The 54,721-nt window shown below is 59.3% G+C and carries 58 protein-coding genes and 3 tRNA genes (2 of these 61 only partly in view); 28 read left to right on the top strand and 33 right to left on the bottom strand.

Annotation, left to right across the window (positions count from 1 at the left end; all coding sequences use genetic code 11):
* Positions 1-229: the 3' portion of a 1,4-dihydroxy-2-naphthoyl-CoA hydrolase gene (gene menI / locus ACJ8MK_RS18680; RefSeq protein WP_016927938.1), read on the top strand. It extends 188 nt beyond the left edge of the window; only the last 229 of its 417 coding nucleotides appear in the window; its start codon lies off the left edge, out of view; its stop codon occupies positions 227-229.
* A gap of 45 nt (positions 230-274) precedes the next feature.
* Here menI and ACJ8MK_RS18675 read toward each other — a convergent pair whose 3' ends face one another.
* Entirely contained in the window at positions 275-679 is a 405-nt protein-coding gene (locus ACJ8MK_RS18675; RefSeq protein WP_004931369.1) for a hypothetical protein, read from the bottom strand.
* Positions 680-1,206: 527 nt separating this feature from the next.
* On the opposite strand from ACJ8MK_RS18675, the gene sufA reads away from it, so the two are divergent.
* The 7 genes from sufA to ACJ8MK_RS18640 all read left to right on the top strand — a co-directional run bounded on the left by sufA (position 1,207) and on the right by ACJ8MK_RS18640 (position 8,127).
* Entirely contained in the window at positions 1,207-1,578 is a 372-nt protein-coding gene (gene sufA / locus ACJ8MK_RS18670; protein ID WP_004931368.1) for a Fe-S cluster assembly scaffold SufA, read from the top strand.
* Between the two features lie 14 nt (positions 1,579-1,592).
* On the top strand, positions 1,593-3,089 hold the full coding sequence (gene sufB, locus ACJ8MK_RS18665; protein ID WP_033638360.1) for a Fe-S cluster assembly protein SufB: 1,497 nt from the start codon (positions 1,593-1,595) through the stop codon (positions 3,087-3,089).
* 43 nt (positions 3,090-3,132) lie between these two features.
* Positions 3,133-3,879, top strand: a complete 747-nt coding sequence (gene sufC / locus ACJ8MK_RS18660; RefSeq protein ID WP_016927936.1) for a Fe-S cluster assembly ATPase SufC — start codon at positions 3,133-3,135, stop codon at positions 3,877-3,879.
* Positions 3,854-5,140 carry a Fe-S cluster assembly protein SufD gene (gene sufD / locus ACJ8MK_RS18655; RefSeq protein ID WP_103829455.1) on the top strand — a complete coding sequence of 429 codons (1,287 nt, stop codon included), beginning with the start codon at positions 3,854-3,856 and terminating at the stop codon, positions 5,138-5,140. The genes sufC and sufD overlap by 26 nt, the downstream gene beginning before the upstream one ends.
* Complete coding sequence (gene sufS, locus ACJ8MK_RS18650; RefSeq protein WP_039566382.1) at positions 5,137-6,363, top strand: cysteine desulfurase SufS; 1,227 nt, start codon at positions 5,137-5,139, stop codon at positions 6,361-6,363. The genes sufD and sufS overlap by 4 nt, the downstream gene beginning before the upstream one ends.
* A gap of 36 nt (positions 6,364-6,399) precedes the next feature.
* Positions 6,400-6,816 (top strand): cysteine desulfuration protein SufE, encoded by a 417-nt coding sequence (sufE, locus tag ACJ8MK_RS18645; protein ID WP_033646295.1) that lies wholly within the window; start codon positions 6,400-6,402, stop codon positions 6,814-6,816.
* Positions 6,817-7,113: 297 nt separating this feature from the next.
* On the top strand, positions 7,114-8,127 hold the full coding sequence (locus ACJ8MK_RS18640) for a L,D-transpeptidase family protein (protein ID WP_033653930.1): 1,014 nt from the start codon (positions 7,114-7,116) through the stop codon (positions 8,125-8,127).
* Positions 8,128-8,267: 140 nt separating this feature from the next.
* On the opposite strand, the gene ACJ8MK_RS18635 is transcribed toward ACJ8MK_RS18640, so the two are convergent.
* From ACJ8MK_RS18635 to ACJ8MK_RS18605, 7 genes are all read right to left on the bottom strand, one after another.
* The gene (locus tag ACJ8MK_RS18635; protein ID WP_004931354.1) at positions 8,268-8,504 is read right to left on the bottom strand and encodes a major outer membrane lipoprotein; all 237 of its coding nucleotides are present in this window, start codon (positions 8,502-8,504) and stop codon (positions 8,268-8,270) included.
* A 308-nt stretch (positions 8,505-8,812) separates the two neighbouring features.
* Positions 8,813-10,225 (bottom strand): pyruvate kinase PykF, encoded by a 1,413-nt coding sequence (pykF, locus tag ACJ8MK_RS18630; protein WP_033638367.1) that lies wholly within the window; start codon positions 10,223-10,225, stop codon positions 8,813-8,815.
* A 393-nt stretch (positions 10,226-10,618) separates the two neighbouring features.
* Positions 10,619-10,924 (bottom strand): cupin, encoded by a 306-nt coding sequence (locus tag ACJ8MK_RS18625; protein ID WP_049196154.1) that lies wholly within the window; start codon positions 10,922-10,924, stop codon positions 10,619-10,621.
* 111 nt (positions 10,925-11,035) lie between these two features.
* Positions 11,036-11,112: transfer RNA gene (locus tag ACJ8MK_RS18620), tRNA-Val, on the bottom strand.
* A 20-nt stretch (positions 11,113-11,132) separates the two neighbouring features.
* A tRNA-Val gene (locus tag ACJ8MK_RS18615) sits at positions 11,133-11,209 on the bottom strand.
* Between the two features lie 20 nt (positions 11,210-11,229).
* A tRNA-Val gene (locus tag ACJ8MK_RS18610) sits at positions 11,230-11,306 on the bottom strand.
* 181 nt (positions 11,307-11,487) lie between these two features.
* On the bottom strand, positions 11,488-12,864 hold the full coding sequence (locus ACJ8MK_RS18605) for an MATE family efflux transporter (protein ID WP_033638369.1): 1,377 nt from the start codon (positions 12,862-12,864) through the stop codon (positions 11,488-11,490).
* Between the two features lie 238 nt (positions 12,865-13,102).
* Between ACJ8MK_RS18605 and ACJ8MK_RS18600 the strand changes: the two genes are divergently transcribed.
* Positions 13,103-13,753 (top strand): riboflavin synthase, encoded by a 651-nt coding sequence (locus ACJ8MK_RS18600; RefSeq protein WP_033638371.1) that lies wholly within the window; start codon positions 13,103-13,105, stop codon positions 13,751-13,753.
* A gap of 54 nt (positions 13,754-13,807) precedes the next feature.
* Entirely contained in the window at positions 13,808-14,101 is a 294-nt protein-coding gene (locus tag ACJ8MK_RS18595; protein WP_016927929.1) for an I78 family peptidase inhibitor, read from the top strand.
* A gap of 73 nt (positions 14,102-14,174) precedes the next feature.
* Here the strand turns inward: ACJ8MK_RS18595 and cfa are convergent, their stop codons facing one another.
* On the bottom strand, positions 14,175-15,326 hold the full coding sequence (gene cfa, locus ACJ8MK_RS18590) for a cyclopropane fatty acyl phospholipid synthase (protein ID WP_033638372.1): 1,152 nt from the start codon (positions 15,324-15,326) through the stop codon (positions 14,175-14,177).
* Between the two features lie 344 nt (positions 15,327-15,670).
* The gene (gene punC, locus ACJ8MK_RS18585; RefSeq protein WP_033638373.1) at positions 15,671-16,882 is read right to left on the bottom strand and encodes a purine nucleoside transporter PunC; all 1,212 of its coding nucleotides are present in this window, start codon (positions 16,880-16,882) and stop codon (positions 15,671-15,673) included.
* Between the two features lie 123 nt (positions 16,883-17,005).
* Here punC and punR point away from each other — a divergent pair, with 123 nt between their 5' ends.
* Positions 17,006-17,950, top strand: coding sequence for a DNA-binding transcriptional activator PunR (gene punR / locus ACJ8MK_RS18580; protein WP_033648176.1), 945 nt, complete (start codon positions 17,006-17,008; stop codon positions 17,948-17,950).
* Here the strand turns inward: punR and purR are convergent.
* A complete protein-coding gene (gene purR / locus ACJ8MK_RS18575; RefSeq protein WP_033638375.1) occupies positions 17,947-18,972 on the bottom strand; it encodes an HTH-type transcriptional repressor PurR in 1,026 nt (341 codons plus the stop codon). The genes punR and purR overlap by 4 nt on opposite strands.
* A gap of 324 nt (positions 18,973-19,296) precedes the next feature.
* Between purR and cydH the strand changes: the two genes are divergently transcribed.
* Entirely contained in the window at positions 19,297-19,386 is a 90-nt protein-coding gene (gene cydH, locus ACJ8MK_RS18570) for a cytochrome bd-I oxidase subunit CydH (protein WP_019455989.1), read from the top strand.
* Between the two features lie 61 nt (positions 19,387-19,447).
* Here cydH and sodB read toward each other — a convergent pair whose 3' ends face one another.
* Both sodB and ACJ8MK_RS18560 read right to left on the bottom strand, forming a co-directional pair.
* Complete coding sequence (gene sodB, locus ACJ8MK_RS18565) at positions 19,448-20,026, bottom strand: superoxide dismutase [Fe] (protein WP_004931333.1); 579 nt, start codon at positions 20,024-20,026, stop codon at positions 19,448-19,450.
* A gap of 198 nt (positions 20,027-20,224) precedes the next feature.
* Positions 20,225-21,043 carry a C40 family peptidase gene (locus tag ACJ8MK_RS18560; protein WP_033654778.1) on the bottom strand — a complete coding sequence of 273 codons (819 nt, stop codon included), beginning with the start codon at positions 21,041-21,043 and terminating at the stop codon, positions 20,225-20,227.
* A gap of 416 nt (positions 21,044-21,459) precedes the next feature.
* On the opposite strand from ACJ8MK_RS18560, the gene ACJ8MK_RS18555 reads away from it, so the two are divergent.
* Positions 21,460-21,807, top strand: coding sequence for a Grx4 family monothiol glutaredoxin (locus ACJ8MK_RS18555; protein ID WP_004931329.1), 348 nt, complete (start codon positions 21,460-21,462; stop codon positions 21,805-21,807).
* A gap of 68 nt (positions 21,808-21,875) precedes the next feature.
* Here ACJ8MK_RS18555 and rnt read toward each other — a convergent pair whose 3' ends face one another.
* The 6 genes from rnt to ACJ8MK_RS18525 form a co-directional block, all read right to left on the bottom strand.
* A complete protein-coding gene (rnt, locus tag ACJ8MK_RS18550) occupies positions 21,876-22,559 on the bottom strand; it encodes a ribonuclease T (RefSeq protein ID WP_442517971.1) in 684 nt (227 codons plus the stop codon).
* Between the two features lie 78 nt (positions 22,560-22,637).
* Positions 22,638-23,045, bottom strand: coding sequence for a lactoylglutathione lyase (gene gloA / locus ACJ8MK_RS18545; protein ID WP_004931325.1), 408 nt, complete (start codon positions 23,043-23,045; stop codon positions 22,638-22,640).
* A 337-nt stretch (positions 23,046-23,382) separates the two neighbouring features.
* Positions 23,383-24,486 carry an alkene reductase gene (locus ACJ8MK_RS18540; RefSeq protein WP_033638377.1) on the bottom strand — a complete coding sequence of 368 codons (1,104 nt, stop codon included), beginning with the start codon at positions 24,484-24,486 and terminating at the stop codon, positions 23,383-23,385.
* A gap of 89 nt (positions 24,487-24,575) precedes the next feature.
* Positions 24,576-25,196, bottom strand: a complete 621-nt coding sequence (locus ACJ8MK_RS18535) for a TetR/AcrR family transcriptional regulator (RefSeq protein ID WP_033648177.1) — start codon at positions 25,194-25,196, stop codon at positions 24,576-24,578.
* 103 nt (positions 25,197-25,299) lie between these two features.
* A complete protein-coding gene (gene eptA, locus ACJ8MK_RS18530; RefSeq protein ID WP_442517970.1) occupies positions 25,300-26,937 on the bottom strand; it encodes a phosphoethanolamine transferase EptA in 1,638 nt (545 codons plus the stop codon).
* 138 nt (positions 26,938-27,075) lie between these two features.
* Positions 27,076-27,717 (bottom strand): NAD(P)-dependent oxidoreductase, encoded by a 642-nt coding sequence (locus ACJ8MK_RS18525; protein WP_033648179.1) that lies wholly within the window; start codon positions 27,715-27,717, stop codon positions 27,076-27,078.
* 139 nt (positions 27,718-27,856) lie between these two features.
* Between ACJ8MK_RS18525 and ACJ8MK_RS18520 the strand changes: the two genes are divergently transcribed.
* The 3 genes from ACJ8MK_RS18520 (at position 27,857) to ACJ8MK_RS18510 (ending at position 30,045) form a co-directional block, all read left to right on the top strand.
* Complete coding sequence (locus ACJ8MK_RS18520; protein WP_187325707.1) at positions 27,857-28,786, top strand: LysR substrate-binding domain-containing protein; 930 nt, start codon at positions 27,857-27,859, stop codon at positions 28,784-28,786.
* Positions 28,787-28,809: 23 nt separating this feature from the next.
* Positions 28,810-29,049, top strand: a complete 240-nt coding sequence (locus tag ACJ8MK_RS18515; RefSeq protein ID WP_015377731.1) for a DUF1289 domain-containing protein — start codon at positions 28,810-28,812, stop codon at positions 29,047-29,049.
* A 99-nt stretch (positions 29,050-29,148) separates the two neighbouring features.
* Positions 29,149-30,045 carry an aldo/keto reductase gene (locus ACJ8MK_RS18510; protein WP_442517969.1) on the top strand — a complete coding sequence of 299 codons (897 nt, stop codon included), beginning with the start codon at positions 29,149-29,151 and terminating at the stop codon, positions 30,043-30,045.
* A 60-nt stretch (positions 30,046-30,105) separates the two neighbouring features.
* On the opposite strand, the gene ACJ8MK_RS18505 is transcribed toward ACJ8MK_RS18510, so the two are convergent.
* Positions 30,106-31,950, bottom strand: coding sequence for a polyurethane esterase (locus ACJ8MK_RS18505; protein WP_033638384.1), 1,845 nt, complete (start codon positions 31,948-31,950; stop codon positions 30,106-30,108).
* Between the two features lie 240 nt (positions 31,951-32,190).
* Between ACJ8MK_RS18505 and sodC the strand changes: the two genes are divergently transcribed.
* Positions 32,191-32,712, top strand: a complete 522-nt coding sequence (gene sodC, locus ACJ8MK_RS18500) for a superoxide dismutase family protein (protein ID WP_033648185.1) — start codon at positions 32,191-32,193, stop codon at positions 32,710-32,712.
* Here sodC and ACJ8MK_RS18495 read toward each other — a convergent pair whose 3' ends face one another.
* From ACJ8MK_RS18495 to ACJ8MK_RS18485, 3 genes are read right to left on the bottom strand one after another with little or no spacing between them, the layout of a single operon-like run.
* On the bottom strand, positions 32,713-34,743 hold the full coding sequence (locus ACJ8MK_RS18495; RefSeq protein WP_033654771.1) for an FUSC family protein: 2,031 nt from the start codon (positions 34,741-34,743) through the stop codon (positions 32,713-32,715). It lies immediately after the preceding gene.
* Positions 34,744-34,746: 3 nt separating this feature from the next.
* Positions 34,747-35,610 carry an efflux RND transporter periplasmic adaptor subunit gene (locus ACJ8MK_RS18490; RefSeq protein WP_442517968.1) on the bottom strand — a complete coding sequence of 288 codons (864 nt, stop codon included), beginning with the start codon at positions 35,608-35,610 and terminating at the stop codon, positions 34,747-34,749.
* Between the two features lie 3 nt (positions 35,611-35,613).
* Entirely contained in the window at positions 35,614-35,850 is a 237-nt protein-coding gene (locus tag ACJ8MK_RS18485) for a DUF1656 domain-containing protein (RefSeq protein WP_049234481.1), read from the bottom strand.
* A 180-nt stretch (positions 35,851-36,030) separates the two neighbouring features.
* Between ACJ8MK_RS18485 and slyA the strand changes: the two genes are divergently transcribed.
* Positions 36,031-36,462: a transcriptional regulator SlyA gene (gene slyA, locus ACJ8MK_RS18480; protein ID WP_004931301.1), complete on the top strand. Its 432-nt coding sequence runs from the start codon at positions 36,031-36,033 to the stop codon at positions 36,460-36,462.
* Between the two features lie 92 nt (positions 36,463-36,554).
* On the opposite strand, the gene ACJ8MK_RS18475 is transcribed toward slyA, so the two are convergent.
* Positions 36,555-37,019, bottom strand: coding sequence for a glycine zipper 2TM domain-containing protein (locus ACJ8MK_RS18475; RefSeq protein ID WP_028128178.1), 465 nt, complete (start codon positions 37,017-37,019; stop codon positions 36,555-36,557).
* A 359-nt stretch (positions 37,020-37,378) separates the two neighbouring features.
* Here ACJ8MK_RS18475 and anmK point away from each other — a divergent pair, with 359 nt between their 5' ends.
* From anmK to tyrS, 4 genes are all read left to right on the top strand, one after another.
* On the top strand, positions 37,379-38,500 hold the full coding sequence (anmK, locus tag ACJ8MK_RS18470; RefSeq protein ID WP_033654769.1) for an anhydro-N-acetylmuramic acid kinase: 1,122 nt from the start codon (positions 37,379-37,381) through the stop codon (positions 38,498-38,500).
* Between the two features lie 45 nt (positions 38,501-38,545).
* Entirely contained in the window at positions 38,546-38,848 is a 303-nt protein-coding gene (locus ACJ8MK_RS18465; RefSeq protein WP_004931294.1) for an MliC family protein, read from the top strand.
* Between the two features lie 89 nt (positions 38,849-38,937).
* Complete coding sequence (gene pdxH, locus ACJ8MK_RS18460) at positions 38,938-39,591, top strand: pyridoxamine 5'-phosphate oxidase (protein ID WP_033648477.1); 654 nt, start codon at positions 38,938-38,940, stop codon at positions 39,589-39,591.
* Positions 39,592-39,729: 138 nt separating this feature from the next.
* Positions 39,730-41,004 carry a tyrosine--tRNA ligase gene (tyrS, locus tag ACJ8MK_RS18455; protein ID WP_033648189.1) on the top strand — a complete coding sequence of 425 codons (1,275 nt, stop codon included), beginning with the start codon at positions 39,730-39,732 and terminating at the stop codon, positions 41,002-41,004.
* A gap of 76 nt (positions 41,005-41,080) precedes the next feature.
* Here the strand turns inward: tyrS and ACJ8MK_RS18450 are convergent, their stop codons facing one another.
* On the bottom strand, positions 41,081-44,185 hold the full coding sequence (locus ACJ8MK_RS18450; RefSeq protein ID WP_442517967.1) for a DUF4214 domain-containing protein: 3,105 nt from the start codon (positions 44,183-44,185) through the stop codon (positions 41,081-41,083).
* A gap of 407 nt (positions 44,186-44,592) precedes the next feature.
* On the opposite strand from ACJ8MK_RS18450, the gene pdxY reads away from it, so the two are divergent.
* Positions 44,593-45,453 (top strand): pyridoxal kinase PdxY, encoded by an 861-nt coding sequence (gene pdxY, locus ACJ8MK_RS18445; protein ID WP_033638395.1) that lies wholly within the window; start codon positions 44,593-44,595, stop codon positions 45,451-45,453.
* A gap of 39 nt (positions 45,454-45,492) precedes the next feature.
* On the opposite strand, the gene gstA is transcribed toward pdxY, so the two are convergent.
* The 4 genes from gstA to ACJ8MK_RS18425 form a co-directional block, all read right to left on the bottom strand.
* Complete coding sequence (gene gstA / locus ACJ8MK_RS18440; RefSeq protein WP_033638396.1) at positions 45,493-46,098, bottom strand: glutathione transferase GstA; 606 nt, start codon at positions 46,096-46,098, stop codon at positions 45,493-45,495.
* Positions 46,099-46,190: 92 nt separating this feature from the next.
* The gene (gene dapA / locus ACJ8MK_RS18435; RefSeq protein WP_041034916.1) at positions 46,191-47,075 is read right to left on the bottom strand and encodes a 4-hydroxy-tetrahydrodipicolinate synthase; all 885 of its coding nucleotides are present in this window, start codon (positions 47,073-47,075) and stop codon (positions 46,191-46,193) included.
* A gap of 361 nt (positions 47,076-47,436) precedes the next feature.
* Positions 47,437-47,700, bottom strand: a complete 264-nt coding sequence (locus ACJ8MK_RS18430) for a DUF3811 domain-containing protein (RefSeq protein ID WP_004938373.1) — start codon at positions 47,698-47,700, stop codon at positions 47,437-47,439.
* A 94-nt stretch (positions 47,701-47,794) separates the two neighbouring features.
* A complete protein-coding gene (locus ACJ8MK_RS18425) occupies positions 47,795-48,490 on the bottom strand; it encodes an HD domain-containing protein (protein WP_079656471.1) in 696 nt (231 codons plus the stop codon).
* Positions 48,491-48,691: 201 nt separating this feature from the next.
* Between ACJ8MK_RS18425 and ACJ8MK_RS18420 the strand changes: the two genes are divergently transcribed.
* Positions 48,692-49,084: a nuclear transport factor 2 family protein gene (locus ACJ8MK_RS18420; protein ID WP_033638399.1), complete on the top strand. Its 393-nt coding sequence runs from the start codon at positions 48,692-48,694 to the stop codon at positions 49,082-49,084.
* Here ACJ8MK_RS18420 and ACJ8MK_RS18415 read toward each other — a convergent pair.
* The gene (locus ACJ8MK_RS18415; RefSeq protein WP_004938382.1) at positions 49,081-49,350 is read right to left on the bottom strand and encodes a hypothetical protein; all 270 of its coding nucleotides are present in this window, start codon (positions 49,348-49,350) and stop codon (positions 49,081-49,083) included. The two genes, ACJ8MK_RS18420 and ACJ8MK_RS18415, sit on opposite strands and share 4 nt — an antisense overlap.
* 275 nt (positions 49,351-49,625) lie before the next feature.
* Here ACJ8MK_RS18415 and ACJ8MK_RS18410 point away from each other — a divergent pair, with 275 nt between their 5' ends.
* Positions 49,626-50,006 carry a nuclear transport factor 2 family protein gene (locus ACJ8MK_RS18410; RefSeq protein WP_038874851.1) on the top strand — a complete coding sequence of 127 codons (381 nt, stop codon included), beginning with the start codon at positions 49,626-49,628 and terminating at the stop codon, positions 50,004-50,006.
* 7 nt (positions 50,007-50,013) lie between these two features.
* Here the strand turns inward: ACJ8MK_RS18410 and ACJ8MK_RS18405 are convergent, their stop codons facing one another.
* Positions 50,014-50,394: a RidA family protein gene (locus ACJ8MK_RS18405; protein WP_033654780.1), complete on the bottom strand. Its 381-nt coding sequence runs from the start codon at positions 50,392-50,394 to the stop codon at positions 50,014-50,016.
* 182 nt (positions 50,395-50,576) lie between these two features.
* Here ACJ8MK_RS18405 and ACJ8MK_RS18400 point away from each other — a divergent pair, with 182 nt between their 5' ends.
* Entirely contained in the window at positions 50,577-51,431 is an 855-nt protein-coding gene (locus ACJ8MK_RS18400; protein ID WP_047567697.1) for an aminoglycoside phosphotransferase family protein, read from the top strand.
* Here the strand turns inward: ACJ8MK_RS18400 and ACJ8MK_RS18395 are convergent.
* Both ACJ8MK_RS18395 and ACJ8MK_RS18390 read right to left on the bottom strand, forming a co-directional pair.
* The gene (locus ACJ8MK_RS18395) at positions 51,396-51,899 is read right to left on the bottom strand and encodes a cupin domain-containing protein (protein ID WP_033638403.1); all 504 of its coding nucleotides are present in this window, start codon (positions 51,897-51,899) and stop codon (positions 51,396-51,398) included. The genes ACJ8MK_RS18400 and ACJ8MK_RS18395 overlap by 36 nt on opposite strands.
* 100 nt (positions 51,900-51,999) lie before the next feature.
* Positions 52,000-53,187 carry a benzoate/H(+) symporter BenE family transporter gene (locus ACJ8MK_RS18390; RefSeq protein WP_442517966.1) on the bottom strand — a complete coding sequence of 396 codons (1,188 nt, stop codon included), beginning with the start codon at positions 53,185-53,187 and terminating at the stop codon, positions 52,000-52,002.
* 115 nt (positions 53,188-53,302) lie between these two features.
* Between ACJ8MK_RS18390 and ACJ8MK_RS18385 the strand changes: the two genes are divergently transcribed.
* Positions 53,303-53,866, top strand: a complete 564-nt coding sequence (locus tag ACJ8MK_RS18385; RefSeq protein WP_033638405.1) for a helix-turn-helix domain-containing protein — start codon at positions 53,303-53,305, stop codon at positions 53,864-53,866.
* Between the two features lie 194 nt (positions 53,867-54,060).
* On the top strand, positions 54,061-54,721 hold the beginning of the coding sequence (locus ACJ8MK_RS18380) for a prolyl oligopeptidase family serine peptidase (RefSeq protein ID WP_101426857.1). Its footprint extends 1,433 nt past the window's final position; only the first 661 of its 2,094 coding nucleotides appear in the window; it begins with the start codon at positions 54,061-54,063; its stop codon lies off the right edge, out of view.

Here is a 54,721-nt window from a genome sequence, read left to right as displayed (position 1 = left end):
GGAATCGATGGGATCGATGGCCGGTTACCTGTGCAGCGAGGGCGAGCAGAAAGTGGTGGGGCTGGAGATCAACGCCAACCACCTGCGCGCGGTGTTCGATGGCCAGGTGCGCGGGGTGTGCCGCGCACTGCACGTTGGCCGCCGTCATCAGGTGTGGCAAATCGAGATCTTCGACGCGCGCGATCGGCTGTGCTGCACCTCGCGTCTGACCACGGCGGTCATCGACTGATTCCCGCCGGTTTCCGCAGGCGATCGGCCTGCGGAGCCTTACGCCTTACAGCTGAAACGGCACGCGTTTGACGAAGTCCTTCTGAAACGCGTTTGCCTTCTCCCAGGTGCCTTCCATTGCATATTTTTGGCAGATCAGCGTCAGCGTGTGGCGAGCGAAGTGGTAGCTTTGCACCCGAAAAAGCTGGCAGCGCTGTGGGTTGTTGATCTCGACGATCAGCCGGTTGTGCAGCTTGCTGAGCGCATGCAGGTAGCTGTCGTCGTCGCCGTTCTCCAGACACAGATTGGCCATGGTGAGGCTGACGCTGTTGTACCGCTTCAGGTGGTCGATATTGCATTCCGGGCGCCGCAGCGCCGCTTCGGCCATGTAAAAGTCCACCGTGGCGTCGCGCACGCTGAATTTGTAGTCATCAATCTTGCCCAGCAACCATGCGTTGATCGAAAGAGTCATTGGCCTCGCGCTCAAATTACAATTGAATGATAATCATTATCATATAAACTGCCGCGTTGCCGATCAATCCCCGGCGCGGCGTTTTTTCATCGCGCGGGGGTGTAAAAGGCCGCCGACGACCCAATTTAATCCTGAGCGACTAAACTTTAACCTGAGGGTGCGCGCTTGCGCCGCGCCACGAAATGCCGATAAACGCACATTTACGACAGACAGAATGCAGAAATAGGTATTTTCTATGAATGTTTAGATCGGCAACGCCCCGCGGCGCTGTAACGCTGACGGGCCACCGGGGAGTGCGGTACGGTGATGCAGGATAGAGAACAAATTCATAGGGATAGCATGCACGCCTTGCCGCCAGACGCCGCAAGCCGCCACGGGTGTCCCGTTGGCTTGCCGCGCGCCGCAGCGAAAAACCGCGCTCGCGGCGGATACCCCCGCAAAACAAACGGTTGAAGTGATAATCGTTATCACTAACATATAAGCAACCCAGATTGGCTGTGGCCAAACACGAGTGTGAGGTAGACCCTATGCAAACGGAAAATGTCGGCACTTTTTCTCTGGATGAAAATGTCTGGCAAGGCATTTCGCTCAGCGACAGCGCCGTACGACAAATAACCAAACTGATGCAGCAGGATCCGCAGGTGAAAGGGCTGCAGCTAGGGGTGAAACAATCCGGCTGCGCCGGCTTTGCCTATGTGCTGGATCTGACCCGCGAACCCGCCGATGACGATCTGCTGTTTGAGCGCGACGGCGCCAAACTCTATGTGCCGCTGAAGGCCATGCCGTTCATCGATGGCACCACGGTAGATTACGTCCGCGAAGGGCTGAATCAGATATTCAAATTTAACAACCCTAAAGCTCAGCATGCCTGCGGGTGCGGCGAGAGCTTTGGCGTTTGAGCGATGCAATCAACATGACACGAAGCAATGTAGAAATGCCTAATGAAGTGCAGGCTTGGGTCAGCGAAGGTCGCTACAAAGAAGGTTTCTTCACCCAGCTGGCAACCGATGAGTTGGCCAAAGGCATCAACGAAGAGGTGGTGCGCGCCATATCGGCCAAGCGCAACGAACCCGAGTGGATGCTGGAATTCCGCCTCGAGGCCTACCGCGCCTGGCTGCAGATGGAAGAGCCGCACTGGTTGAAGGCCAATTACGATCGCCTGAACTACCAGGACTACAGTTACTATTCGGCGCCGTCCTGCGGCAGCTGCGACGACGCCTGCGGTTCGCAACCCGGCGCCGAGCAGCAACCGGGCGCGGCGACGGAAAAAGATTACCTGACCAGCGAAGTGGAGCTGGCGTTCAACCAGCTCGGCGTGCCGGTGCGCGAGGGCAGCGAGGTGGCGGTGGACGCCATCTTCGACTCGGTCTCTGTCGCTACCACTTACCGTGAAAAACTGGCGGAGAGCGGAGTTATCTTCTGCTCGTTCGGCGAAGCGATCCAGGAATACCCGGATCTGGTGCGTCAGTACCTGGGGCGCGTGGTGCCGTCCAACGATAACTTCTTCGCCGCGCTGAACGCCGCGGTGGCTTCCGACGGCACCTTCGTTTATGTGCCGAAGGGCGTACGCTGCCCGATGGAACTGTCGACCTACTTCCGCATCAACGCCGCCAAAACCGGCCAGTTCGAGCGCACCATCCTGATCGCCGACGAAGGTAGCTACGTCAGCTATATCGAGGGCTGTTCCGCCCCGGTGCGCGACAGCTATCAGCTGCACGCGGCGGTGGTGGAAGTGATCCTGCATAAAGACGCCGAAGTGAAATACTCGACGGTGCAGAACTGGTTCTCCGGCGGCGAGAGCAAGGGCGGTATCCTCAACTTCGTCACCAAGCGCGCGCTGTGCGAAGGCGCCGGCTCGAAAATGTCCTGGACCCAGTCGGAAACCGGCTCGGCCATCACCTGGAAATACCCGAGCGTGATTTTGCAGGGCGACAATTCGATCGGCGAATTCTTCTCGGTGGCGCTGACCAGCGGCCATCAGCAGGCCGATACCGGCACCAAGATGATCCACATCGGCAAAAACACCAAGTCGACCATCATCGCCAAAGGCATCTCCGCTGGCCACAGCGAGAACACCTATCGCGGCCTGGTGAAAATCCTGCCGGGGGCGGAAAACGCCCGTAACTTTACCCAGTGCGACTCGATGCTGATCGGGCCGGACAGCGGCGCCCACACGTTCCCTTACGTTGAAGCGCGCAACAACAGCGCTCAGCTGGAGCACGAAGCCACCACCTCGAAGATCGGCGACGACCAGCTGTTCTACTGCCTGCAGCGCGGCATCAGCGAGGATGACGCCATTTCGATGATCGTCAACGGCTTCTGCAAGGACGTTTTCTCCGAGCTGCCGCTGGAGTTCGCCGTCGAGGCGCAGAAACTTCTGGCCATCAGCCTGGAACACAGCGTGGGTTAATCGCCGCATTTTTAGCGCCGCCGGCGCTATCTGAGGACACAGCATGTTAAGCATCAAGAATTTGAAAGTCAGCGTGGAAGGCAACGAGATCCTCAAGGGATTGGATCTGGAGATCAAACCGGGCGAAGTGCACGCCATCATGGGGCCGAACGGCTCGGGCAAGAGCACGCTGTCCGCCACGCTGGCCGGGCGTGAAGAGTATGAAGTGACCGAAGGGGAAGTCACTTTCAAAGGCAAGGATTTGCTGGAGCTGGATCCGGAAGATCGCGCCGGCGAGGGCGTGTTCCTGGCCTTCCAGTACCCGGTGGAGATCCCCGGCGTCAGCAACCACTTCTTCCTGCAGACGTCGGTCAACGCGGTGCGCAAATACCGCGAGCAGGAGCCGCTGGATCGCTTTGACTTCGCCGATTTCATCGAAGAGAAAATCGCGCTGCTGGATATGCCGGCCGATCTGCTGACCCGTTCGGTCAACGTCGGCTTCTCCGGCGGCGAGAAAAAGCGCAACGACATTCTGCAGATGGCGGCGCTGGAGCCGGATCTGTGCATTCTCGATGAAACCGACTCCGGCCTGGACATCGACGCGCTGAAAATCGTCGCCAACGGCGTCAACTCGCTGCGGGACGGCAAGCGCGCGTTTATCATCGTGACCCACTATCAGCGCATTCTGGACTACATCCAGCCGGATTACGTACACGTGCTGTCCCAGGGGCGCATCGTCAAATCCGGCGATTTCTCGCTGGTGAAACAGTTGGAGGAGCAGGGCTATGGCTGGCTTACCGACCAACAGTAATTCAAACGCGCTGCAGCAGCTGTATCGCCTGTTCGAAGGCCGCGGCGGCGAGCGTTCGCCGCATGCGCTGGCGCACTGGCAGCAGGCGCTGCGCCTCGGCTGGCCAACGCGCAAGCATGAAAACTGGAAATACACGCCGCTGGAGAGCCTGCTGGAGCAGCAGTTCCTCGATCCGCAGCCCGCGCCGGTGAGCGCTGATCAGCTTGAGGCGCTGGCGCTCGGCATCGATGCCTGTCGGCTGGTGTTTATCGACGGCCGCTACAGCGCCGCGCTGAGCGATGGCGATTTGGGCGACTACCAGTTCGAATTGACCGCCTATGGCACGCCGCAGGCGCTGCCGGAGCCGATCCAACCGGAAATTTTTCTGCACCTGACCGAAAGCCTGGCGCAGGAAACCAGCCTGATTCGCTTGCCGGCCGGCAAGGCCCCGGCCCGCCCGCTGTACCTGCTGCATATCAGCAGCGGACGCGGCGCCACCGGGGAAGTGAACACCGTACATCATCGTCACCATCTGGAGATCGGGCGCGGGGCCGAGGCGGAAGTGATTGAACACTACGTCAGCCTGGGCGAGGCCGCGCACTTCACTGGCGCGCGCCTGACCGCCAACGTGGCGGACAACGCCGGGCTGTTGCACTGCAAGCTGGCGTTTGAAAGCCAGCCGAGCTACCACTTTGCCCACAACGATCTGGTTATCGGCCGCGACGCGCGGGTGAAAAGCGACAGTTTCCTGCTGGGCGCCGGCCTGACGCGCCACAACACCAGCGCGCAGCTGAACGGCGAAGGCGCAAATCTGGTGATCAACAGCCTGGTGCTGCCGGTGGGCAAAGAGATCTGCGATACCCGCACCTATCTGGAGCACAACAAGGGCTATTGCGAAAGCCGCCAGCTGCATAAAACCGTGGTCAGCGATCGCGGCAAGGCGGTGTTCAACGGCATGATCAAAGTGGCCAAGCACGCGATTAAAACCGACGGCCAGATGACCAACCATAACCTGCTGTTGGGCAAGGTGGCGGAGGTGGATACCAAGCCGCAGCTGGAGATCTACGCCGACGACGTCAAATGCAGCCACGGCGCCACCGTGGGGCGCATCGATGAAGAGCAGCTGTTCTATCTGCAGTCGCGCGGCATCGACAAACACGCGGCGCAGCAGATGATCATTTTCGCCTTCGCCGCCGAGCTCACCGAAGGCATCGCCAATGACACCATCCGGGAACGGGTGCTGGCGCGTATCGCCCAGCGCCTGCCGGGGGAGGCTGAATGAGTTATCCGATTGAACGCGTGCGCGGCGATTTCCCGCTGCTGGCGCGTGAGGTGAACGGCCAACCGTTGGCCTATCTCGACAGCGCCGCCAGCGCGCAGAAACCGCAGGCGGTGATCGACCGCGAGCTGGAGTTCTACCGCCACGGTTATGCGGCGGTGCATCGCGGCATCCACACCCTGAGCGCCGAGGCGACCCAGCAGATGGAAGCGGTGCGGGAACAGGCGGCACGCTTTATCAACGCCGCTTCAGCGGAAGAGATGGTGTTCGTCAAGGGCACCACCGAAGGCATCAATTTGGTGGCCAACAGCTTTGGCCGCCACCTGCTGCAACCGGGCGATGCGATTCTCATCACCGAGATGGAGCACCACGCCAATATCGTGCCGTGGCAGATGCTGGCGCAGGAGCGTGGGCTGCAGCTGCGGGTGTGGCCGCTGCAGCCGGACGGTACGTTGGATCTGGCGTTGCTGCCGGAGCTGGTCGACTCGTCCTGCAAACTGCTGGCGCTGACCGAGGTCTCCAACGTGCTGGGCACCGTCAACCCGGTACGCGACATCATCGCCCGCGCCAGAGCCCTGGCGCCGGAGCTGACGGTGCTGGTGGACGGCGCGCAGGCGGTAATGCACCAGCGCGTCGATGTGCAGGCGCTGGACTGCGATTTTTACGTATTTTCCGGCCATAAGCTGTACGGCCCTTCCGGCATCGGCATGCTGTACGGCCGCCAGGCGTTGTTACAGCAGATGCCGCCGTGGGAAGGGGGCGGCTCGATGATCCGCCAGGTCAGCCTGACGGCGGGCACCACCTTCGCCGATCCGCCGTGGCGCTTCGAGGCCGGTTCGCCGAACACCGCCGGCATCATGGGGCTGGGGGCGGCGTTCGATTACGTCGAAGCCCTGGGCCTGAATGCGATCCACGATTATGAACAGTCGCTGATGCACTACGCGCTGGAGGCGCTCAGGCAGGTGCCGACGCTGAAAGTTTATGGTCCGGCCCATCGCGCCGGGGTGATCGCCTTCAACCTGGGGGAGCACCATGCCTATGACGTCGGCAGCTTCCTCGACCAGTACGGCATCGCCATTCGCACCGGCCATCACTGCGCAATGCCGCTGATGGCTTTTTATCAGGTGCCGAGCATGTGCCGCGCTTCGCTGGCGTTATATAATACCCGCGAAGAGGTGGACCGGCTGGTGGCCGGGCTGCAACGCATTCATCAGCTATTAGGCTAGGCCGGGGCGCGTCCCCGGCGGTACAAAAGGATCCCCATGGCGAATTTGCCGGACAAAGATAAATTGGTGCGTAATTTCTCCCGCTGTTTGAACTGGGAGGAGAAATACCTGTACGTGATTGAACTCGGCGCCAAATTGCCGCCGCTGGACGAGGCCGAGCGGCAGGCCGGCAACCTGATCTCCGGCTGTCAGAGCCAGGTATGGATCGTGATGCGCCGTGATGAGCAGGGGCAGGTCGAGTTTCACGGCGACAGCGACGCGGCGATCGTCAAAGGGCTGCTGGCGGTGGTGTTTATTCTTTATCGTCAATTGACGCCACAGCAGATCGTCGATCTCGATGTGCGGCCGTTTTTCAGCGAGTTGGCGCTCAGCCAACATCTGACGCCTTCGCGTTCACAGGGGTTGGAGGCGATGATCCGCGCCATTCGCAGCAAAGCGGCGCAGCTGGCCTGACCCATAACGCCCGTATCCTCAAGGCTCATTGATACCTTCGCTTTGTCAATGAGTCTTTACAATCCGCAGTTTTCCCCTGGGCAATGCTCCCAATTCAGTGATATTTCAGCAGCTTACCTATTGACGTTTCGTTGACAATCAGCGGCGGCGATTACGTTATAACGTGTTGATTTTTAGAGGACTTATTGCCTTTGATACCAGCGTTGCTAGTATTAATCAGGTATTGTCTGATTTACCCACCGCCAGGCGCTCGTTAGCCTTGGGGGCGAACCGTCATAAAAAAATATAGGGATGATAATGAAACGTGCGTTGAGTTTAATGGGCATGGTCTTCGCCACCGTATTGGCCGGCACTCAGGCCGCCAGTGCGACCGAGTACCCGCTGCCGCCGCCGGACAGCCGTCTGATCGGTGAAAACACCACTTATACCGTGCCAAACGACGGCCGTCCGCTGGAGGCGATCGCCGCCGACTACAAGATCGGCCTGCTGGGCATGCTGGAAGCCAACCCCGGCACTGACCCGTTCCTGCCCAAGCCGGGTACGGTGCTGACCATTCCGACCCAAATGCTGCTGCCTGACACCAAGCGTGAAGGGATCATCGTCAACCTGGCCGAGCTGCGTCTTTACTACTACCCGAAAGGCGAGAACAAAGTGATCGTCTATCCGATCGGTATCGGCCAGACCGGGATGCACACGCCGCTGGAGGTGACCTCCGTCAGCCAGAAGATCCCTAACCCGACCTGGACGCCAACCGCCAATATCCGCAAACGCTATCAGTCCCAGGGCGTGACGCTGCCAGCGGTGGTGCCGGCCGGCCCTGAGAACCCGATGGGGTTGTTCGCCCTGCGTCTGGCGATGGGGCGCGGTGAATACCTGATCCACGGCACCAACGCCAACTTCGGTATCGGCATGCGCGTCAGCTCCGGCTGCATTCGTCTGCGTCCGACGGATATCGAAGCGCTGTTCAATCAGGTGCCGCGCGGTACGCGGGTGCAGGTGATCAACGATCCGGTGAAGATTTCGGTTGAGCCGGACGGCAAACGCTATGTGGAAGTGCATCAGCCGCTGTCGCGGGTAGAAAGCGACGATCCGCAGACCATGCCGATTGCGTTGTCTAAAGCGGAGAAAGCCTTCGCTGCGGATGCTCAGACCGATCGCGCCGTGTTCGATAGCGCGGTTGTACGCCGTTCTGGCATGCCGGTGCTGGTCAACGTAGGGGAGAGCCCGTCGGCGGTGAGTTTGACGCCTGCAGCGACGCCTGAGGCGAATAAGAGCCCATTCAAGGCAGCGCCAATCAGTTCCGTGAACTAAGTTTGCAGGATTGTGTGGTCGAAGAGGGGTTCAGCGTGCTGAGCCTCTTTTTTTGCCTGCGGTGCAGGAAAAACCAGTCCAAGGGACAGGCAAAAAAAAACGGCGCACAATGTGCGCCGTTTTCAATAACCAAAGCTATCTTACTTTTTGTAAGCGTGAGCTTGGTTGTCCAGACGCTGGTTAGCGCGTGCTGCGTCGTCTTTAGCAGCTTGAACGTCAGAACGCATTGCGTTCACGTCGTTGCTCAGCTGATCAACTTTAGCGTTCAGAGTCTGAACGTCAGAAGACAGTTGATCGATTTTAGCGTTGCTAGAGCAGCCAGCCAGCAGAGTGGAACCCAGGATTACCGCGCCCAGTACCAGTTTAGTACGATTCATTATAACACCCTCTAGATTGAGTTAATCTCCATGTAGCGTTACAAGTATTACACAAACTTTTTTCGAAAGAGAATAATTTTTTAGTGTTGAGGTGCTTTATTTTGATCGTTCGCTCAAACTTGCATCTGGTTTTACAAATTAGTTAAAAAAACGAGGGAAAACAGCCGGCTTCCATGGGACTACTCCGATTCTTTATTAGCTAAATAATGAGCGGATCGCGGTTGCGTTTTGAGAAAAATAGTTTACTGCCGATAAAAAAAACGCCGCAAAGCGGCGTTTTGATCAAGGCAATTATGTCACGTTTTATATTACAGCACGTGTACCGAGGCAGTGTTGGTGGTGCCGCTCGGCACCAGCGCGCCGGAAACCATCACCACGACGTCGCCTTTCTGTGCCAGGCCGCTGGCCAGGGCGGCTTCTTTACCGATGCGGTAGAAGTCGTCGGTAGAGGCGATTTCCTTGACCATCTGCGGGATGACGCCCTTGCTCAGCACCAGCTGGTGCGCGGTGGTTTCATTGGTGGTCAGCGCCAGGATCACCGCGTTCGGGAAGTATTTACGCACGGATTTCGCTGACTTGCCGCCGCTGGTGGCGACCACGATCAGCGGCGCGTCCAGTTTCTCGGCGGTTTCAACCGCACCCCGGCACACCGCTTCGGTGATGCGCAGCTTGCGGCGATCGTTCAGGGCGTCGATGCGGCTTGGCATCACGCGATCGGTACGCTCGCAGATGGTCGCCATGATGTTGACCGCTTCCAGCGGGTATTTGCCCTTGGCGCTCTCGCCGGACAGCATGACGGCATCGGTGCCGTCCAGGATGGCGTTGGCAACGTCGCCGGCTTCCGCGCGGGTAGGGCGCGGGTTCTTGATCATGGAATCGAGCATCTGAGTGGCGGTGATCACCACTTTACGCGCGCGGTTGCATTTCTCGATCATCATCTTCTGGGCGAAGATCACTTCTTCGACCGGGATCTCCACGCCCAAGTCGCCACGGGCAACCATGATGCCGTCGGACGCTTCGAGGATCTCGTCGAAGTTGTTCAGGCCTTCCTGGTTTTCGATCTTGGAGATGATCTGGATTTGCTCGCCGCCGTGGGCTTTCAGGTGTTCGCGGATCTCCAGCACGTCTGAGCGTTTACGGATGAAGGACGCCGCCACGAAGTCGACGCCTTGCTCGCAGCCGAAGATCAGGTCGCGTTTGTCTTTTTCGGCCAGCGCAGGCAGCTGGATGGATACGCCCGGCAGGTTGACGCCCTTGTTCTCGCCCAGGTCGCCGTTGTTCAGCACTTTACAAACGACTTCGTTCTCGGTCACGTTGGTGACTTCCATGCCGATCAGGCCGTCGTCAACCAGCACGGTATTGCCGATTTTCAGGTCGGCAGCGAAGCCGGCGTAGGTGACCGCCACGCGTTCGCTGTTGCCGATCACGCTCTGGTCGGTGGTGAAAGTGAAGGTTTGGCCGGCGACCAGCGAGGCGTCTTTGCCGCCTTCCAGTTTCATGGTGCGAATTTCCGGGCCTTTGGTATCCAGCAGGATGCCGGCGTTGATGCCGGTTTTCGCCATCACGGCGCGCATGTTCTTGATGCGGTTGCCGTGCTCTTCATAGTCGCCGTGAGAGAAGTTGAGACGCATCACGTTCATGCCCGCATTGAGCAGGTTGGTCAGCATTTCTTCCGATTCGGTTTTTGGACCGATGGTACAAACAATTTTGGTCTTTTTCATGGCGGAGTTTTCTACAAGTTGTGATGGATAAAAAAACGAATTTGACCGGCGCGGTTTACGCCGGTAGGGAATTTGGGCCGTGCCTGGTGGTGAAAAACATAGTTAAGGATAGGTGACGACAGTTGAAGTGGGGCGGAAAAATTCAGCCCGCGCGGGGGCGCGGGGATGCTGCGCAACGGGGTAAGATCACATCGTGTTGTTATTGCGTTTTCGCAGATCAAGGGCTGAAACCATTCAACTGATAGACGTTGCGCATTATAAAGGCTAAGCGGCGGGAAACAAAATAAAAAACCGCGGCGGTGCGGCGGATATAGCAAAACGGGGCCAAATGTGGCGCAAATGCAACGCGTTGTGGGCCGCTTGTTGCGCAAATAACCTTTCTGTAAATATGGCTTACCGCGTTAGGGGGATTTCCAGCAGCACGCCGGCGCTCAGGCAGAAGCAGCCGCTGGCGACGTTGGCCGGCAATATCAGGCTCTCGCCGGCCCGCACCACTCGCGTATCGCCGCCGAGAGTGAACTCGAATTCACCGGATATCACTCGGGTTTGCAGCGCGTGCGGGGGCTTTTGCAACTGGCCGAAGGCGCCGGCCTCGAAACGCACTTCCGCCGCCGGCGAACCGTCGCTCATCACGCCTTCACGGCGGGCAAGGCCATTGTCGAGCGGTAAAAAGGCGGTTTTGGCGGTAAAAGTGGTCATGTGGCGTTCCTGATGACGGTAGCACGGCGCGATCGACATAACGAGCAGGCGGTCGGGCAGAGACGAAATAACGGGAAGTATAACGCGACAGGGGGAGGTGAATCAGCAATATGGTGCGTCCGAGTGGACTCGAACCACCGACCCCCACCATGTCAAGGTGGTGCTCTAACCAACTGAGCTACGGACGCACTGCGCTGCTTCTGAAATTTGGTGCGTCCGAGTGGACTCGAACCACCGACCCCCACCATGTCAAGGTGGTGCTCTAACCAACTGAGCTACGGACGCACTGTACTGCTTCAGGAATTTGGTGCGTCCGAGTGGACTCGAACCACCGACCCCCACCATGTCAAGGTGGTGCTCTAACCAACTGAGCTACGGACGCATCTTTTCCTGTCTGTCATGGCTGACAGCGGGGACGAATATTAACGAGCTACCCGCGTGCTGGCAAGGGGAAAAGCGCAATTTTATTTGGTATTTCACGCGATTGCTGAGGTTGTGCGCAGTCCGGCGTTTTTTTCCGCAAACCGCAGCCCGGCCGGGGATGAAACCGGCCGGGAGCGGATTCAGCGCGTGGATCGCTGCAGGATGACGGTGGTCGGCTGTTTCTGCAGCCAGCGCATGCGCAGCGCCATCATGATGGCGGCGAAGGTCAGGCCGATGATAAAGCCGATCCAGAAACCGCTCGGCCCCATCGCCGGCACCACCGCGTCGGTTAACGCCAGCAGATAGCCGCTCGGCAGGCCCAACACCCAATAAGCAATGAAGGTGATGAAGAAGATCGCGCGGGTATCTTTATAACCACGCAGCACGCCGCTGCCGATCACCTGGACAGAATCCGAGATCTGGTACAGCGCCGCCAGCAGCATCAGCTGCGAGGCCATCGCCACCACCGCCGGGCTGTCGTTGTACAGCAGGGCGATCGGTTCGCGGAAGGCGGCGGTAAACAGCGCGGTGCAGACGGCCATGGTGATGCCGACGCCGATGGCGGAGTAAGCGGCGACGCGCGCGCCTTCGACCGAGCCTTCCCCCAGACGATAACCGACGCGGATGGTGGCGCCGACGCCCAGCGACAGCGGCAGTACGAACATCAGCGCGCTGAAGTTAAGCGCGATCTGGTGGCCGGCGACCGCGACGATCCCCAGTGGCGACACCAGCAGCGCCACCACGGCGAACAGCGTGACTTCGAAGAACAGCGCCAGCGCCACCGGCATGCCGATGCCGATCAGGCGTTTCAGCGCCGCCCAGTCCGGGCCGCCGAGATCGCCGGTTTGGCGTTTGATGTCGCGCTGCGACGGCGCGCGCTTCACGTAGCCGCGCATCATCAGGAACATGATCCAGTAGACGCTGCCGGTGGCGACGCCGCAGCCGACGCCGCCCAGCTCCGGCATGCCGAATTTGCCGTAGATGAAGATGTAGTTGATCGGGATATTCACCAGCAGGCCGAGGAAGCCGATCACCATACCGGGCTTGGTTTTGGACAGCCCCTCGCACTGGTTGCGCATCACCTGGAAGAACAGGTAACCCGGCGCCCCCCACATGATGGCGTGCAGATAACCGACGGCTTTATCCGCCAGCTGCGGATCGATGTTGTGCATCATGTCGATGACGAACTTGCAGTTGTACAGCACGACGATCAGCAGCACGGACACGCCGGAAGCCAGCCAAAAACCCTGGCGCACCTGGTGAGCGATGCGATCGCGCCGCCCGGCGCCGTTAAGCTGGGCGATAACCGGGGTCAGCGCCAGCAGCAGGCCGTGGCCGAACAGGATGGCCGGGAGCCAGATTGAAGTGCCGACCGCAACCGCCGCCATGTCGGTGGCGCTGTAAGCGCCGGCCATGATGGTATCCACCACGCCCATGGCGGTTTGCGATATTTGCGCGATGATGACCGGGATAGCGAGAGCCAATAAACTACGCGCTTCAATTAAGTACTTCTGCACGCATACACCTTTCTATTTATATATGTGGGAGGGAGGGCTGCCGCGAGAGGACAACAATTAAAATAGCGGAATTTTGTCAAAAAGATTGTACCTGCTCGGCGTCGTTAAGCAAACGCCGCAGATAAATAGTTATTAAATGCGCAGCCATTCGTTTTTTGCCGTCGCGGATTTGGTTTTCAGCGCCAACTGGGGCAAACTGCCGATAGCGTTTTAACCTATTTAGCAAGAAGAGGCACATATGTTCACCGGTATCGTACAAGGCACCGCGCCGCTGGTCGCCATTGATGAGAAACCCAATTTCCGCACCCACGTGATCGAAATGCCTGCCGAGCTGCTGCCGGGACTGGAGCTGGGCGCGTCGGTGGCCCATAACGGCTGCTGCCTGACCGTCACCGCGGTGGAAGGCAACCGCGTCAGCTTCGATTTGATTAAGGAAACGCTGCGCCTGACCAACCTCGGCGATCTGGCGCTGGGCGACATCGTCAATATCGAGCGCGCGGCGAAGTTCAATGACGAAATTGGCGGCCATTTGATGTCCGGCCATATTATCTGCACGGCGGAAGTGGCCAAGATTTATACCTCGGAAAATAACCGCCAGGTATGGCTGCGCATGCCGAATGCCGAATTGATGAAATATGTGCTGCACAAAGGCTTCATCGGCATCGACGGCATTAGCCTGACCATCGGCGAAGTGGTGAATAACCGTTTCTGCGTGCACCTGATCCCGGAAACGCTGGATCGCACCACGCTGGGTAAGAAACGCCTGGGTGACAAGGTGAACATCGAGATCGATCCGCAAACGCAGGCGGTGGTGGACACCGTCGAACGTGTGCTGGCCAATCGGGAAGCGGCGCTGGCGGCGGCGATGGCGCCGGCGCACAAAGACTGACAGCGATTCGGGCGTTGCCGCCGGCATCGAATCATAAGCAGAGAGGAGAAACGCGTGAAGTTTTATGGGAAAACGTTGTTGTTAACCGCGTTGCTGGCGCTGAGCGCCTGCAGCAGTTCGCCTGAGCAGGGCGCGGGCGCGCAAATGGCCGATGCGGATGATACCTGCGGCGCTTCGCAGTATCAAAACTTCGTCGGCAAACCGATGACCTCGCTGGAAGGCGTGCGGATCGACGCCAAGGTGCGCGCCATTCCGTACAACTCTGCCGTCACCATGGATTTCAACCTGCGCCGCCTGAACTTCCTTGGCGACAGCGACGATAAAATCATCCGCGTCTACTGCGGCTAAGCCGTACGCGTCGAACGAGCAAAAAAAGGCCCCGGCGATATTGCTGCCGGGGCCTTTTTTGTCGGGCAAGCGCTTAGCGGGCGACGCGGATGCCGCCTTCAACGCCTTTGGGGCTGAACACCACCTGCCACAGCTGCAGATCGCGCGCCCGGAACGCGCCGGCGCAGGCGTTCAGGTAATAGCTGAACATCCGCTCGAAGCGTTCGGAATAGCGCGGTGCAAGCTGCGGCCACGCCTGTTTGAAGCGCTCGAACCAGGCCATCAGCGTGCGGTCGTAGTCGGCGCCGATGTTGTGCCAGTCTTCCATCACGAAATGGCCCTCGCTGGCTTCGGCGATATGGCTCACTGAAGGCAGGCAGCCGTTCGGGAAAATGTACTTGTTGATCCACGGATCGACGTTCATGTCGGTTTTGTTGGAGCCGATGGTGTGCAGCAGGAACAGACCGTGCGGCGCCAGATTGCGTTCTACCACATTGAAATAGGTGCGGTAGTTTTTCGGCCCGACGTGCTCGAACATGCCGACGGAGACGATGCGATCGAACTGCTGATGCAGATCGCGGTAATCCTGCAGCAGGATCTGCACATCCAGCCCGGCGCAGCGCGCCTGAGCCAGCTTCTGCTGTTCTGCGGAGATGGTCACGCCTACCACCGATACGCCGTAATTTTTTGCCGCATAGGCGGAGAGGCCGCCCCAGCCGCAGCCGATGTCCAGCAAGCGCATGCCCGGTTGCAGCTGCAGTTTCTCGCAGATCATCCGCAGCTTGGCTTCCTGTGCCTCCTCCAGCGTGGTGGCGTCTTTCCAGTAGCCGCAGGAATATTGCATGTAAGGATCGAGCATCAGGGTAAACAGATCGTTGCCGAGATCGTAATGTTCTTTGCCGACGATCCAGGCGCGCTTTTTCGATTGCAGATTGGTCAGGCGCGCGGCGGCGATACGCAGGGTATCTTTCAGGTGGTGGGGGAGTTTCTTCTCCAGCCCGGCGCTGACCACGCGCTGGAAGAACATATCCAGCCGCTCGCATTCCCACCAGCCGTCCATATAGCTTTCGCCCAGGCCCAGCGAACCTTGCTGCAAGACGCGTTTAAAGAAATCGGGGTTTTTAACCTGAATATCGAAGGGGCGCGAACCGTTGATTTCAATGCCGGCCAGGCCGAGCATTTCGTGCGCGATACGGTACCACTGATTGTCCTGGATGCTCAGATCTTCTATACACGATGAACTCATAGCTTCTCCATCACCTTCTTCTGACTGATGACCCGTTAGGAAACAGCTTAGACAATTTCTGCGGGTGCATACGTTTACCGGCGGAAAATAGGCCCGCGGCGTCTGATATCCGACTATGAACAGAGGAAATTTAAAGAAGCGACCCGGCGCGAACGGCGCGGGATAAACGCTTCCTTAAAAAAAGAGTGTGACGCAAAGCGCGTACACAAGCGCTAATTGAGATATAGAGATTATAAGGTGTTACTTTACAAGGTTGTTTTTGAGTATAGGCGTGCCGAGGCGTTGACTCAACTGTAAATCGCACTCGGCACGCATATTCTTTAAGTGATTATTAAACTTGGCAATTATGACGCTGAGTTAGCATGTTCCCGCTGCGGCTTTTGCTGCGCATCGGCCGCTTTTCCCCGCTGCAGGAAATACCCCAGCGCGGCCAGGATTACCGTAGACACCATCACCGTCACCGTCGCCAACAGCGGCTGGGCAATAAACGCCGACACCAGCATGCTCGCCACAAAGCACAGCCCCAACTGCAGCGTATTTTGCAGCGCGGCGGCCTTGCCGCTGCTTTCCGGGAACGGCATCAGCGCATTCGCCACCATGATCGGGTAGCCGGCGCCGTTGACCAGCGCCATCACGCAGAACGGAATCAGCAGCGTGGTAAGCGTCGGATCGGTCAGGGTGGCCACCAGATACAGCGCCACCATGCTGACACCATAAGCTACCAGCAGCCACGGCAGCAGGGTTTTGCCATTGATGCGCTTGAGCGCGGCGCGGCAGCCGTAGCCACCCAGCAGGAAGGCCAGCGTTTGCGGCACGTAGCTCAGGCCGATATCGCTCGGGCTGTAGCCCATGTCACCGAGGATGAACGGCGAGCCGGTCAGCCAGGCGAAGAAGCCGGCCGAGCAGGCGGCGTACATGGCGACGTTGCCGCTGAACACCGGGGATCTCAACAGTTGCCAAAAGCTGACGCCGTTTTTTGGCGCATCGGCGCTGGGCTGCGTTTTGGCGCGCTCTTTGAGCAGCAGCGTCGGCAGCAGCAGCAGCGCGGTGATGGCCAACAGCGCGGCGAAGATCGCGCGCCAGCTGGCGTGGTTCAGCAACCAGGCGCCGAGCAGCGGCGCCAGCGCCGGCGACAGCGCTACCAGCGGCATAATGGTGGCGAACACGCGGTTGGCCTGGCCTTCGCGGTAACGGTCAACCACCAGCGCTTGCCAGATGGCGGCGGCGGCGCAGACGCCGACGGCCTGAATAAAGCGCAGGATCCAGAGCTGCACGGCGTTTTCCACCCACAGCATGCCCAGGCAGCCGAGGGCGAACAGCGTCAGCCCGATCAATAATACCGGTTTGCGGCCCAGACGGTCGGAGAGCGGCCCCCACAGCAGCTGCGCAAAGGCGAAGCCGGCCAGGAAGATGCTTAGGCTGGCGCTCACCGCGCCGGCGGAAATTTGCAGTTCCTCCCGCATGGCGCCGAAGGCGGGCAGGTACATATCGGTCGCCAGATAACCCAGCATGCTCAGGCCGGCGAGGTAGAACATAAAGCCAAAGGAATTTCGCATGGTATTTCTCGTTAATATTTTAATGTCGCAGGTTTTTAGCGCCGGCCAGTGTATCCGGCTGGATCTCTGCTTGTGAAACGGTAATATTTGCAAAGTGCTGTTAAAAAAATTGAAGGCAAGGCGATGTGGTCTGAATATTCTCTTGAAGTGGTCGATGCGGTGGCGCGCACCGGCAGTTTCAGCGCGGCGGCGCAGGAGCTGCACCGGGTGCCGTCGGCGGTCAGCTATACCGTACGGCAGCTGGAGCAATGGCTGGCGGTGCCCTTGTTCGAGCGGCGTCATCGCGATGTGGAGTTGACGCCCGCCGGTGCGCTGTTTATCAAAGATGCGCGAGTTGTTATCAAAAAAATGCTCGACACCCGCCGCCACTGTCAGCAGGTGGCCAACGGGTGGCGCGGCCAGCTGAATATCGCGGTCGACATCATCGTCAAACCGCAGCGCAGCCGCCAACTGGTGCTGGATTTCTACCGTCATTTCCCCGACGTCGAATTGATGCTGCAACCCGAAGTGTTCAACGGCGTGTGGGATGCCTTGGTGGACGGCAGGGCGGACATGGCGATCGGCGCCACGCGCGCGGTGCCGGTCGGCGGCGGCTTCGCCTTCCGCGACATGGGTTATATGAACTGGCTGTGTGTGGCCAGCCCGCAACATCCTCTCGCGCAGTTGACGGGGCCGCTGAATGACGATCAGCTGCGGCCGTACCCTTCGCTTTGCCTGGAGGACACCTCGCGCAATCTGCCCAAGCGCGTCACCTGGACGCTGGATAACCAGCGGCGGCTGGTGGTGCCGGACTGGACTTCGGCGCTCGACTGTTTGTGCGCCGGGCTGTGCGTCGGCATGATGCCGGCGCATCGGGCGCTGCCGCGGGTGCAGCGCGGTGAGCTGACGGCGTTGCAGCTGCAGCAGCCGTTTCCCGCCAGCCCTTGCTGCCTGACCTGGCAGCAGGATAAACCGTCACCGGCGATGAGCTGGCTGCTGGCGTATCTGGGCGATGGGGAGACGCTGAATCAGGAGTGGCTGAGCGAGGTGGAACCGGAAGCCGCGCAGGCTTCCGGCGCGGGGGATTAGCGGCGGTAGTCGATGAACGGGCCGTCGGCGACCGAGCGGCGTTCGATCAGCTTCGGATGCACTTCGATCACCTGCGACTCTTCGCGTTTGCTGATAATGCGATCCAGCAGCATGGTGAAGGCCATTTCGCCCAGACGCTCTTTCGGCTGGTGAATGGTGGTCAGCGCCGGGGTGAAGTAGCGGGCGTTGCGCACGTTGTCGTAGCCGATCACGGAAATATCCTGTGGCACCCGCAGCCCCAGCTCGTCGGCCGCGCAGATGGCGCCCATCGCCATGATGTCGCCGCCGCAGAATACCGCGGTCGGCCGCTGTTTTTGCGACAGGATTTGGTGCATCGCCTTGTAGCCGGACTCCGGTTCGAAGTCACCCTGGACGATCCACTCTTCGCGAATGTCGATATGCGCTTCCTGCAGCGCCTTCATAAAGCCCTGATGACGGCCGCCGCCGGTGTTGCGCGACAGCTGGCCCGGAATGGCGCCGATATCGCGGTGGCCGCGCTCGATCAGGTAACGGCCGGCCAGATAGCCGCCTTCGAACGCGTTATCGATGATGGTGTCGGTGAAGTCGCCGCGCGCGGCGCCCCAGTCCATTACCACCATCGGGATGTTGCGGTAATCTTCCAGCATGCCCAGCAGCTGATCCGGGTACTCGGAGCACATGACCAGCAGGCCGTCGACGCGCTTTTGCGCCAGCATCGCCAGGTAGGCGCGCTGCTTGTCCAGATTGTTGTGCGAGTTGCACAGGATCAGGGTGTAGCCTTTGCTGTAGCAGCTGTTTTCCACCGCCTCGATCACTTCGGCAAAGTAGGGCGCTTCGCTCGAGGTGGCCAGCAGGCCGATCGACTTGGTGTGATTGACTTTCAGGCTGCGCGCCACGGCGCTCGGCGAGTAGTGCAGCTCTTTGATGGCGGCCCACACGGCCGCTTTGGTCTCTTCGGCGACGAAACGAGTCTTATTGATGACGTGCGAAACGGTGGTGGTGGAAACGCCCGCGCGTTTGGCCACATCTTTAATCGTTGCCATGTAAGGAATGACTCCTGAACTCACATGTTTACAGCATGTAAGTGTGATGTTAATCGTTTGCCTACGTAGATCCTTCTCCAGAGAAGCGAAAACTGAGTTTTTAGTGTGTTGAAGTCTTCAGCGCTTAATCAGGAGGGGCATGGATGCCGGTACGCAGTTGTGAACTGCGAATTTTGTCGCATATTGAACAAAAGTGGAAGAGGTAATCGAGATTATAAACCGGGAAATGATAACAAGATTTTATCGGCGAACTGTGGGAAAATGATTTGACGTACTAATTGTACGCCTTTTATCCTTAGGAAAGCCCATTTTAAAGGAGTTGTCATGGATACCGAATTGAAGATGTCGCTGTTCACCACCGTCTGCGCGTTGGCGGTCATTATCGCTTTCAGCTTCGTTGCCGCGTTGAACTGATTTACCCCCGGTTATAAAAAAGGCGCAGCCTGGCTGCGCCTCATCACCTCAGAACCTGCGCTTACGCCAGGTTTTCCGCTGCGAAGGTCCAGTTGACCAACGCCCAGAAGTTTTCCAGGTATTTTGGACGCGCATTGCGGTAATCGATGTAATACGCGTGTTCCCACACGTCAACGGTCAGCAGCGGTTTGTCTTCACCGGTCAGCGGGGTGGCCGCGTTGGAGGTGTTGACGATCGCCAGCGCGCCGTCCGGTTTTTTCACCAGCCAGGTCCAACCGGCACCGAAGTTTTTCACTGCGGCATCGGTAAACTGCTCTTTGAACGCAGCGAAAGAGCCGAAGGATTTGACGATCGCCGCCGCCAGTTCGCCCTGCGGTTCACCGCCGCCCTGTGGCGACAGGCAGTGCCAGTAGAAGGTGTGGTTCCACACCTGCGCGGCGTTGTTGAAGACGCCGCCGTTTGAGGTCTTGATGATCTCTTCGAGCGATTTGCCCTCGAACTCGCTGCCTTTCACCAGGTTGTTCAGGTTAACCACGTAGGTGTTGTGGTGTTTGCCGTAGTGGTATTCCAGGGTCTCGGCGGATATGTGCGGCTCGAGCGCGTTTTTCTCATACGGTAATGCAGGTAATTCAAACGACATTGCTTCCTCCTTTACAGCGCCACTCTTTTTCCGCCGGAGCGGGAGCCGAATGGGCCGTTTTTTATTGTGGTCTTTCAATCTTAACAATTTTCATCATAAAAAACAGGAAGAAAAGCGAGAAATGCGCGTGAGGCGGTGTGAGGGGCGATAGCTTGAGCAGGCGGTTGCGACCGGGGCCGCAACCGCGCAGAGAGGGAATTAACGAATGGTTTTCGGCGTTACTACGCGGCGCGCGCCGATGTAGTGGTTTTGCCAATAGTCGTTGTCGAGCTGGCTGATGCGGATCTCTTCGCCGGTGCGCGGCGACTGGATGAATTTGCCGTTGCCGAGATAAACGCCGACATGATCCGCCACGCCGCGGTTGTTGATGCGGAAGAACACCAGATCGCCACTTTCCAGTTCGCTTTTCTTGATCGGCGCCGCGTCGCGCAGGTGGTACATCTCGTTGGCGGTGCGCGGCATCTTGATTTTTACCACGTCTTTATAGGCGTAATAGATAAGGCCGCTGCAGTCGAAACCGGTGCGCGGCGAGCTGCCGCCCCAGCGGTAAGGTTTGCCCATCTGGCCCATCAGCTTGGCCATCGCGGTCTGCTTGGCATGCTGATAGCGTTTTTTGTGCGCCGGGCTGAGTTTCAACGGTTTTTCATCACGCGCCAGCTTGGCGGTGGCCATACCGGTTTCGCGGTGGCGGCCGTAGCCTTTTTTGTAGCCCTTTTTCGGCGGGGTGACTTTAATCTTGGCGGTTTTCTGCGCTTTGGCCTTGGGTTTGGCACTGGCGATCTTTTTCGCGCTTTTCTCGCTTTTCGCCTTGGCGGTCTTGGTTTTTTTCGCGGGGGCCGTCACTTTGGCTTTTTTAGCGGTTTTGTCCGCTTTCTTTTTTCTGCGGTCATCGGGCCGCGCTTCATTAGCATGGCTTTTACGCTGCTCGGCGGCAACACGCGCCTGTGGCGCAGCGTGCGCCAAATTGAAGAAGAGCTGCGTAAACAGCAGCGCAAAGAGCGTAAGAATTAAACGCATGTCGACGTCACCAACCTTGGCCCCGAAACGGATATCGAAAGAGTTACAGTATTCCCGAATTTCGCCATATAAAACAGCGAAGAACTCATAAATAATAATCCATATTGTGAGAAAACGTTAATGACATTTTTTTTGGTTCAAAATCAGCCCGTTGGTGTATGAAAAAGCGCCGGCGGGGGGCTATGGATATAATTAATCCGCGCCGTCAGCGCCGCGCAATATATTAGTGAAATGGTCGGATTAAAAATGTTATTCTCAACGTATGTTTTGACCGGAATGACGTGGCCGGTGAAACGCGATCGGCGGCGGGCGAATATCCTTGCAAAAGATGGCGTTTTCTTGCGACTGTTCCAGCCGCTACAATAGCCCGCGTGATGCATGTTGTAGCCATGAAATGTGGCTTGAGGAAGCAATAAATGACGACGACACTTGAAAAAATTCAGCACCAGATCGCTGAAAACCCGATTCTGCTGTACATGAAAGGTTCGCCAAAGCTGCCGAGCTGCGGCTTCTCCGCACAGGCTGTGCAAGCGCTGTCCGCCTGCGGCGAGCGTTTCGCTTACGTGGACATTCTGCAGAACCCGGACATCCGCGCCGAGCTGCCAAAATACGCCAACTGGCCGACGTTCCCGCAGCTGTGGGTAGACGGTGAGCTGGTCGGCGGTTGCGATATCATTATCGAAATGTATCAGCGCGGCGAACTGCAGCAGCTGATCAAAGAAACGGCAGAAAAGTATAAAGCGCAGGAAGACCAGCAGTCTTAATCGACGGGCTTGCGGTTATCGCGTAACGGGCGGCGCCAGTGCAAACTGGGCCGCCTTTTTCGTTGGGCTTATTCGGCGAGATCGCCGGCGGGCAGCGGCCAACCGCCGAGACGTTTCCAGCGGTTAACCAGCTCGCAAAACAGCAGGGCGGTTTGCTCGGTGTCGTACAGCGCAGAGTGCGCCTGGCTGCTGTCGAACGGCATTCCGGCCGCGATACAGGCCTTCGCCAACACCGTTTGGCCCAGCACCAGGCCGCTCAGCGCGGCGGTGTCGAAGGTAGCGAACGGATGGAACGGGTTGCGCTTCAGGCTGGCGCGTTCGGCCGCGGCCATCAGGAAGCTGTGATCGAAGTTGGCGTTGTGCGCCACGATAATGGCTCGGTTGCAACCGCGATCCTTGAGCCCTTTGCGCACCGCTTTGAAAATGGCGTGCAGCGCGTCATATTCGCTGACCGCGCCGCGCAGCGGGTTGTGCGGATCGATGCCGTTAAACGCCAGCGCTTCCGGCTGCAGGTTGGCGCCCTCGAAAGGCTCCACGTGGAAGTGCAGGGTCTCGTCCCGCTGCAGCCAGCCGTCCTCATCCATTTTCAGCGTGACGGCGGCGATCTCCAGCAGCGCATCGGTATTGGCGTTAAAGCCGGCGGTTTCAACATCTATTACTACGGGATAAAACCCACGAAAACGACCACTCAGGGCGTTAAGATCACTTTTCTCGGCCATCAGTTTCTTATCTTCATCGAATGCAGCGCGCATTATGGCAAATTTTGCGCCCGGTTGCAGGCGCTATCGCGCGGAGAATCAGCAGGGCGCAGCGCGCCCTGAAGGGGAGGCTTAGTGGCCGAGGCCCTGGCCGGCGTGTTTGTTTTCGATCAGCTCGATTTTGTAGCCGTCCGGATCCTCGACGAAGGCGATGACCGTGGTGCCGCCTTTCACCGGGCCGGCTTCGCGGGTGACCTTGCCGCCTGCGCGGCGGATGCTGTCGCAGGTGGCGGCAACGTCGTCCACGCCCAGCGCCAGGTGGCCGAAGGCGGTGCCCATGTCGTAGCTGTCGGTGCCCCAGTTATAGGTCAGTTCGATAACTGCGCCTTCGCTCTCTTCCGTATAGCCGACGAAAGCCAGGGAGTATTTGTACTCCGGGTTTTCGCTGGTGCGCAGCAGGCGCATGCCTAATACCTTGGTGTAGAAGTCGATGGCGCGTTGCAGGTCACCGACGCGGATCATGGTATGGAGTAAGCGCATAATTCCTCTGAATTGACAGTGCCGTGGCAGACGGCGGGTGGATTGAAGCACAAGCGAGTATAGCCTTGTCCCGCAAGGGAATTCAACGTGACGAGTGAGTGACGATGTCACGTATTAGTTTTCCGTCAACGGTGTCTAAATATTGATCGAGCGTACCGATCGATACAGAGTAATTGATCTGCACAATCAATTATCTATTCCAGCGGCAATCGTGTAAAAATTGAACGGCAATAGAGAACAACACCAGGGAACACCGGCCCGCCTCGTGCGGGCCTTTTTGCGCGCGGCGCACAAAAAAACGGCCATGCGATTGCGTGGCCGTTGGGGTCAGGAAGGGTTACTTCGCCAGAAACGGATAGTCGGTATAGCCTTCGGCGCCGCCGCCGTAGAAGGTTTCCGGCTTAGGTTCGTTCAGCGGAGCGTGCTGACGGAAACGCTCTACCAGATCCGGGTTGGCGATGTAGCTGCGGCCGAAGGCCACCGCGTCGATGAAGCCTTTTTCGATCAACGCTTCGGCTTTCTCGGCGGTGTAGGCGCCGGCGCCGACGATCACCCCGTTAAAGTGGGCGCGTACCGAGTCGCGGAAGGCGTCGGAATACGGTTTGCCGCCGGCCCAGTCCGGTTCGGAGATGTGCAGGTAAGCGATGTTGCGCTTATTCAGCTCTTCCACCAGATACAGCGCCGCTTCTTCCTGATCTTCACCGTTGTCCAGCCCGTTGAACGGCCCCAGCGGCGAGATGCGGATGCCGATGTGTTCGGAACCCCATTCGGCGATGGTGGCGTCGACCACTTCCAGCGTCAGGCGAGTGCGATTCTCGATGCTGCCGCCGTATTGATCGGTACGTTGGTTGGAGGCCGGTGACATGAATTGATGCAGCAAATAGCCGTGGGCAGCATGCAGTTCGATGAAGTCAAAGCCGGCTTCCCGCGCGTTGGCGGTCGCCTGGCGGAAATCGTTGACGATGCCCGGGATCTCGCTGGTTTCGAGCGCACGCGGCGTGGAGGTCGGCACGCGCACCCAGGCGCCGGTTTCATCACGCACGGTGGTGCGGGTTTCGGCGTTGATTGCCGAAGGGGCGACCGGTGCTTGCCCGCCCGGCTGCAGGCTGGCGTGGGAGATGCGGCCTACGTGCCACAGCTGCACGGCAATATGGCCGTTGTTGTCATGCACTGCCTGCGTGATGTTTTTCCATGCGGCGATCTGCTCCGGCGTATGCAACCCCGGCGCGCCGGCGTAGCCTTTCGCCTGGAAGGAAACCTGGGTCGCTTCGGTCACGATCAGGCCGGCGCTGGCGCGCTGTGCATAATATTCCGCCATCAGCGGCGTAGGAATGTCGCCTGGCTCGATGCTGCGCAAACGCGTCAGCGGAGCCATAAACACGCGGTTGGGCAGGGTGATGGCGCCAACCTTCAGCGGAGAGAGCAATTTTTCAGTCTTCATAGTGCATCCTGTATTTAATAGACCGGTCGTCTAGTAATGGGCGATAAAAAACCACGAACTGCATTTTCAATAAAAAGAAATTGTTACCGTTACGCTTGCGGCGGGCGCAGCAGCAACTCGATGCTTTCCAGCGCGCTCGTTAACGGCGCCAGCGAGTGGCGGATCTTGGCGCGCAGCGAGGCACCGAGCCACAGTGAATACAGCGTTTCTGCGGTCGCCGCGGGGCTCATGGCCACCGACAGCGAGCCCTCGGCGATACCGCGCTCGATGGCCTCCTGCAGGTGGCCGATCACGCGAGCGGTGCCCGTTTCCAGCGCATGACGCATCGGTTCCGACAGATCGCTCACCTCGGCGGAAAGCTTCACCGCCAGGCAGGCGTTGTGGCATTCGCTGCGGCAGTGGTAGCTGATGGCCTGAGCGTAATAGCCGAGCAGCTGGTGGCGGGCATCGCCGCGCCTGTCGGCAAACAGCGCCTGCATTTGTGCGTCATAATGGGCGAAATAGCGTTGCAGCATCGCTTCGCCGAAGGCTTCCTTCGAGCGAAAATAGTGGTAGAACGAGCCTTTCGGCACGCCCGCAGTGGCCAGCAGTTCGCTCAGCCCCATGCCGGTAAAGCCCAGGCGCAGGCTGAGGGTTTCGCCGGTGGCGAGCAGATGTTCACGTGTATCCACGTTGCAATGCGTTGATTTGGTCATCATGGTGCCGAGCATAATAGACCGATTGGTCTAGGTCAATGGGAATAAAAAAACCGGCGCACAAAACGCCGGTTGTCTGCAAACTATTGTGCCCCAGCGGCACGCGGAAGTTAAGCGCTTACGCCGCGTTGCGGCAACGCTGCAGGATATCCAGCCGGGATTGATATTCGCGGGTCTGTACGTTCAGCATGCCCAATAGGGTGTGGAACAGGTTGTCCTGCGACACGTCGCCCTTTTCCGCCAGCGCGTTCAGGCACTGGCGATCGATGCCGAAATTGCGCTGATAGTCGGCCGACATCCACATCAGGAAAGGCACGTGCGTCTGCTGGCTCGGCGCGAAGACATAGGGCGTGCCGTGCAGATACATGCCGTTTTCCCCCAGCGATTCGCCGTGATCGGACAAATAGACCAGCGCGGTATTGAACCGGTCGTCATACTGCCGCAGCAGCTTGATGGTGGCATCGAGCATCGCGTCGGTATACAGGATGGAGTTGTCATAGGTGTTCACCAGCTGTTCATGGCTGCAATCCTGGATCTGATTGCTGTTGCAGGTCGGCGAAAATGTCTGGAATTCTGGCGTGCTGCGGCGGTAGTAAGCCGGGCCGTGGCTGCCCATCTGGTGCAGCACGATCACGCCGTCGTCTTTCAGGCCATTGATATAGTCGTTCAGCTTGTACAGCAGCGCGTTGTCCATGCAAACCTCGCCGTCGCAGTCCTGCGGCAGTTTCAGCTTGGTCATGTCGATGTGCGGCACCCGGTCGCAGGCGCCTTTGCAGCCGCCGTCGTTATCGCGCCACAGCACGCTGACGCCGGCATGCGCCAGCACGTCGAGCATGCCTTCCTGATGCGTTGCCTGAGTCGCGTCGTACTCCTTGCGCGGCATGTTGGAGAACATGCAGGGCACGGAGATCGCCGTTTCGGTGCCGCAGGAACTGGCGTTCTTGAAGTAGATCACATCGTCCTGCTTCAGGCGCGGGTTGGTTTCGCGTTGATAGCCGCCGAGGGAGAAGTTTTCGGCGCGGGCGGTTTCGCCCACCACCAGGATCACCAGCGTTTTCTTGGCCTGCCCGGCGATCAGCGGCCCTTTGCGCGCGTCCTCGCCGATCTTGACCAGCGGCAGATTGCGGGTGAAGTAACGCTGTTCGGTAAACTTGATGGTGCCGGCGACGAAGTTGGAAGGGGTCAACATCTTCACCACGCTTTTATTGTTGCGGATCAGCGAAGCATAGTCTTTGTAGAACAGCGCGGCGACGATCAGGATCACCGCCAGCGACAGCATGACGTTGGCGGCGCGCAGTCCAACCATGTACCACCAGGGGCGAGTCTGGCGAATCTGGGTGAAGCAGACCGCTACCGCCGGCAGAATGCCGAGCAGCGCCAGCCACAATCCCATGCGCGGCGTCAGCAGCGCCGTCGCCTCCTGAGGGTTGGTTTCGAAGGCGTTTTGCATCATGTTGCCGTCGATCACCACACCATAGCTGAACATGAAATAGTTGGCTGCGGCGCTGCCGAGCAAGAAAAAGATGATCAGCGGCTTGCGCAGGTAGGGCACGGTCAACACGCTGAAGATGATATTCAGCGCACAGAAGATCACCACCGGCATGCTGGCAGCGAAAATCACGCTGTGGACGCTATCGAAGGTGATATACGACCAGGCGCGATGCAGGAATAACGCGTTCTGAAACAGAGTGAAGAACAGGGCGGTGGCGAGGGTAAAACCGAGGCTGTTGCACCGTAAGCGTTGACGTAACCACATTGCCGAATCGGGATCCTGAAAGTAGATAATGCTTTGAAATCTACCGGATGAAACTTAAGGAAACCTTAGAAACTCAGAATATTGGCGGCGGAGCCTGCGCGGAAAACGCCAGGCCGGGCGGCCTGGCGGTGGGGCGGTTTAGTAGGCGGCGGTGAATTGCGCGCGAATAAACTGAGGCTTTTCAATTTCATCAACGATAGCGACCGCCAGGTCTTCTACCGAAATGCTGGCCGGCGCTTCGCCGTTCATCAGCAGTTGCGTGGTGCCGAGGCGGAACTGGCCGGTGCGTTTGCCCGGCTCCAGCAGGGCGGCCGGCGAGAGATAGGTCCAGTCGAGCGCCGATTCATTGCGCAGTTTGTTGCGCAGATCGCGCACCGCCTGCGCGCCGGGGCGGATATTTTCCGGGAACTGCGGCGTATCCACCAGTTCAACGCCGGGCGCCACTTCCAGGCTGCCGGCGCCGCCGACCACCAGCAGGCGCTTGACGCCGGCCTGTTCGACCGCGGTGAGGATCTGTTGGGCGCCGCGGAGGGTTTTTTCATACAGGTTGTCTTCGCCCCAGCCGGGGTTGTAGGCGCTGATCGCCGCATCCTGACCGCGCAATTGCCCCGCCAGCCAGGCGGTATCGGCAACGTCGCCCAGCGCGACGGTCAGGTTGGCGTGCTCCGGCAAATCTTTTTTCTGGCGGGCGATTGCCGTCACCTGAATACCGCGAGCCAGCGCTTCATCCACCACGCGGCGGCCAACAAAACCGGTTGCTCCAATAATGGCTACTTTCATCTGCATGCTCCTTCGGGGATAGGTTCAGTATCGTGACGCAGGCCGATGTGCCTGCTGCGTGGTGTTTACTCTAGTCCTTAACAATAGCCGTGATTAGTGCCATATTCATGCTTTCTTGATTAAGTAAAACTTCATAATCGTGGATAAACTCAATCGAATGGCGGTATTCGCCACCGTGGTGGCGGAGGGATCGCTGGCCGGCGCGGCGCGGCGGCTGGGCATGACGCCGTCGGCGGTCAGCCAGCACATGCGCTCGCTGGAGAAGGCGCTTGGGGTGCCGTTGCTGCATCGCTCCACCCGCCGTCTGGCGCTGACCGAGGCCGGGGCGGCGTTCTACCCCGGCTGCGAGGCGATGCTGCAACAGGCGCAGCAGGCGGAGCAGCGGCTGGCGGAATTGCGGGATACGCTGGTGGGCGAGCTGCGCATCGCCACCCCGGTCGGCATCGGCGGCCGATCGCTTGCGGAGGCGCTGGCGCCGCTGTTGCAGGCGCACCCCAAGCTGACGCTGCGGGTGCTGGCGGACGATCGCATCGTCGATATGATAGAGCAGCGGGTCGACATCGCGCTGCGGGCCAACCGTCAACTGGCGGACGCCAATATGATCGCGCATCCGCTGACGGCGTGGCCGATGGTGCTGTGCGCCGCGCCGCGTTATCTCAGCCAGCATGGGGTGCCGGAAAAGCCGCAGGATTTGGTGCAGCACCGCTGGATCTCCAGCGGCTACAGCGGGGCCCATCTGGACTTGCTGCACCAGTCCGGCCAGCAGGTTAAGCTGCGGCTGGCGGAAGGGCAGATCGTCAGCGAGAGCATGAACGTGATGCGCGCCTTTACCCGCGCCGGTCTGGGCATTTCCGTTCAGCCGCTGTATGAAATTGGCGACGAGCTTCAGCGCGGCGAGCTGTTGCTGCTGTTGCCTGAGTGGCGGCCGGCGCCGCTGCGGCTGCACGCGCTGACGCTCGAGCGCAACGTGCCGGAAAAAAGCCGCCAGGCGCTGCGCTATTTGCGCGACTATTTTCGCCGCAATGGCGAAAAGGGACTTGCCAGCGGCGGCGATGGCGTCTTCAATTAGCAAGAGAACGTAGGAGGAGCCCCGTGGCGCAGCAGCTTGAGTTTTTCGACATTCCCAGCCCGTGTCGCGGCATTTGCCAGGCCGACGATCGCGGATTCTGCCGTGGCTGCCTGCGCAGCCGCGAGGAGCGTTTTGGCTGGATGAACATGAGCGACGCGCAAAAGCGCGAGGTGCTGCGCCTGTGCCGTCAACGCTTCCTGCGCCTGCAGCGCGCCAATAAAGCGCCCGACGAGCCGCTGCCGGAGCAGCCGTCGCTGTTTTAACCTTTCCTGATCTGCCGCACGTTCGTGTGGCTTACCGCTTCCCTGTGCCTCACCGGCTTGTGTATGCTGACTGACAACTAATGTCATGAGGTTTTCGCAATGGTAGAACGTATTCGTCTCGCGCCGCAGGGGCCTGAATTTTCCCGCATGATTTGCGGTTACTGGCGGTTGATGGAGTGGGGCATGTCGCCGCAGCAGCTGCTGACGTTCATCGAACAGCATGTCGAACTGGGCGTCACCACCGCCGATCACGCCGATATCTATGGCGGCTATGCCTGCGAACAGGCGTTCGGCGACGCGCTGCGCCTGAAGCCGGCGCTGCGCCAGTCGCTGGAGCTGGTGAGCAAATGCGGCATCGCCACCACCGCCAAGCCCGGCAACTCGATCGGCCACTACATCACCGACCGCGACCATATCGTACAGAGCGCGGAGCAGTCGCTCCGCCATCTGCATACCGACTACCTCGATCTGCTGCTGATCCACCGGCCGGATCCGTTGATGGACGCCGACGACGTGGCCGAAGCCTTTGTTGCGCTGCACAAAAGCGGCAAGGTGCGCCATTTCGGCGTCTCCAACTTTACGCCCGCGCAGTTCCAGCTGCTGCAGTCGCGCCTGCCGTTCTCGCTGGCGACCAATCAGGTGGAGATCTCGCCGATTCACCAACCGGCTATTCTCGACGGCACGCTCGACCAGTGCCAGCAACTGCGCATCAAGCCGATGGCCTGGTCCTGCCTGGGCGGTGGGCGCCTGTTCAACGACGCCGAGTTCCAGCCGCTGCGCGACGAGCTGCAGCGGGTGGCGCAAGAAATCGGCGCCGAGACCATCGAGCAGGTGGTGTACGCCTGGGTGATGCGCCTGCCGTCGTCGCCGCTGCCGATTATCGGTTCCGGCAAGATTGAGCGGGTGCGTTCGGCGCTGAAGGCGCAGAAACTGGTGCTGAACCGCCAGCAGTGGTTCAGCATTCGCAAGGCGGCGCTGGGGTATGACGTGCCTTAAGGCGGAGTAAAAAAGAGCAAAGCCGGGCGGCGAAAGCACCCGGCTTTTTTACGTCGATCTTTAGGCCAACACCACCTGATCGGTGTTGAAGTGATCGAGCGAGACGCCGATCAGCGTGACCTGGCTATGGCCGAAGGCCAGCACCAGATCGTCGTTTTGCTGCGTGGCGTAGTCGCGGATATTCCCGCTGGCGCCTTCGGTGCCGACAAACACCAGCTTATCGGTGGCGTTGAAGCCATACAGCTGATCGCGGCCAAAGTCACCGCTGAACAGGAAGGTATTGCCGTTGCCGACGCCCTTCAGGATGTCATCGCCGCTGCCGCCGACGAAGGTCAGGTTGCCGCCGGCGTGGCCGTTAAGGGTGTCGTTGCCGGCGTTGCCGAACAGCCAGGCGTCGTGGCTGCGAGCCTGCAGGACGTCATCGCCGTCGCCGCCGGCGGTGGCGGCGGCATAGGCTTTGAGGCCAGAGTCCGATTTCAATCCGGCGGCGGTCACCTGATGGTCCACCTGTTTGTTGAAGATAAGCCACGAGGTTTCTTTGCTGCGCAGGGTGCTGATGTCGTCCGCCAGCGTAATGCCGCCTTTGGCGTCGCGCAGGTAAAGCGTGTTGCCGTCGTAGGCGACCTCGGTGTTTTTCAACGCCTGTTGGGTATCGAAGATATTGTGGCCTTTGCCGCCGGCGATCAGGTTATAGCCGCCTGCATCGCGGAAGATATCGTCGCCGTCGCGCCCCTCGAGATAGTCGTTGCCTTTGCCGCCCTTGATCAGATCATTGCCGTCGCTGCCGATGATAAACGTCGGCCCGCTGTGCGTTTCCGCGTTGCGGTTCAGGTCTTCCACCCAGGTATTGCCGCGCGTCACGTTCGACAGGTTGGAGACGATGATGGTCGAGTCTTTGTCGGTCAGCGAATAAAACTCGGAGTTCAGCACCCGCATCAGGCCGTCCTGATAGAAGAACGGCAGGTGCGACAGCCAGGTCGGAATGTTGAGAATGGAAAACGGCAGCAGGTTCCAGGCGTCCGACGCGTAGTGGTCGTTGAAGTTGACGATATTGTTGGTGGCGGAGGCATGGGGCGCATCGTGTACGCCTAACGACGCCCCGGTCAGCGTGGTGCCGTCGAGCGCGCGGAACACCGGATCGTTCTCGTAGCCGATGTTGATCACCTTGCCGCCGGCTTCGTACTGGGTCGGCGAGGCGAAGGCGACATAGTTGGACTGCGCGTAGAAGCCGCCCCAGTTGGCGTCGCTCTGCGCCGCCATGCTGTTGACCGCCAGCCCGCCGAGGCTGTGGCCGCTGACCACCACGTCTTCTCCGCTCAGCCCGTGCGCCTGCGCGAACTTCGCCACGTCGCCCAGCAGCTGGCCGAAGGCCTTCAGCGTGTAGCCGTCGGCGTAGCCTTTCGGCCCGAAGCCGGCCAGCAGATCGTTAATCACATCGCCGATGGTATCGCCGATCAACGACTCGCGCGGGCCGCTGGTGCCGCGAAATGAGATGCCAATGGCGGTGAGATTGCCTTCGCTGTCATATTTGCCCAGCACCTCGGCCTGAGCGGTGGTGTAACCGGCGGTCTCGCCGTAGTAGGTGCCGCGCGCATCGGTTTTGCCGGCGTAACCCAGCTGCGCGGCGCTGATCACCGACCAGCCGGCGTTATTCACCGCCTGCTGCGCGGCCTGTTCGGAATCGGGATTCCAGGGAATGCCGGGCAGGCCGCCCTGCGATTGGGTGCTGCCGATGAGCGCAGTGACCAGCGTCAGCGGCAGGCCCAGCCCGAAACCGGTCTGGTGATAGCCTTCATCGAAGCCGTTATCGATATTGTGGTAAGCGTAGGTAGAGATGGCCAAGGCGTCGGAAAATAGCGCTTTCGACGCCTTTTCGTCCAGATCCTTATAGCTAAAGATGCCCATATCAGTTCCTTATGAAGTATGCCGCGGGCCTGTAAGTGAACTCACATGCGTCGGCGGTGGAAACAGGGAAACAACGTTAGCCGAACGACAGCTGGTCAGAGGACCAACATCGGTAGAATTATTATTAGTGTTAAATATTAGGCCCGCGAATCAAATTAGCGAGATTGTGCGTTGGTTAACAGTGCCGGCGCAGGCTCTCCTATACTGATAGCTCGATATAGTCATTAAGGAGACTGATTGATGAAACGTTATTGGTATGCAGCGCTCGGCCTGATGGCGTGTGGTGCGGCTCAGGCGGCGACAACCGACGTCGAGATGCACCTGGTGACCGGGCAGGGGATCGGTCAGGACATCGGCAAGGTGGCCATCAGCGAAACGCCGTATGGCCTGCTGTTCACGCCGAGCCTGAAAGCATTGCCGGCCGGGGTACACGGCTTCCACGTGCATGAGAAAGGCAGCTGCGAGCCGGGCATGAAGGACGGCAAAGCGGTGGCGGCGCTGGCGGCCGGCGGACATTTCGACCCGCAAAAGACCGGAAAACACCTCGGGCCGTATGCCGACGGGCACCTGGGTGACCTTCCGGCCATCTATGTGACCGCCGACGGCATGGCGAACTATCCGGTGTTGGCGCCGCGGCTGAAAAAAATCAGCGACATTGAGGGTAAAGCGCTGATGGTGCACGCCGGCGGCGACAACCATTCGGATCATCCACAACCGCTCGGCGGCGGCGGAGAACGCTTCGCCTGCGGTGTGATCAAATGATTATCCGCCGCTAACGGCCGGTACGGCGGTGGGCTGGCCCATCGCCTGTTGCAACTGCTGCAGCGAGCAGTAGAGCCGCCAGATCAGGCCGGCCAGATCGCGCGCCGCCTGTTCCGGGTGGTGCGCCAGCGCGTTGCTCATGCGCAGCAACTCCTGCAGCGTGGCGTCCAGCGAACTGTGCTGCACGCCTTTCTCCGTCATGATGCCGCGCAGGCAGTGGATACAGACGTTGCGCACCGCCGACAGCGGATCGGAACGGGTTTGCCAGTCGCGCAGTTGCCAGACGATATGGCTGCAGTTGAGCAGCACCACGCCCCAGCGCAGCAGCCAGGTGCGAGCGTCCTGATCCTGACTTTGATTAAGCTGGCTGATGCGATGGTAGATCAGCGATTCGAACTGGCTTTCGCTCTGCTGCGGCCGTTTGCTCAACTGATCGATAAAGTCGCGCCGCAGCGCGCGGATAATGCGGCGGCTTTTGCGTTTGTCCGAGCTGGGGCGCAGGATCTGAAACGCCAGCCCGGCCAGCAGCACGCCGACGATTTTAGCGATGTTGTCATTGATAAAGGACTGGTAGTCATAGCTCGGCGGATTGCTGACGGTCAGGAACGAGCCCATAAAGACGATCAGCTGCCCCCAGAGCGCGGCATAAGGTGGATTCTGCAGCTTGAGCATCTGCATGGTCACCAGGATCGGGAACAGGAAGGCGCAGAACACCCAGAAGTCGTCAATCTGGATCATCAAACCGAATTTCACCACGAAGCAGGCGACCGAGAGCAGCAGCACCGCCTTGAGCAAGGTGCTGACGCTGTTGATCGGCGAAGGCGTGGAAGAGTAGAGCACGCAGCTGATGGCGGTGAGCGTCAGCGCCGCGCTGCCGGCGTCCCACTGCGTGTTGATCCAGTAGGCGCAGCCGATCACGATGCACAAAAAGGTGCGCAGGCCGTTGTAGGCGGCTTCGTAGCTGTCGGTATGGCGCGCCAGCGCAGTGACGCGCGGCGGTTGGAGGTCGCTGACCGCCGTGGCGCTTTCCAACCGCCGCAGCCAGCGGTTGCAGCGCAGGTAAAGCCAACAGAAATCGCGCAGCCGCAGCCAGAAGGCGCGATGGCGGTAGTCCGTAGCCTCTTGCGGGGCGATCTGCTGAAGCAGGCGCGCCAAACGGTATTTGTCGGTGGCGGGATCGCGCAACTCGTCCAGCAGTTGCGTCAGCACCGGCATCAGATTGGCGGGGCGATCCGGCCAGTTCAGCAGCATGCGACGCAGGCTGGAGATAACGCTGGTCATGCGCAGCTGTTGGTGCAGCAGATAGTTGAGCAGGTTATTTTGCCGCCGCAGCCGGTAGTGGCTCCAGAATGCCTGAATGCGCAGCAGGTTCATGGTCAGGATCTGGCCGATGACCCCTTCGTGCGAGGTGCGCATCTGCGCGGTGATCTCCGGCTGCCACAGCATGGCGGCATGCTCCAGCAGGCGCAGCTGCATGCGCCGCAGCGAGGTCAGCAGGGCTTCGCCGTCCGAGGTGCTGGGCAGGATCATCATCATCAACCCGCCGCATAGAATGCCGGTGATCACTTCGCAAACCCGCGCCTGTGCGATATCGAAGATTTGCTGGGTATCGGTGACGTTGACCGTGCCGAAGGCGATGATGGCGGCGGTATAGCCCGCCAGCGCGAAGGCGTAAGAGACGTTGTTTTGGTAATGGTTGGAGACGTAGGTGCACAGCCCGATCCAGGCGGCGATGAACAGCGTAAACAGCCAGGGATCGTTCAGGCAGTGGCCGGCGATCGCCACCGACGCGGCGGCGCCTACCAGGCTGCCGAAGATGCGGCCGATGCTTTTGCTGATCACGCCGCCGATGGTGGGGAAGCTCACCACCGCGGCGGAGGTAAGCGCCCAATAGGGTTCGTCGAGTTCGAGCACGAAGGCTACCCATAGCGCCAGACACATCGCCAGTGAGTTGCGCAGCGCATAGCGCCATTGGCCGCCGGTCGCCTTACCCCAGGGGGTGCGGCTCCACTCCAAAAAAGGCAGGTTCACACTTTAGTTCCGCTGATGAATCGAAATGGTGCAGGTGGTGCCGGCGACCAGCGTCAAATCGGCGGGCACGTTGAGCAATTTTATCCGTACCGGCACGCGCTGAGCCAAACGCACCCAAGGAACATTAGGTTTAACGTCCATTAATAGATCGTTGCTGCTGTCAACGCTCTGATCGTAAATGGCGCGGCCGATGCTCTCTACTTCCCCCTGTAGCGGCGTGTTGCCGTTATATAAAACGATGTCCGCTTTATTGCCTTCTTTTATATGCTTCAGCTTGGTTTCTTCGAAATAACCGAGCACATAAAACGAATGCACATCCACCAACGCCACCAGCGGCGTACCGGCGTTGGCGTAGTTCCCGACCCGCGCCTGCAGGTTGGTGATATAACCGTCGGTTGGCGCGTAAATTTTGGTTTTGCTCAAATTCCATTTGGCCTGTTCCAGATTGGCCAGGGCGGCTTTATAGGCGGCCTTCATTGCCTGCGCGGCTAAATTTGACTCGTCCAAATCTTCAGCGGAAATAACGTTACGCGCTAAACCGCGGCGGCGGGCAGCCTCGTGGTCCGCTTTGGCCAGATCGGATTGCGCTTTTGCCACCGCGGCCTCGGCATTGTCCTGCGCAATCTGGTAGGGCACCGGGTCGAGGGTAAAAATCAGACTTCCCGCAGGTACGAACTGATTGTCATTCGCGCTTATTTTCTCTAATCTTCCAGAGACTTCAGGGGTGATATTGACGAGTTCGGCGCGCACTTTTCCATCACGGGTCCATGGGGATTGCATATAATAATTCCAGAGCCACCAACCGGCGCAGACGGCAATGGCGCAGACGATCACCGTAGAGAAGTATTTTAATGTTTTATGCTGCATGGGTTACCAACTCGCTAAAATCCATAAGGAACCGCTGACGGTCAGAACGAAAATGGACAGGTCCATCAACATGGGATGCCAGATTTCACCGGAATACATCCAGTCTCTCAGCAGCTGATGAATCAGCAGCCATAAGAGCAGTCCTAGTAAAAAAGCTTTAAATATAGGTGGAAAATAAAGCGATGCTCCCAGGACCAAATCGGGCAAGGGAGATGATGTGTGTAACCATGATGTATTCACATTAACAATCCCTAAGGGTGAATATGTTGAATATTTGCATAACGATTAAACAATAGCGGCTAAAAATAGTGGCTATTTCCACAATATACATTATATACATTTGTGTTTTTAATGTGAGTTACCCAAAATAGTCTAAGCTCTGGGAGGTAATGTTAGCATGCTAATTATAAGGAGGGGGAAGTGGAGTCAACATTAGGTTCAGATTTAGCACGATTAGTTCGTGTGTGGCGCGCGCTCATCGATCATCGGCTCAAGCCGTTGGAGCTGACCCAAACGCATTGGGTCACGTTGCACAATATCAATCGCTTGCCGCCGGAGCAGTCGCAAATCCAGCTGGCCAAGGCGATCGGTATCGAGCAACCGTCACTGGTCCGTACGCTGGACCAACTGGAGGAGAAAGGGCTGATCACGCGTCACACCTGTGCCAACGATCGCCGCGCGAAGCGCATCAAGCTGACCGAAGCGGCCGATCCGATCATCAGGGAAGTGGACAGTGTGATCACGTCTACGCGCAGTGAGATTTTAAGCGGCATTACCGCCGACGAAGTGCATCTGTTGGTAGGGCTGATTGGCAAGTTAGAACAAAATATCACCGAACTGCAGAACAAATAATAATATTCTTATTTTCTACGATTACAGTTTCACAGCATCAGAAATAAAACCGGAGGCGATTGCCTCCGGTTTGCCGCTTGTCGCCGGCTGGCTTACAGCGGGGAAACGGTGATGGTGTCGCCCATGCGCGCCATGCGCACGCGCTGGCCAGGGCTGAACTTGGTGTCGCCCGCTTTCTGCACCACCACGATGTTCTCTTTCTGATCGGTTTTGATCTCCAGCTCGTAGCCGGAGGTACGGCCGGCCACTTCACCGATGCTGTTACCTGCCGCGCCGCCGGCGATAGCGCCCGCCGCGGTAGCCAGCGTACGACCGGTGCCGCCGCCAACGGTGTTGCCCAACAGCCCGCCAATCACCGCGCCGCCGATCATCCCCATGGCGTTGGAGCCTTCGCCGCCCTGAATTTTAACCGGACGCACGGAAACCAGCGTCCCGTAGGTGACGGTCTGCACCTGCTTGGCCTGCGAGGACGAGTAGACATCACCGGACATGGATTCATTGGCACAGCCGGCCAGCGTAACGGCGGCGACGGCAACGACGAGAAGACGCTTGATCATACAAAACTCCTGATGGTAGTAGTCCATAACCTGGCAATGCTCTCCAGGCAAGATTCAGTGAAAACGATAGACAAAGTATGGCTGAAAGTTGACACACCGCCATGCTTCATCGCTGCATGCAGCTTAACTTTTCTCTGTTCAACCAATAATAAACCGCGGTTTACCTTTATGACAGCCTTGGCGACATTCCGTCGCCTGTTATGGCACGGTTTAACACATAACCCGTGCCACAGCGGCGTCGGGGGGCATCTGGCTCACGAACCGTAAAAAAAGCATCATAATTCATGGCGTTAATCCGGCAATTCTGGTTTATTTGTCAGGATGAATTTTGCTTACCGCGCGGGTTAGAGGATGTTGCTATGAAGTCAGGCCGCTATATAGGCGTCATGTCCGGCACCAGTCTGGACGGAATCGATGTGGTATTGGCCGCGATCGACGATCGCATGGTGGCGCAGCAGGCCAGCTATAGCCATCCGATGCCGATGGCGTTGAAAAAAGAGATCCTGGGCATGTGCCAGGGGCAGCAAACCACGCTGGCCGCCGTCGGCCGGCTGGACGCGCAGCTGGGCACGTTGTTCGGCGAGGCGGTGCTCGGCCTGCTGAAGCAAACCGGCATCGACGCGGAGCAGATCACCGCCATCGGGTGCCACGGCCAGACGGTGTGGCACGAACCGGAGGGTGACGCGCGTTTCTCGATGCAGCTCGGTGATAACAACCGCATCGCCGCGCTGACCGATATCACCACCGTCGGCGATTTCCGCCGGCGCGACATGGCCTACGGCGGGCAGGGCGCGCCGCTGGTGCCGGCGTTTCATCAGGCGCTGCTGGGGCATCCCGTCGAGCGGCGCATGGTGCTGAACGTCGGCGGCATCGCCAACCTTTCTCTGCTGTTGCCCGGTACGCCGGTGCGCGGTTTCGATACCGGGCCGGGCAACATGCTGATGGACGCCTGGGTATGGCGCCACCGCGCGCAGCCTTACGATCAGGACGGCGGCTGGGCGATGCAGGGGCGAGTCTGCTTGCCGCTGTTGCAGCAGATGCTGGCGGATCCGTACTTCGCGCTGCCGGCGCCGAAAAGCACCGGCCGCGAGTATTTCAATATCGCCTGGCTGGAGCGGCAGCTGGCCGGATTGCCGGCGATTGCGCCGGTCGACGTGCAGGCCACGCTCACGGAGCTGACCGCTGTCAGCATCAGCGAGCAGGTATTGCTGGCCGGCGGGTGCGAGCGCCTGTTGGTCTGCGGCGGCGGGGCGCGCAACACGCTGCTGATGGCGCGCCTGTCGGCGCTGCTGCCGGGCACGGAGGTCGGGCTGACCGACGATTTTGGCGTCAGCGGCGACGACATGGAGGCGCTGGCCTTTGCCTGGCTGGCCTTCCGCACGTTGTCCGGCCAGGCCGGCAATCTGCCTTCGGTGACCGGCGCCAGCCGTGAAACGGTGTTGGGTGGGATTTATCCGGTTTTGCCATTGGGGGCCCGTTAGCTCTGTTAGGATAGCCTGTGAAGGATTTTTCTAAGGAGCAACAGCATGAAAAAAGTCATTTTCGTCGCCGGCGCGCTGGCGCTGTCCGGCTGCAGCTACATCCTGCCGCAAAGCAGCCAGACGATGCACTACCAGTGCGGCACCACGCCGCTGACGGTGGCGCTTGACGGCAAGGCGAGCGAAGTCAGCCTGCTGATGGACGGCGAACAGCTGCATCTCAAGCAGGTGCTGGCGCTGACCGGCGCCAAATACAGCGACGGCAAATACACTTTTTGGTCGAAAGACCGTAACGCCTATCTTGAGCGCAACGGCAAGGTAGTCATGAGCGACTGCGTGTTGACGGAGTGAAGGTCGACGGCGGCGTCGGAGCGATTGAGTTCCTGACGCCGCAGGCGCAGAATGTAACGACGGATTTTTTCAGTTGGTCGATAACCCAGATGATTGAAAAGAGTGAGTTTGATGTTGCGGACCTGCGCCGTGAATACACCCGAGGCGGCCTGCGCCGCAACGATCTGACCGCCAACCCGCTCGAACTGTTCGAGCGTTGGTTGAAACAGGCCTGCGACGCGCGCCTGGCCGATCCCACCGCCATGTGCGTCGCGACCGTCGACGAACACGGCCAGCCTTATCAACGCATCGTGCTGCTGAAGCATTTCGATGAGCAGGGGCTGGTGTTCTACACCAACCTCGGCAGCCGCAAGGCGCAGCAGCTGGCGCACAACCCGCATATCAGCCTGCTGTTCCCCTGGCACATGCTCGATCGCCAGGTGATTTTCCTCGGGCAGGCGGAGCGCCTGTCGACCCTCGAAGTGCTGAAGTATTTCAACAGCCGGCCGAAAGACAGCCAGATCGGCGCCTGGGTGTCGCAGCAGTCGTCGCGCATTTCCGCGCGCGGCGTGCTGGAAAGCAAATTCCTTGAGCTGAAGCAGAAGTTCCAGCAGGGCGAGGTGCCGTTGCCGAGTTTCTGGGGCGGATTCCGCGTGAAATTTGACTCCGTCGAGTTCTGGCAGGGCGGCGCCCATCGCCTGCATGACCGTTTCCTGTATCAGCGGGACGGGAATGACTGGAAAATTGACCGACTGGCACCCTGAAGACGGAAAATCCCCTCTAAGCGCTGGTGCTGACGCCGCCGGCGCTTTATTCTATGCGCTACCCTGAATTTTTATTTCGCCACTGGGCGAAAGGCCGTGTACCGGCAAAGGTGCATTCGTTTATACATGGAGTCATTGATGGCAAGCAGCAACTTGATTAAACAACTGCAAGAGCGGGGCCTCGTTGCCCAGGTTACGGATGAGGAAGCGTTAGCGGAGCGACTGGCGCAAGGGCCAATTGCACTGTATTGCGGTTTCGATCCGACCGCTGACAGCTTGCATTTGGGCCATCTGGTTCCTCTGTTGTGCCTGAAGCGCTTCCAGCTGGCCGGCCACAAGCCGGTAGCACTGGTGGGCGGCGCCACTGGCCTCATCGGCGATCCGAGTTTCAAAGCGGCGGAGCGCAAGCTGAACACCACCGATACGGTGAACGAGTGGGTCGAGAAGATCCGCAAGCAGGTTTCCCCGTTCCTCGATTTCGACTGCGGAAGCAACAGCGCTATCGCGGCCAACAACTACGACTGGTTCGGCGGCATGAACGTGCTGACCTTCCTGCGTGACATCGGCAAGCACTTTTCCGTCAACCAGATGATCAACAAGGAAGCGGTCAAGCAGCGCCTGAATCGCGACGACTCCGGCATCTCCTTCACCGAGTTCTCTTATAACCTGCTGCAGGGCTACGATTTCTCCGAGCTATATAACCGCCACCAGGTGGAGCTGCAGATCGGCGGTTCCGATCAGTGGGGCAACATCACCTCAGGCATCGATCTGACGCGTCGTCAGCACCAGAAGCAGGTGTTCGGCCTGACCGTGCCGTTGATCACCAAAGCAGACGGCACCAAGTTCGGTAAAACCGAAGGCGGCGCGGTCTGGCTGGCGCCGGAAAAAACCAGCCCGTACAAGTTCTACCAGTTCTGGATCAACACCGCCGACGCCGACGTTTACCGTTTCCTGAAGTTCTTCACCTTCATGAGCCTGGAAGACATCAACGCGCTGGAGGAAGAAGACAAGAACAGCGGCAAGGCGCCGCGCGCCCAGTACGTGCTGGCGGAAGAAGTGACCGGCATGGTGCACGGTGCGGAAGGCCTGGCGGCCGCCAAGCGCATCACTCAGAGCCTGTTCTCCGGCGCGCTGCACGACATGACCGAAGCGGACTTCGCCCAGCTGGCGCAGGACGGCATGCCGACCATTAAACTGGAGCGCGACGCCGATCTGCAGCAGGCGCTGGTGAATGCCGAACTGGTGCCGTCACGCGGCCAGGCGCGCACCATGATCGGCTCCAACGCGGTGACCATCAACGGCGAGAAACAATCGGATGCCGAATACCGCTTCAGCGATGCGGACCGTCTGTTCGGCCGCTACACGCTGCTGCGCCGCGGCAAGAAACACTACTGCCTGGTGGATTGGCAGTAAGCGTCAGTCAGCCTATATGACGTGAAAAGCCCGGGGAGATCCCCGGGCTTTTTTTATCACATGGCGCGGATGAAGATTAGGCAAACGCCTCCGGCAGCGAGTTTTCGGCCGCAACACCGTTCACGGTAATGGCTGGCGAGTGGTAGTGCAGAGAGACGGCAGCCAGATAGGGATCCTGATTGCCGATCGAGAACACCACATCATCGGCGTCAAACGTTTGGTTATGATTGTTATCCACGATGACATAGAGCGATTTGTCCAACTTTAGCAATCCGACTTCCGCCAGGTTGTTGGCGCTGGCGCCGTTGGTCATCTTCGCCAGAACCTGCGAGAACAGCGCTTGGGCATTGTCCGTCGCATTCAGGCCACTGAACGCATTTTGTAACTCAGCTTGGGTAGTGGCGCTGCCGTACAAGGTTGCGGTCTTGTCTCCTGTCTTGGAGAAAACCCATGGGTTATCGGTTTCTCCCACGGATATGACGCTGTTGGCATAGCCGGTATTGAGCGTGACCATATTGTCTATTTTGCTATCGGTAAAATGTAACGCACCGGCGCTATCCAGCGTCGTGTTGCCCTTAACGTCGGCTTTATAGACGGTCAATCCGGTGCGGTCGACCGTTAACTGGTCGCCGGCAAGTTCGGCAATGACATGGGCGAAATCGTCTTTATTGGCCAGTGTGTTTAGCGTGTTGTAGAAAGCGCCGCCGCCGGTGCCGCCTTTTTCTGCGACGAGGTACAGCTTCATGTCGGAGTAATAACGGCGTTCATCGGTAAATTCGCTGCCTATGATGGTCTTCAGGTTATCGCTAAAATCTGCGGCGACGGTCAGATTAAGCACCAGCGGTTTATCGCCTGTGTACATATAGCCGCTCAGCATCAACGTGCTAATCGAGTTGTCCCCGCCGCTCAGGGTCAACGTGCGATTTTGCACAATGTCGAGATTGCTGCCCATACGGATTTCGAGCGTTTCTTTATGGTTCGATGTAAAGCTGAAAGTACCCATATTGAGGTTGGTTACCGTACGGCTAGCCGCATCGGTAAAGAACAATTTAAAGCTGTCGTCGCTTTGCGCCGTATCGCTGATATGGATACGGCTTTTCGCGGTCAAGTCGCCGCCGAGGGTAAATTGCCCGCTGCTGACGTTGAGCAGCGTTAAATCTCCGGAGTAGGCCGTAATTACCCCCCCAGCCGATCCCGTAGCGTTTTGCGAAGCATTGGGCTGCGCCATTTCGCCTTGTGTTAGCGAGTTGATGTTGCCATAAATCGGATGGGAGACGGTCGCTTCTTGCGTGAACAACCCAAAGTCAAAGACCTTGTTGCCTTCGGTGGCGACCCGCTGCCCGTTAAGATAAATCTCTCCGGTACCGCGATAATGGGTCAAATCTACATAGTTGAAGTACAGGAACTGATTAACGTTATTTGTGATTTCAGCATCATAGCCACCGCCGGCGCTGGCCGTCAGGTGGACGACCTTGGTGAAAAAATTGGCTGAGACACTGTAGTAAGATGTCTCGGGATCGCTATTAAGCGCCGTCGCTTTGAAATCACTGCTGACCCTATTGCCGCTGTCGGCGGTGGCATTGCCTTGCCAGACAAGCTGATGTTTCCCGGCGGCCAGATTGATTTGCGTGGCCGCCGTCGTCATATCGAGCCGGTCGGCGACGACGGTGCTGTTCTTAACGTTGGTAAAGTTAATCCCTTCGGGGGCGTTCAGCAGATTGCCCTCGCTAAGAATGAGAGTGATATTCAGGTTTCTCAGCGACTGTAGCATTGCGTCATTGGTGGCAAAATCGCCCTGCAGCGTGACTTTTTGCAACGATTTGGCAAAGCTGAGATCGACCGCGGAGCCGACCTCCGCGTTAAGAGTGATCTCGCGCAGTTGGCTGATTTCCGCATGACTTAACGTATGTTGCTTACCGGTATTCAGGCTGCCGTTGAGGGCGCCGTCGGCATTCGACATCGTGACGTTGCCACGGATCTGATACCCCAGCTCGCTGCCAATTTTGTATTCGAGATTGACGAGTTGCTCGTGACTGGGGCTGACTCCGCCCTCCAGCGGCGCTTCCCCGTTGCGGAACGCATGCAAAATATTCAGCGTCGCCTGCAGCGGATTATTGCCGGCTTTGAGCAAAATTGCCTGTTTTTGCAGTTCGCTCAGCGCCGGACCGTAATACAGTTCGTGATAAACCCTGGCGAAGTCTGCGGCATCTTTGAAGGGGGAGGATTTAGCCAGAATGGTCAGCAGATCAAGCTCGGAATTTCCCGCGGCGAGGAATTTGCTGTAACTGTCCAACCCGGTTGATTCCAGCGTGGCCTTTTTTCCCAGTTGCAGAAAGAGCAGCGCTACGCTTTCCTGATAGTGGGTCGCAGCCATCTCACCCGCAGCGTAGACATGGGTAGCATTAAGAAAAGCCTGTTTGGCTGCGCCATGGGCAGTGTCGTTACGAATATCGGCGATCAGACGCATGATGACGTCGCCGCGCGTTTCGGTATGATTATTCAACCCGGTGACGTAATTGGCGAGCTCGCTTGCGCCTGCATCAACGCCGAACGTATTTTTATAGACGGTTTTGACGAAGTCTTCATTACTTAACGTGGTCAACGCGCTGCGCGTCTCGACGAAACGGCCGGCGATATAGCTGGCTTCGGCTTTTCCCGTCGCCAGAACCTGGCTCCAGTAATTGACGCCTTCCGCCACCGCAAGGCTGCCTACGATGTAAAACAGAGCTTGAATATCGGCTGCCGCTTCGGCGTTGGCGGGATAGGGGGACAAAGCGGGGTGTAAGGTTGTATCAATAATATCAAACAGATGCTGTTGCTGTGCGACCGGTGCCGCAGCGTCGCCCATATAGCTTTTCACGCCGGCGATGAGATCCTTGGTTATCAGCCCCAGCGTTTTTCCTGCATTGGCTTGCGCGACCAGCGTGGCCAGCACTGCGGGCGCTGGATCCGCGCCTGTCGTATTTTTATAGATGTATTGAATTTTTTGCGATGTTGTCAGGCCATCGTAGCGATGATGTCCATCCTGAGACTGGATGAATTTTTCTGCCAGTTGATCTCTGCTGTACTGCCCCGATTCCAGCTGGCGGGCAAAGAAGTTCAAGGCGGCGCTATCGGCTTTTTTACCGAGCGTGGCGTAAAAAAGGATGGCCACATCCTGTTGTGACGACAATAAACTCATGTTAACCCCTGTGTTGACATAGAAATAAGCATCAACAAGTACAGTTCAAAACCGGGTTATTGCAATGCGGCGAAATATGAGGAAATTCTGTTTCTGCCGAAAATGCGGTTGTCCTCTGTGTAAAAGCACTGCGGCGAAAGGCTCGATACTGGGGCAACCCTTTAGTGGCAGTCCACTATCGTAAATATCTTGGCGTGGATCGGGTTTTTCTCTCTGTCGAAGCCATGGCTGCAGGCTCGCGGCTTTTTTTGGATCGGACTTTTCGCTACAATATGCCGCCGTCGAAAGCATAAAAATCCCTCTCATTTCTTGTTTTTAACAGCGCCGGCATGACGTTTTAGCGTCGTGCACCCATTATCATTTCGCCGCGGGCTGATGCACACGGCATGGCGAGGTCAGTTGTTCCGATGAAAAACATTCTTTCTATCCAGTCGCACGTGGTGTTTGGTCACGCCGGCAACAGTGCGGCTGAATTCCCGATGCGCCGCATGGGCGTCAATGTCTGGCCGCTGAACACGGTGCAGTTCTCCAACCATACGCAATACGGCCAGTGGACCGGCTGCGTCATGCCTGCCAGCCACCTGACCGAGATCGCGCAGGGTATCGCCAATATCGAGCAGCTGCAACGCTGTGATGCGGTGCTGAGCGGTTATATCGGTTCGCCGGAGCAGGGCGATCATATTCTGGAGATCGTGCGTCAGGTTAAGCAGGCGAACCCGAATGCCTGGTATTTCTGCGATCCGGTGATGGGGCATCCTGAAAAGGGCTGCATCGTGGCGCCGGGCGTGGCCGAGTTTCACTGCCGCCAGGCGTTGCCGTGCAGCGACATGATGGCGCCGAACCTGCTGGAGTTGGAGATGCTGAGCCAGATGGCCGTCGCCAACGTGGCCGATGCGGTGCAGGCCGCCCGCGTGCTGATCGCCAAGGGGCCGCGGCTGGTGCTGGTCAAGCACCTGGCCCGCGCCGGCTATCACGCCGACTGCTTCGAAATGCTGCTGGTGACGGCGGACGAGGCCTGGCACATCAGCCGGCCGCTGGTGGACTTCGGCGCGCGTCAACCGGTTGGCGTCGGTGATTTGACCAGCGGTCTGCTGCTGGTGGATCTGCTGAAGGGCGAGGCGCTGGACAAAGCGCTGGAGCACGTGACCGCCGCCGTGTATGAGGTGATGCTGACCACGCAGGAGATGGGCGAATACGAACTGCAGGTGGTGGCGGCGCAGGATCGGATCGTGCAGCCGCTCAGCGAATTCAAAGCGGTAAAGCTGTAAGTGCATCGAGCCCCGGCGACAGCCGCCGGGGCTGAAACTTTACTTCAATCCTTCGGCGTTCAGCGCCGCATCTACCGCCGGGCGCGCCGCAACGCGATCGAACCAGGCCGCCAGATGGGCGTGCTTGCGCACGTCGAACTGCAGGGCGAACGCCCAACGCAACACGGTGAACAGGTAGGCGTCGGCTACGCTGAAACGGCTTCCCAACAGGAAGTGCTGCTTCGCCAGCACCGAATCCAGATAGCTGAACTGCTGCTCCAGCTTGGCGCGCGCGATGGTTTGGTATTCCTCGGGCGTTTTCGGGTTGAACAGCGGGCTGAACCCTTTGTGCAGTTCGGTGGCGATGTAGTTCAGCCATTCGATCGCGTGGTAGCGCGACAGGGTGCCCGCCGCCGGGATCAGGTTGCGATCGGGCACGCGGTCCGCCAGGTATTGCACGATCGCCACGCCTTCGGTCAGCAGGCTGCCGTCATCCAGCAGCAGCGCCGGTACCTGTCCCTTGGGGTTGATGGCGAGGTAATCGGCGCCGCTCTCGGTCTTCTTCTGCGCCAGATCGACCTTCTCCGCCGTAAAATCCAGCCCTGCCTCACGCAGCACGATATGCGGGGACAGCGAACAGGCGCCGGCTTTATAGAACAGTTTCATCGGAAGCTCCTTGTTGATGACGAATGACGGGCATGCTTAACCTCTCATCGTAGTCCCATAGCGCCAAAATTACAGCGGCTTAGCTAACAAATTTAACCGATGATCGCCTCGGCGGGCTGCAGCTGCGTCAGCGTTGCGGCGATCTGCTGTTGCAACGCCTGCGGCGCTACCTGCATCGGCGAGCGCAGCTCGTTGGCGATCAGCCCCTGCTGAGCCAGCACCGTCTTGACCGGCGCCGGATTCGGGAAGCTGAACATCTGGTGGATCATCGGCAGCAGCTCATAGAAGTTGCTGCGCGCCGCGGCCAAATCGCCGGCGGCGACCTGCTGCACCAGCTGCACGAAACGTTCCGGGTGAACATGCGCGGCGGCGGAGATGGCACCGGTGCCGCCGAGGCACAGCGTGGTGAGGATCAGATTGTCTTCCCCGGTCATCACATCGATTTCGCCGTCGGCGATCAGCGCCATGGTGGCGTCAGGATTGCCGCCGCAGTCCTTGATGGCGGTGATGCGCGGATGGCGCGCGAGCCGGCGCAATGTGGCCAGCTCCATGGCGATGCCGGTGCGCTGCGGAATGTTGTACAGGATCACCGGCACGCTGGAGGCGTCGGCCAACTGGGTGAAATAATCGATCAGGCCGCATTGCGAAGGGCGGATGTAGTAAGGCGCCGGGATCAGCACGCCGGCGATGTCGCGCAGCTGAATGGCCTGCTGCATCTGCAGCGTGGCGGCCATGTTATTGCCGGAAAGGCCCATCACGACCTGGTGTGCGGGCGCCACTTCCAGCACGGCGTCGAGCACCGCCAGCTGTTCTTCTTTGCTCAGCGCGGCGGCTTCACCGGTGGAGCCGCAGACCACCAGGCCATCGATGCCGGCGTCGAGCAGGTGCCGCGCCAGGCGTTTCACCGCCGGCAAATCGACGGCATCGTGATTGAAAGGGGTAACCATCGCCACCCAAATACCCGAAAATGAGGCCATAAAATATTCCTTCTGTGTGACCGACAGAGAAGCCAGATGAGAAAATTGAAGGCGGGGCGTTGCGCGCCATCCAGTCAGCTCATCTGACGGGACAGCTCGCCCCGGTCAAATGAGCGTCTGTTTCTTCGATTTAACCGCCGCCAAATCGCCAACGGGCAACGCAGGTGTTATCAGAAAGTCGGCGTTGCGTGGGTAGGCCATGGCGGTCTCGTGAAAAGGGGAAGTGGGGTGATAATGAATATTCTTCATCAGGCTGTCAATTTACAACAGATTGATAACATTGTTATTCATGATTCGGTAGCGAGGATGAGTTTGGCTAATAAATAAAAATCCCCGCAGCGGCGGGGAGAGTTTGGCCGGCTCAGCGCGGCGGGCGGGAGCCGATGGTGGCGGACCAACTGAAGGTGTCGCCGCTCGGCCGATAGCGGTTGGCCTTGCGTTCTGCACGCTCCGCCTTGGCGAGCTTCGCTCTGGCGGCCATGATGCGCGCCACCACTTCATCCTTGACCTTGTGCTGTTCGGCGTTGGTCAGCGGCCTGCCGTGGCTTTTGCGCGCCTTGTCCAGTTCGGTTTTCACTTCCCGCTGTTCGCTTTCCGTCATCTCTTTCAACGTCAACTTTTTCATCTGTGCCGCCCGTTCGGTGAAGTTGACCTACAGTTTAGCGGCGTTATGTGACCGAAAATGTTATGGGCATAACGAAATGCGCGGTAAGCCGGCATTACACCTCTTCCAGCAGATCGTCGACAAAGCGCCGCATGCGTTCGGTGCGCTGCTCGGCCATGTGCCGCCCGGCAGCGGTCTGGAAGCCGTCTTGCAGTTTGAACAGCTTGGTTTCGAAGTGATCCAGGCTGAAACGCTTGTCGTCGTATTGGCGATGTTCGGCCCGCGGGTCGGCGGCGTCGTACAGCGCGCTGCGCATGCGGCCGCCGATATAGAAGCAGCGCGCCACGCCGATAAGACCTATGGCGTCGAGGCGATCGGCATCCTGCAGGATCTTCGCCTCCAGCGTTTGCGGGGGGATGCCGGCGGAAAAACTGTGCGCTTCGATGGCGTGAGCCACCGCCGCGATATCCGCCGGCGCCCATTCCAGCCGGGTCAGCGTCAGCGTGGCTTGCTCCGCCGCCATGCGTGAGGCCAGATGGCGCTGCGGCGAATTCTTTTCCACCGCGACGGCGTCGTGCAGCAGCACCGCCGCACAGAGAATGCGCCGGTCGCCGCCTTCCAGCTTGCTGATCCGGCGGCAGTTCTTCCAGACCCGGTGCAGATGCGCCACGTCATGCGAACCATCGTCCGACTCGAGGGTGAGCGGCAGCAACGTTTGCGCCAGCGCCTGGTAGGGGGAAAAAGGTTGTAACAGCTCTTGCGTCAGCGAGGGTAAAGACACGTTCAGCTCCTGTTGGGGGAAATCGGTCAATCAGCATAGCCGCGCCGGATGCCGGGAGAATGACAGAAAAACGGCTATTGTTTACTAAAGTGCAACCCACTATTGTCATAACTGCGGTTTTTGCAGCGAAACAAGCAACCTAGAATAGCCGTATTCCGCCGTCTCCGCTTGGTGAGAGCCTGTGTCCGCGGAGATGGCCGGAATATCCTCATCAGCCATGGGAGAAGAGACATGCCAACCCCTCTTGAAATAGTGCGCGCAACCTATGAAGGCAGCTCCGAAGAAAACGGCCGTAATCTGCTGGCGGCGCTGGCCCCCGATGCCGAGTGGACCGAAGCCGCCGGTTTCCCCTACGCCGGTACCTATATCGGCCCGGAAAATATCATCAAGAACGTGCATCAGCGCCTGGGCAGCGAATGGCAAGGTTACCGCGCCGACGTCGACCACTTTTACGACGCCGGCGACAATGTGATCGCGCAAGGTTTTTATCACGGCACCTACCGGGCCACCGGCAAATCCTTCAGCGCCTCTTTTGCGCATATTTATACGCTGCGCGGCGGCAAAATCGTGAAGTTCGTGCAGATCGTCGACAGCGCCAAAGTGCTGGAAGCGATGCAGCCTTAATCGCCGCTGCGCTTGCCGAATTTGCGGTCGAACTCGCGCCGGTAACCCCGGGCCTTGTTGCGATCGCGGATCCACAGATAGCCGCACACCAGCGCAACCGCTCCCGAGAAGGTGACGTTGCGCATATCCCGGTCATACCAAAACACCAACAGCGCATCCAGCGCCGCAATCAGCGCGATCCATTTATACATATGGGATTGACGCCGCGTGGCGGCGTTGAGTCGCTTTAACTGTCTGGCTTCGTCCAACACCGGTTTTTGCTGCATAGCGTTTCGTTATCATCAGGCTGTTCACGCTAAATTAGCAGAATTTCCCTCACCGTCGCAAAGATTAACGCGCGGTGCCATGCGGTTTTCCCCGCCGCTGGCGCGGGGCAGAAAATTTGTGCCGGACGCTTGAATTGTCCATCGGGCGTGGTAGGTTATTTATTCGCTATTTTTGGGTTTTTATTCAGCATTCGCCGTGTCATCAAGCTGCAGCACCGGGCGGTTAACGTGATGGGTTCGATACATGCGGCGGTTAACTTCAGCAGGAGGATGTGATGAACGATAAAACGGCACGCCCGCAGGATGTGGTTCAACAACAGCTTGACGCCTATAACGCCCGCGACATCGACGCCTTCATGGCCTGCTGGGCGGACGACGCGCAGTATTACGAGCATCCCGACACGCTGCTGGCCAGCGGCAAGGCGGCGATCCGCGAACGGCATCTGGTGCGTTTCCAGGAGCCGAGTTTGTACGGTGAACGGATAAAACGCATGGCGGTGGGGAACATGGTGGTCGATCAGGAAGTGGTGACACGGAACTTCCCGCAGGGGCGTGGCAAAATGGATGTCATCGCCATTTACGAAGTGGAACAGGGGCAGATCGCCAAAGCCTGGTTCAAGATCGGCCCCTGCGTGCCGGATGAGGGCGCGCTCTAGCCGCGCATTATTGCAACGCCATCACCGCTTCTATCTCTACGCACACCTGCGGTGAAAACAACGCGCTGACTGCCATCAGTGAACAGGCCGGCAGCGCGCCATCGAAATAGTCAAACAGCACCGGGCGCACGCCCGCCAGATCGGCGATGTCGGTCAGGAACACGCTGATTTTAATCAACGCTTTAAGATTAACGCCTTCGCTGGCGGCGATAGTGGCTAACTGCTCGAGGATCTCCTGCGTTTGCTCCGGCGCGCTCAAGCCTTGCGCGTCGGTGGCGAAGGCCGTCAATCCCGACACGTACAGGCGATCGCCGTGGCGCACCGCATGCACATAGGGGCCGCCCGGCGTGGGCAACTGCGGATAATTCGTGCGTTTTAATAATGTCATGATCAAACCCCGCGCAAGACCGGTTAATAAAATCGACAAACTTGGTTAGGATACTGAGGAAACGGCGGCCAGACGCCGCGCACCGATGATATTTGAGAGTATCATCCTTCTTTATTTTATACGCCCTCTCTCACCAGAATGTGACAGTGCGGCGCAGCTCGGCCACAAGGACGCATGAGACGATGAACCCGCTTTTTACTCCCTACCTGCAACGCTGGCAACTGGAACAGGACGGCAAAGCCTTCGAAACCCACAGCAGTCTGCTGATGCCGGTGCGTTACCGGGGCGAGGCGGCGATGCTGAAGATCGCCCGCGAGCAGGAGGAGCGCTTCGGTGGCCAACTGATGTGCTGGTGGCGCGGGGAAGGCGCCGCGCAGGTGCTGGCGTGGCATGACGACGGCATTCTGCTGGAGCGCGCGCAGGGTGAAGGCTCGTTGGCGCAACTGGTGCGTGACGGCGACGATGAGCAGGCCACGCAAATCCTGTGCCGGGCGATCGCCGCCTTGCATGCGCCGCGAGCGGAACCGTTGCCCGAGCTGATCCCGCTGCAGGAGTGGTTCAGCTCACTGTGGCCGGCGGCGCAGGCGCACGGCGGCATGCTGCGTCTCTGTGCCACGGCGGCGGCGGAATTGCTGAACAGCCCGCGAGAAGAGAGCGTGCTGCACGGCGATATTCACCATGACAACGTGCTGGACTTCGGCGAACGCGGCTGGCTGGCGATCGATCCCAAGCGTTTGTATGGCGAACGGGGCTTTGACTACGCCAACATCTTCTGCAATCCCAACTACGGCATCGCCACCGATCCGGCCATTTTCCAGCGCCGCGTGGAACAGGTCTGTCGCTTGGCCGGGTTGGATCGCCGGCGCTTGCTGCAATGGATCCTGGCCTGGTCGGGGCTCTCCGCCGCCTGGTTCATGGAAGACGGGCAGGCGGCGGACATCGACTTTCGCGTCGCCGAGCTGGCGGCGCGCGCGCTGGATCTCCCGCTGCCGGGCGGCGACTCAGGGTTCATCCTGCCAGTAATCGAGCGAGGTTGAAGGGCGCTGCAGGTAGCGCACCTGCTGGCCGTCTGCGCCGCGCGCCATCGCCTGGTATTTGCCGGAATCCGGGTACATCACCAGCTCCGGCTGCTCGCGCGTGCTGACGGACAGGTACTTCAGCGGCGCATCGGAGGTGTTGATGATCTGGTGCGGGTATTCCGGGCCCGGCGGAATGAAGATGACATCCCCGCTGACGATCGGCAGCATTTCTCCGGCCACCCGCAGCGTACCGCTGCCTTCCAGAATGATGAACATTTCCTCCTGAGCGTAGTGAAAATGGTAGGGGCAGGAGCGCATACCCGGCGCGACACAATCGAAAGAGGCGCCCAGCTTGTCGGCGGCGGTGCCGGTGCCGAGGCGAGCGCCGACGCTGTCATACAGCGGCGGCCGCCGATCGTGCCGCTTATCTACTCGTTCGACATTGCGTATCAGGCGCTGAGCCAACAGCGCAGCTTTCTCAGTCATAGGCTTCCTTGGTGACGGCGTCACTTATTTTGTGAATTGATCTCAAGACGACAGAGAAAGTGAAGGCGCCATGGCGGCACTTGTCAATGTAGACCGCCCGTTATGCTTGGCTTGTTCGCTGCGGCAGCGACAGCAGCAGATGGGCGATCGCGCCGCCGACGATGCCCCAGAAGGCCGAACCGATGCCCAGTAACGTGACGCCGGAGGCGGTGATGAGGAAGGCGATCAGCGCCGCGTCGCGCTGTTTCTCATCATGCAGCGCGCGCTGCAGGCTGCCGCCGATGGTGCCGAGCAGCGCCAGCCCGGCGATGGTGTGGATCAGGGCGAGGGGCAGCGCGCTGAACAGCAGGCCGATGGCGCCGCCGAACAGCCCGGCCAATAGGTAGAAGCCGCCGGCGGCCACCGCGCCCATATAGCGGCGCTGCGGATCGGGATGCACGTCCGGGCCCATGCAGATGGCGGCGGTGATCGCGGCGATGCACACCGAGAATCCGCCGAACGGCGCCAGCAGCAGCGCGGTGAGCGCCGTCCAGGCGATCAGCGGTGAGGTGGGGACGCGGTAGCCCGCCGCCCGCAGCGTGGCGATGCCAGGCGCATTCTGCGAAGCCATGGTCACCACGAAGAACGGCACGCCGATGCCCAGCAGCGTCGGCCAGCTGAAGTGCGGCGCGATAAATTCCGGCATGGCAAACGCCGGCGCGTGTTGTGCCGGCTGGATATCGCCCTGCAGCGCGGCGATCGCCAGCCCGGCCGCCAGCGTCAGCACGATGGCGTAGCGCGGCAGATAACGGCGGCTGAGCAGATAGGCCAGCCCCATGCCGGCGCTCAGCGGGAAATTGAGCTGCAGCGAAGCGAAGGCGTCCAGCCCGAAACGCAGCAGGATCCCCGCCAGCATCGCGGCGGAAATCGCCTGCGGAATATAGTCCATCAGGCGGGCGAACAGCCCGGTGACGCCGCACAGCAGGATCAGACCGGAAGCGAAGATAAACACCCCGATCGCCTCGTTGATCGGCGTACCGGGCAGGCTGGTGACCAGCAGCGCCGCGCCGGGCGTCGACCAGGCGGTGAGGATAGGAGTGCGATAGTAAAGCGACAGTCCCAGCGAGGTGACGCCCATCGCGATCCCCAGCGCGCTCAGCCAGCCGCCGATCTGCGCCGGTGTGGCGCCCGCGGCGGCGGCGGTCTGGAAAATGATCGCGGCAGAGCTGGTGTAACCCACCAGAACGGCGACAAAGCCGGCCATGACGGCGGGCAGGGTCAGATGGCGCAGGGAGAGGGCTGGGCGCATGAGAAGCTCCAATTGGTGGTTGTGCGTTATAACGCACGATGAGAAATCAGCATAGCACCGTGCGCTATAGCGCACAAGCGGGTATAATCGAGCCCGACATGCAGAGGAGAACAGGATGCAGGAACTTGCCGGCCATTTGGCGCACACCCTTCGCACGCTGCGTGCACAGCGCGGCTGGAGCCTGACGCAGGCGGCGGAATACACCGGCGTCAGCAAGGCGATGCTCGGGCAGATCGAACGCGGCGAGTCCAGCCCGACGGTGGCGACGCTGTGGAAGATCGCCACCGGTTTCAACGTGGCGTTCTCCGCTTTTCTTGAGGCGTCGCCCGCGCAGCAGCAGGCGACGCTGCACCGCTACGGCGATCTGCCGGTGTACGATCAGGACAACGCCGACATGCGCGTGGTGCCGTTGTTTCCCTACGATCGCCAGCTGGGTTTCGATATGTTCGTCATCGATCTTGCGCCGGGCGCGCTCAGCGAGTCGTCGCCCCATGAGCCGGGCGTGATCGAGCATGTGATCGTGATCAGCGGCCGGTTGGAGTTGGCGATAGACGGCGAATGGCACAGCCTGGCCGCCGGCGAGGCGATGCGCTTTCAGGCCGATCGGCCGCACGCTTACCGCAACGCCAGTTCACAAACGGTGCGTATTCACGATCTGATCCACTATCCTCAATCCTGACTCAACGCGGCGGCCGTGGGCTTTGACTCCGCGCCGCCAAACGCCTACCTTGTTGAAAATGACTCTTATTTCACAGGCTGTCGCCCACGACGGGGCGGCGTTGCAGCCGACTCAAAAGGAGCTTGATTTTGCCGGTCACCAATCGACGTCAGTTTATTAAACTCAGTGCGCAAACCGCAGGAGCCGTATTCGCGATGACTTCATTACCCAACAGTATCCGCCTGGCGATGGCGGCGGAAGGCGGCGCGGCCGCCGGCGATGAATTCCTGTGGCTGGAGGAGCTGCAGGGTAAAAAAGCGCTGCAATGGGTGCAGCAGGAAAATCAGCGCACCGTGGCGCGTTTCGGCCAGGGCGAAGACTTTCAGCGCATTGAGCGCGAGGTGCTGGATATCCTCAATAAAGACACCCAGATCCCGTGGGTGAGCAAGCGCGGCGAGTACTATTACAACTTCTGGCAGGACCAGGCCAACCCGCGCGGCCTGCTGCGGCGCACCACGCTGGACGAGTACCGCAAGGCCAAACCGGCCTGGGAAACGGTGCTGGATATCGACGCGTTGGGCAAGGCGGAGGGCAAGGATTGGGTTTATCAGGGCTCACAACCGCTGGCGCCGGAATACCGCTATTGCCTGATGCAGCTGTCGCCGGACGGCGGTGACGCCACCGAAATCCGCGAATTCGATCTGGTGGCCAAACGCTTCGTCAAGGACGGCTTCAACGTGCCGGTGGCGAAAAGCCGGGTTTCCTGGGTCGATCGGGACACGCTGTTCATCGCCACCGATTTCGGCCCCGGCTCGATGACCCAGTCCGGTTACGCGCGCATCGCCAAACGCTGGCGGCGCGGCACGCCGCTGAGCG

Source organism: Serratia sp. CY38905 (assembly GCF_052168875.1).
Taxonomy (GTDB): domain Bacteria; phylum Pseudomonadota; class Gammaproteobacteria; order Enterobacterales; family Enterobacteriaceae; genus Serratia; species Serratia sarumanii.
Note: the sequence above shows the minus strand (reverse complement) of the source record. Positions and strands in the feature narration are given on the sequence as shown.

What these genes read in the sequence shown, in the direction of transcription:
- ACJ8MK_RS18405 (WP_033654780.1), bottom strand. Translation starts at nt 50,394, where the DNA reads ATGACATTATTAAAACGCACGAATTATCCGCAGTTGCCCACGCCGGGC.
- anmK (WP_033654769.1), top strand. Translation starts at nt 37,379, where the DNA reads ATGAAGTCAGGCCGCTATATAGGCGTCATGTCCGGCACCAGTCTGGAC.
- rnt (WP_442517971.1), bottom strand. Translation starts at nt 22,559, where the DNA reads ATGCGCGCTGCATTCGATGAAGATAAGAAACTGATGGCCGAGAAAAGT.
- ACJ8MK_RS18560 (WP_033654778.1), bottom strand. Translation starts at nt 21,043, where the DNA reads ATGCGTTTAATTCTTACGCTCTTTGCGCTGCTGTTTACGCAGCTCTTC.
- punR (WP_033648176.1), top strand. Translation starts at nt 17,006, where the DNA reads ATGTGGTCTGAATATTCTCTTGAAGTGGTCGATGCGGTGGCGCGCACC.
- eptA (WP_442517970.1), bottom strand. Translation starts at nt 26,937, where the DNA reads ATGTGGTTACGTCAACGCTTACGGTGCAACAGCCTCGGTTTTACCCTC.
- ACJ8MK_RS18535 (WP_033648177.1), bottom strand. Translation starts at nt 25,196, where the DNA reads ATGCTCGGCACCATGATGACCAAATCAACGCATTGCAACGTGGATACA.
- ACJ8MK_RS18490 (WP_442517968.1), bottom strand. Translation starts at nt 35,610, where the DNA reads ATGCAGCATAAAACATTAAAATACTTCTCTACGGTGATCGTCTGCGCC.
- sufS (WP_039566382.1), top strand. Translation starts at nt 5,137, where the DNA reads ATGAGTTATCCGATTGAACGCGTGCGCGGCGATTTCCCGCTGCTGGCG.
- sodB (WP_004931333.1), bottom strand. Translation starts at nt 20,026, where the DNA reads ATGTCGTTTGAATTACCTGCATTACCGTATGAGAAAAACGCGCTCGAG.
- ACJ8MK_RS18640 (WP_033653930.1), top strand. Translation starts at nt 7,114, where the DNA reads ATGAAACGTGCGTTGAGTTTAATGGGCATGGTCTTCGCCACCGTATTG.
- ACJ8MK_RS18385 (WP_033638405.1), top strand. Translation starts at nt 53,303, where the DNA reads ATGCAGGAACTTGCCGGCCATTTGGCGCACACCCTTCGCACGCTGCGT.
- ACJ8MK_RS18450 (WP_442517967.1), bottom strand. Translation starts at nt 44,185, where the DNA reads ATGAGTTTATTGTCGTCACAACAGGATGTGGCCATCCTTTTTTACGCC.
- tyrS (WP_033648189.1), top strand. Translation starts at nt 39,730, where the DNA reads ATGGCAAGCAGCAACTTGATTAAACAACTGCAAGAGCGGGGCCTCGTT.
- ACJ8MK_RS18415 (WP_004938382.1), bottom strand. Translation starts at nt 49,350, where the DNA reads ATGCAGCAAAAACCGGTGTTGGACGAAGCCAGACAGTTAAAGCGACTC.
- ACJ8MK_RS18400 (WP_047567697.1), top strand. Translation starts at nt 50,577, where the DNA reads ATGAACCCGCTTTTTACTCCCTACCTGCAACGCTGGCAACTGGAACAG.
- ACJ8MK_RS18555 (WP_004931329.1), top strand. Translation starts at nt 21,460, where the DNA reads ATGACGACGACACTTGAAAAAATTCAGCACCAGATCGCTGAAAACCCG.
- sodC (WP_033648185.1), top strand. Translation starts at nt 32,191, where the DNA reads ATGAAACGTTATTGGTATGCAGCGCTCGGCCTGATGGCGTGTGGTGCG.
- ACJ8MK_RS18410 (WP_038874851.1), top strand. Translation starts at nt 49,626, where the DNA reads ATGAACGATAAAACGGCACGCCCGCAGGATGTGGTTCAACAACAGCTT.
- pdxH (WP_033648477.1), top strand. Translation starts at nt 38,938, where the DNA reads ATGATTGAAAAGAGTGAGTTTGATGTTGCGGACCTGCGCCGTGAATAC.
- dapA (WP_041034916.1), bottom strand. Translation starts at nt 47,075, where the DNA reads ATGGCCTCATTTTCGGGTATTTGGGTGGCGATGGTTACCCCTTTCAAT.
- sufA (WP_004931368.1), top strand. Translation starts at nt 1,207, where the DNA reads ATGCAAACGGAAAATGTCGGCACTTTTTCTCTGGATGAAAATGTCTGG.
- pykF (WP_033638367.1), bottom strand. Translation starts at nt 10,225, where the DNA reads ATGAAAAAGACCAAAATTGTTTGTACCATCGGTCCAAAAACCGAATCG.
- sufB (WP_033638360.1), top strand. Translation starts at nt 1,593, where the DNA reads ATGACACGAAGCAATGTAGAAATGCCTAATGAAGTGCAGGCTTGGGTC.
- ACJ8MK_RS18505 (WP_033638384.1), bottom strand. Translation starts at nt 31,950, where the DNA reads ATGGGCATCTTTAGCTATAAGGATCTGGACGAAAAGGCGTCGAAAGCG.
- gstA (WP_033638396.1), bottom strand. Translation starts at nt 46,098, where the DNA reads ATGAAACTGTTCTATAAAGCCGGCGCCTGTTCGCTGTCCCCGCATATC.
- ACJ8MK_RS18600 (WP_033638371.1), top strand. Translation starts at nt 13,103, where the DNA reads ATGTTCACCGGTATCGTACAAGGCACCGCGCCGCTGGTCGCCATTGAT.
- ACJ8MK_RS18675 (WP_004931369.1), bottom strand. Translation starts at nt 679, where the DNA reads ATGACTCTTTCGATCAACGCATGGTTGCTGGGCAAGATTGATGACTAC.
- purR (WP_033638375.1), bottom strand. Translation starts at nt 18,972, where the DNA reads ATGGCAACGATTAAAGATGTGGCCAAACGCGCGGGCGTTTCCACCACC.
- punC (WP_033638373.1), bottom strand. Translation starts at nt 16,882, where the DNA reads ATGCGAAATTCCTTTGGCTTTATGTTCTACCTCGCCGGCCTGAGCATG.
- ACJ8MK_RS18635 (WP_004931354.1), bottom strand. Translation starts at nt 8,504, where the DNA reads ATGAATCGTACTAAACTGGTACTGGGCGCGGTAATCCTGGGTTCCACT.
- ACJ8MK_RS18625 (WP_049196154.1), bottom strand. Translation starts at nt 10,924, where the DNA reads ATGACCACTTTTACCGCCAAAACCGCCTTTTTACCGCTCGACAATGGC.
- ACJ8MK_RS18510 (WP_442517969.1), top strand. Translation starts at nt 29,149, where the DNA reads ATGGTAGAACGTATTCGTCTCGCGCCGCAGGGGCCTGAATTTTCCCGC.
- ACJ8MK_RS18525 (WP_033648179.1), bottom strand. Translation starts at nt 27,717, where the DNA reads ATGAAAGTAGCCATTATTGGAGCAACCGGTTTTGTTGGCCGCCGCGTG.
- ACJ8MK_RS18420 (WP_033638399.1), top strand. Translation starts at nt 48,692, where the DNA reads ATGCCAACCCCTCTTGAAATAGTGCGCGCAACCTATGAAGGCAGCTCC.
- cfa (WP_033638372.1), bottom strand. Translation starts at nt 15,326, where the DNA reads ATGAGTTCATCGTGTATAGAAGATCTGAGCATCCAGGACAATCAGTGG.
- ACJ8MK_RS18395 (WP_033638403.1), bottom strand. Translation starts at nt 51,899, where the DNA reads ATGACTGAGAAAGCTGCGCTGTTGGCTCAGCGCCTGATACGCAATGTC.
- sufC (WP_016927936.1), top strand. Translation starts at nt 3,133, where the DNA reads ATGTTAAGCATCAAGAATTTGAAAGTCAGCGTGGAAGGCAACGAGATC.
- sufD (WP_103829455.1), top strand. Translation starts at nt 3,854, where the DNA reads ATGGCTGGCTTACCGACCAACAGTAATTCAAACGCGCTGCAGCAGCTG.
- ACJ8MK_RS18390 (WP_442517966.1), bottom strand. Translation starts at nt 53,187, where the DNA reads ATGCGCCCAGCCCTCTCCCTGCGCCATCTGACCCTGCCCGCCGTCATG.
- ACJ8MK_RS18540 (WP_033638377.1), bottom strand. Translation starts at nt 24,486, where the DNA reads ATGAAGACTGAAAAATTGCTCTCTCCGCTGAAGGTTGGCGCCATCACC.
- sufE (WP_033646295.1), top strand. Translation starts at nt 6,400, where the DNA reads ATGGCGAATTTGCCGGACAAAGATAAATTGGTGCGTAATTTCTCCCGC.
- cydH (WP_019455989.1), top strand. Translation starts at nt 19,297, where the DNA reads ATGGATACCGAATTGAAGATGTCGCTGTTCACCACCGTCTGCGCGTTG.
- ACJ8MK_RS18430 (WP_004938373.1), bottom strand. Translation starts at nt 47,700, where the DNA reads ATGAAAAAGTTGACGTTGAAAGAGATGACGGAAAGCGAACAGCGGGAA.
- gloA (WP_004931325.1), bottom strand. Translation starts at nt 23,045, where the DNA reads ATGCGCTTACTCCATACCATGATCCGCGTCGGTGACCTGCAACGCGCC.
- pdxY (WP_033638395.1), top strand. Translation starts at nt 44,593, where the DNA reads ATGAAAAACATTCTTTCTATCCAGTCGCACGTGGTGTTTGGTCACGCC.
- ACJ8MK_RS18465 (WP_004931294.1), top strand. Translation starts at nt 38,546, where the DNA reads ATGAAAAAAGTCATTTTCGTCGCCGGCGCGCTGGCGCTGTCCGGCTGC.
- ACJ8MK_RS18475 (WP_028128178.1), bottom strand. Translation starts at nt 37,019, where the DNA reads ATGATCAAGCGTCTTCTCGTCGTTGCCGTCGCCGCCGTTACGCTGGCC.